44 protein-coding genes, 1 tRNA gene and 1 other RNA gene (1 of these 46 running past the window's edge) are annotated in these 54,043 nt (G+C 70.0%); 25 read left to right on the top strand and 21 right to left on the bottom strand.

Features of this window, described 5'->3' with window-relative positions; translation table 11 throughout:
• Positions 1-108: 108 nt before the first annotated feature.
• Both SNR22_RS24200 and SNR22_RS24195 read right to left on the bottom strand, forming a co-directional pair.
• Positions 109-1,215: a GNAT family N-acetyltransferase gene (locus SNR22_RS24200; RefSeq protein ID WP_413775696.1), complete on the bottom strand. Its 1,107-nt coding sequence runs from the start codon at positions 1,213-1,215 to the stop codon at positions 109-111.
• Between the two features lie 5 nt (positions 1,216-1,220).
• On the bottom strand, positions 1,221-2,393 hold the full coding sequence (locus tag SNR22_RS24195) for a GNAT family protein (RefSeq protein ID WP_320068945.1): 1,173 nt from the start codon (positions 2,391-2,393) through the stop codon (positions 1,221-1,223).
• 161 nt (positions 2,394-2,554) lie between these two features.
• Between SNR22_RS24195 and secA the strand changes: the two genes are divergently transcribed.
• Positions 2,555-5,470 (top strand): preprotein translocase subunit SecA, encoded by a 2,916-nt coding sequence (gene secA, locus SNR22_RS24190; protein WP_320068944.1) that lies wholly within the window; start codon positions 2,555-2,557, stop codon positions 5,468-5,470.
• 228 nt (positions 5,471-5,698) lie between these two features.
• Here secA and SNR22_RS24185 read toward each other — a convergent pair whose 3' ends face one another.
• Both SNR22_RS24185 and SNR22_RS24180 read right to left on the bottom strand, forming a co-directional pair.
• Positions 5,699-6,301 (bottom strand): Rv3235 family protein, encoded by a 603-nt coding sequence (locus SNR22_RS24185; protein ID WP_320068943.1) that lies wholly within the window; start codon positions 6,299-6,301, stop codon positions 5,699-5,701.
• Positions 6,302-6,400: 99 nt separating this feature from the next.
• Positions 6,401-6,628 (bottom strand): helix-turn-helix domain-containing protein, encoded by a 228-nt coding sequence (locus tag SNR22_RS24180; RefSeq protein ID WP_320068942.1) that lies wholly within the window; start codon positions 6,626-6,628, stop codon positions 6,401-6,403.
• 208 nt (positions 6,629-6,836) lie between these two features.
• On the opposite strand from SNR22_RS24180, the gene SNR22_RS24175 reads away from it, so the two are divergent.
• Complete coding sequence (locus tag SNR22_RS24175; RefSeq protein ID WP_320068941.1) at positions 6,837-7,346, top strand: DUF6912 family protein; 510 nt, start codon at positions 6,837-6,839, stop codon at positions 7,344-7,346.
• Positions 7,347-7,392: 46 nt separating this feature from the next.
• Here the strand turns inward: SNR22_RS24175 and SNR22_RS24170 are convergent, their stop codons facing one another.
• A complete protein-coding gene (locus SNR22_RS24170; protein WP_320068940.1) occupies positions 7,393-8,481 on the bottom strand; it encodes a hypothetical protein in 1,089 nt (362 codons plus the stop codon).
• Between the two features lie 507 nt (positions 8,482-8,988).
• Between SNR22_RS24170 and pruA the strand changes: the two genes are divergently transcribed.
• The 8 genes from pruA to SNR22_RS24130 all read left to right on the top strand — a co-directional run bounded on the left by pruA (position 8,989) and on the right by SNR22_RS24130 (position 16,687).
• Positions 8,989-10,617: an L-glutamate gamma-semialdehyde dehydrogenase gene (gene pruA / locus SNR22_RS24165; RefSeq protein ID WP_320068939.1), complete on the top strand. Its 1,629-nt coding sequence runs from the start codon at positions 8,989-8,991 to the stop codon at positions 10,615-10,617.
• 166 nt (positions 10,618-10,783) lie between these two features.
• Positions 10,784-11,299 carry a PadR family transcriptional regulator gene (locus SNR22_RS24160; protein ID WP_320068938.1) on the top strand — a complete coding sequence of 172 codons (516 nt, stop codon included), beginning with the start codon at positions 10,784-10,786 and terminating at the stop codon, positions 11,297-11,299.
• A gap of 158 nt (positions 11,300-11,457) precedes the next feature.
• Positions 11,458-12,579: a peptide chain release factor 2 gene (gene prfB / locus SNR22_RS24155; RefSeq protein ID WP_320068937.1), complete on the top strand. Its 1,122-nt coding sequence runs from the start codon at positions 11,458-11,460 to the stop codon at positions 12,577-12,579.
• 118 nt (positions 12,580-12,697) lie between these two features.
• Positions 12,698-13,378, top strand: a complete 681-nt coding sequence (ftsE, locus tag SNR22_RS24150; protein ID WP_320068936.1) for a cell division ATP-binding protein FtsE — start codon at positions 12,698-12,700, stop codon at positions 13,376-13,378.
• Between the two features lie 67 nt (positions 13,379-13,445).
• Positions 13,446-14,321, top strand: coding sequence for a permease-like cell division protein FtsX (ftsX, locus tag SNR22_RS24145; protein ID WP_320068935.1), 876 nt, complete (start codon positions 13,446-13,448; stop codon positions 14,319-14,321).
• Between the two features lie 139 nt (positions 14,322-14,460).
• Positions 14,461-14,940 (top strand): SsrA-binding protein SmpB, encoded by a 480-nt coding sequence (gene smpB / locus SNR22_RS24140; RefSeq protein ID WP_320068934.1) that lies wholly within the window; start codon positions 14,461-14,463, stop codon positions 14,938-14,940.
• A 104-nt stretch (positions 14,941-15,044) separates the two neighbouring features.
• Positions 15,045-15,420, top strand: a transfer-messenger RNA (tmRNA) gene (gene ssrA / locus SNR22_RS24135).
• A 127-nt stretch (positions 15,421-15,547) separates the two neighbouring features.
• Positions 15,548-16,687: a hypothetical protein gene (locus SNR22_RS24130; protein WP_413775695.1), complete on the top strand. Its 1,140-nt coding sequence runs from the start codon at positions 15,548-15,550 to the stop codon at positions 16,685-16,687.
• 201 nt (positions 16,688-16,888) lie between these two features.
• On the opposite strand, the gene mdlC is transcribed toward SNR22_RS24130, so the two are convergent.
• Both mdlC and SNR22_RS24120 read right to left on the bottom strand, forming a co-directional pair.
• Positions 16,889-18,484, bottom strand: a complete 1,596-nt coding sequence (gene mdlC, locus SNR22_RS24125) for a benzoylformate decarboxylase (protein WP_320068933.1) — start codon at positions 18,482-18,484, stop codon at positions 16,889-16,891.
• A 130-nt stretch (positions 18,485-18,614) separates the two neighbouring features.
• The gene (locus SNR22_RS24120) at positions 18,615-19,418 is read right to left on the bottom strand and encodes an S-methyl-5'-thioadenosine phosphorylase (RefSeq protein ID WP_320068932.1); all 804 of its coding nucleotides are present in this window, start codon (positions 19,416-19,418) and stop codon (positions 18,615-18,617) included.
• A gap of 254 nt (positions 19,419-19,672) precedes the next feature.
• On the opposite strand from SNR22_RS24120, the gene SNR22_RS24115 reads away from it, so the two are divergent.
• From SNR22_RS24115 to SNR22_RS24105, 3 genes are all read left to right on the top strand, one after another.
• A complete protein-coding gene (locus SNR22_RS24115; RefSeq protein WP_320068948.1) occupies positions 19,673-20,263 on the top strand; it encodes a YqgE/AlgH family protein in 591 nt (196 codons plus the stop codon).
• Positions 20,264-20,352: 89 nt separating this feature from the next.
• Positions 20,353-20,425, top strand: a tRNA-Ala gene (locus SNR22_RS24110).
• Positions 20,426-20,829: 404 nt separating this feature from the next.
• Complete coding sequence (locus SNR22_RS24105) at positions 20,830-21,771, top strand: sulfotransferase domain-containing protein (protein WP_320068931.1); 942 nt, start codon at positions 20,830-20,832, stop codon at positions 21,769-21,771.
• Between the two features lie 69 nt (positions 21,772-21,840).
• Here the strand turns inward: SNR22_RS24105 and SNR22_RS24100 are convergent, their stop codons facing one another.
• Positions 21,841-23,031 (bottom strand): MFS transporter, encoded by a 1,191-nt coding sequence (locus SNR22_RS24100; RefSeq protein WP_320068930.1) that lies wholly within the window; start codon positions 23,029-23,031, stop codon positions 21,841-21,843.
• Between the two features lie 276 nt (positions 23,032-23,307).
• On the opposite strand from SNR22_RS24100, the gene SNR22_RS24095 reads away from it, so the two are divergent.
• Complete coding sequence (locus SNR22_RS24095; protein WP_320068929.1) at positions 23,308-24,084, top strand: winged helix-turn-helix domain-containing protein; 777 nt, start codon at positions 23,308-23,310, stop codon at positions 24,082-24,084.
• A 35-nt stretch (positions 24,085-24,119) separates the two neighbouring features.
• Here SNR22_RS24095 and SNR22_RS24090 read toward each other — a convergent pair whose 3' ends face one another.
• From SNR22_RS24090 to SNR22_RS24055, 8 genes are all read right to left on the bottom strand, one after another.
• Positions 24,120-25,076: an LLM class flavin-dependent oxidoreductase gene (locus SNR22_RS24090; RefSeq protein WP_320068928.1), complete on the bottom strand. Its 957-nt coding sequence runs from the start codon at positions 25,074-25,076 to the stop codon at positions 24,120-24,122.
• Positions 25,073-26,152 (bottom strand): GNAT family N-acetyltransferase, encoded by a 1,080-nt coding sequence (locus tag SNR22_RS24085; protein ID WP_320068927.1) that lies wholly within the window; start codon positions 26,150-26,152, stop codon positions 25,073-25,075. The genes SNR22_RS24090 and SNR22_RS24085 overlap by 4 nt, the downstream gene beginning before the upstream one ends.
• A gap of 140 nt (positions 26,153-26,292) precedes the next feature.
• A complete protein-coding gene (locus SNR22_RS24080) occupies positions 26,293-27,630 on the bottom strand; it encodes a hypothetical protein (protein ID WP_320068926.1) in 1,338 nt (445 codons plus the stop codon).
• 26 nt (positions 27,631-27,656) lie between these two features.
• Positions 27,657-28,271, bottom strand: coding sequence for a thiamine pyrophosphate-dependent enzyme (locus SNR22_RS24075; RefSeq protein ID WP_320068947.1), 615 nt, complete (start codon positions 28,269-28,271; stop codon positions 27,657-27,659).
• Positions 28,268-28,771 (bottom strand): thiamine pyrophosphate-binding protein, encoded by a 504-nt coding sequence (locus SNR22_RS24070; RefSeq protein WP_320068925.1) that lies wholly within the window; start codon positions 28,769-28,771, stop codon positions 28,268-28,270. The genes SNR22_RS24075 and SNR22_RS24070 overlap by 4 nt, the downstream gene beginning before the upstream one ends.
• Positions 28,772-28,779: 8 nt before the next feature.
• Complete coding sequence (locus SNR22_RS24065; protein ID WP_320068924.1) at positions 28,780-29,928, bottom strand: glycine amidinotransferase; 1,149 nt, start codon at positions 29,926-29,928, stop codon at positions 28,780-28,782.
• Positions 29,929-29,965: 37 nt separating this feature from the next.
• Entirely contained in the window at positions 29,966-31,303 is a 1,338-nt protein-coding gene (locus SNR22_RS24060; protein WP_320068923.1) for a DUF6002 family protein, read from the bottom strand.
• Between the two features lie 45 nt (positions 31,304-31,348).
• The gene (locus tag SNR22_RS24055; protein ID WP_320068922.1) at positions 31,349-32,386 is read right to left on the bottom strand and encodes a methyltransferase; all 1,038 of its coding nucleotides are present in this window, start codon (positions 32,384-32,386) and stop codon (positions 31,349-31,351) included.
• Between the two features lie 422 nt (positions 32,387-32,808).
• Between SNR22_RS24055 and SNR22_RS24050 the strand changes: the two genes are divergently transcribed.
• Positions 32,809-33,969, top strand: coding sequence for a glycine amidinotransferase (locus SNR22_RS24050; protein WP_320068921.1), 1,161 nt, complete (start codon positions 32,809-32,811; stop codon positions 33,967-33,969).
• 7 nt (positions 33,970-33,976) lie between these two features.
• Here SNR22_RS24050 and dpgD read toward each other — a convergent pair whose 3' ends face one another.
• Entirely contained in the window at positions 33,977-34,774 is a 798-nt protein-coding gene (gene dpgD / locus SNR22_RS24045) for an enoyl-CoA-hydratase DpgD (protein WP_320068920.1), read from the bottom strand.
• A 46-nt stretch (positions 34,775-34,820) separates the two neighbouring features.
• On the opposite strand from dpgD, the gene dpgA reads away from it, so the two are divergent.
• The 6 genes from dpgA to SNR22_RS24015 are packed head-to-tail and all read left to right on the top strand — an operon-like array spanning position 34,821 to position 40,629.
• Complete coding sequence (gene dpgA / locus SNR22_RS24040; protein ID WP_320068919.1) at positions 34,821-35,894, top strand: 3,5-dihydroxyphenylacetyl-CoA synthase DpgA; 1,074 nt, start codon at positions 34,821-34,823, stop codon at positions 35,892-35,894.
• Positions 35,895-35,914: 20 nt separating this feature from the next.
• Complete coding sequence (gene dpgB / locus SNR22_RS24035) at positions 35,915-36,613, top strand: enoyl-CoA-hydratase DpgB (protein ID WP_320068918.1); 699 nt, start codon at positions 35,915-35,917, stop codon at positions 36,611-36,613.
• Positions 36,610-37,956 (top strand): (3,5-dihydroxyphenyl)acetyl-CoA 1,2-dioxygenase DpgC, encoded by a 1,347-nt coding sequence (gene dpgC, locus SNR22_RS24030; protein WP_320068917.1) that lies wholly within the window; start codon positions 36,610-36,612, stop codon positions 37,954-37,956. Before dpgB ends, dpgC begins: the two co-directional genes overlap by 4 nt.
• Positions 37,953-39,242: a PLP-dependent aminotransferase family protein gene (locus tag SNR22_RS24025; RefSeq protein ID WP_320068916.1), complete on the top strand. Its 1,290-nt coding sequence runs from the start codon at positions 37,953-37,955 to the stop codon at positions 39,240-39,242. The genes dpgC and SNR22_RS24025 overlap by 4 nt, the downstream gene beginning before the upstream one ends.
• Entirely contained in the window at positions 39,239-40,423 is a 1,185-nt protein-coding gene (locus SNR22_RS24020) for a cytochrome P450 (RefSeq protein ID WP_320068915.1), read from the top strand. Before SNR22_RS24025 ends, SNR22_RS24020 begins: the two co-directional genes overlap by 4 nt.
• Positions 40,424-40,437: 14 nt before the next feature.
• Positions 40,438-40,629: a ferredoxin gene (locus SNR22_RS24015; protein WP_320068914.1), complete on the top strand. Its 192-nt coding sequence runs from the start codon at positions 40,438-40,440 to the stop codon at positions 40,627-40,629.
• A gap of 119 nt (positions 40,630-40,748) precedes the next feature.
• Here the strand turns inward: SNR22_RS24015 and SNR22_RS24010 are convergent, their stop codons facing one another.
• Complete coding sequence (locus tag SNR22_RS24010; protein WP_320068913.1) at positions 40,749-41,126, bottom strand: nuclear transport factor 2 family protein; 378 nt, start codon at positions 41,124-41,126, stop codon at positions 40,749-40,751.
• Positions 41,116-44,283: an amino acid adenylation domain-containing protein gene (locus SNR22_RS24005; RefSeq protein ID WP_320068912.1), complete on the bottom strand. Its 3,168-nt coding sequence runs from the start codon at positions 44,281-44,283 to the stop codon at positions 41,116-41,118. The genes SNR22_RS24010 and SNR22_RS24005 overlap by 11 nt, the downstream gene beginning before the upstream one ends.
• Before the next feature lie 136 nt (positions 44,284-44,419).
• Between SNR22_RS24005 and SNR22_RS24000 the strand changes: the two genes are divergently transcribed.
• The 4 genes from SNR22_RS24000 to SNR22_RS23985 all read left to right on the top strand — a co-directional run bounded on the left by SNR22_RS24000 (position 44,420) and on the right by SNR22_RS23985 (position 49,569).
• Entirely contained in the window at positions 44,420-45,598 is a 1,179-nt protein-coding gene (locus SNR22_RS24000) for an acyl-CoA dehydrogenase family protein (protein WP_320068911.1), read from the top strand.
• Between the two features lie 612 nt (positions 45,599-46,210).
• Positions 46,211-47,332, top strand: a complete 1,122-nt coding sequence (locus SNR22_RS23995) for an effector-associated domain 2-containing protein (RefSeq protein ID WP_320068910.1) — start codon at positions 46,211-46,213, stop codon at positions 47,330-47,332.
• 154 nt (positions 47,333-47,486) lie between these two features.
• Positions 47,487-47,705 carry a hypothetical protein gene (locus tag SNR22_RS23990; RefSeq protein WP_320068909.1) on the top strand — a complete coding sequence of 73 codons (219 nt, stop codon included), beginning with the start codon at positions 47,487-47,489 and terminating at the stop codon, positions 47,703-47,705.
• A complete protein-coding gene (locus tag SNR22_RS23985) occupies positions 47,695-49,569 on the top strand; it encodes an HEXXH motif domain-containing protein (RefSeq protein WP_320068908.1) in 1,875 nt (624 codons plus the stop codon). The genes SNR22_RS23990 and SNR22_RS23985 overlap by 11 nt, the downstream gene beginning before the upstream one ends.
• A 23-nt stretch (positions 49,570-49,592) precedes the next feature.
• Here SNR22_RS23985 and fxsT read toward each other — a convergent pair whose 3' ends face one another.
• Positions 49,593-53,465, bottom strand: coding sequence for an FxSxx-COOH system tetratricopeptide repeat protein (gene fxsT, locus SNR22_RS23980; protein ID WP_320068907.1), 3,873 nt, complete (start codon positions 53,463-53,465; stop codon positions 49,593-49,595).
• Positions 53,466-53,601: 136 nt separating this feature from the next.
• On the bottom strand, positions 53,602-54,043 hold the end of the coding sequence (locus SNR22_RS23975; protein WP_320068906.1) for an effector-associated domain 2-containing protein. The gene runs 1,046 nt beyond the window's last position; only the last 442 of its 1,488 coding nucleotides appear in the window; its start codon lies beyond the right edge, outside the window; it ends in the stop codon at positions 53,602-53,604.

The raw sequence follows: 54,043 nt of genomic DNA, 5'->3' as shown, positions 1-54,043 counted from the left end.
TCCGCACCGCCAGCCCCGGGGGGCGGCGCCGGGGGGCCGGGGGCCCCCCCCCGGCCCCCCCCGCCCCGCGGGGGTGGGGCGCCCCCCCCCCCCCCCCCCCACGATCGGTCAGCGGAGATCGCCGGGGAGCAGGGCGAAGACGAGGTCGTCGAGGCGGGTGCCGGCCAGGCCCGGCAGGCGGCCCACCAGCAGCCCCTCGCGGTGGAAGCCGGCCCTTTCCAGCACCCGGTGCGAGGCGGTGTTCTCCGGCACCGTGCCGGCGGTCAGCCGGGCGATCCCGGCCGGCCCGAAGGCCCAGCCGGCGAGCAGCCGGACGGCCCGGGTGGCGTACCCCCGGCCCCGCCACGGCGGCAGCAGCGCGTAGCCGATCGACGCCTCGTCGATGCCCGGCTCGGTGTAGGACAGCCCGCAACTGCCCGCCGGTTCGCCCGTCGCCGCGTCGGTGATCAGCATCCGCGCGATGTCGCCGGTCAACCAGTTGCTCTCCGCGAGCCGGCAGCGCCGCTGGATCGCCTCCCACCCGGGCGGCACCGGCGGTGCCTGGTTCGCCACCACCTCGGGCCGGCTGTGCAGCCGATACATCAGCTCCGCGTCGTCCGGGACGAGCCGGCGAAGGGTGATCACGCCGTCGGTGAGCCGGCCGTCGGGCAGGTCGGGCAGGGCCCGGTCCACGGGGCCGGGCGGGTCGTCGGCCAGCCGCACCCAGCAGACCCGGTCGTGCCGGCTGCCGTCGCGGGCCGGGGTCGCCGCGCGGCGTACCCCCTCGTGCCGGAAGCCGGCGGCGAGCGCGACGCGCTGGCTGGCCGCGTTCTCCGGGTGGGTGAGCAGCTCCAGTCGGGCCGTGTCGTGCCTGAACGCCGCTGCGGCCAGCGCCCGGGTCGCGGCGCTGGCCACCCCGCGTCCGCGCGCCCACGGCGCGACCCAGTAGCCGATCTCCGCCTGCCCCCGGGCCGGAATCGGGTTACTCAGGCCGACCCCGCCGAGTAGCCGGTCGGTCGCCGGGTCCGTCACCGCATACGCGGCCCCGCCGGTGGCCCGGATCGCCGGGGCGCCCTCGGTGACCCACCACCGGGCGTCCGCCTCGGTGTACGGGCTCGGCAGGCCGGGCAGGAACCGTTGGGTCAGCGGGTCGGAGCAGGCCGCCGCGACGTCCGCGACGTCGTCGGCGTCGAAGTGCCGCAGCCGGACCCCCTCGGCCTCGATGGTGCCGGGCAGCGGGCTCACGCGAGGTCCTCGGGGAGCAGCGAGCCGACCCAGGTGTCGCCCCGGGCGCCGCCGCGGGTCGCCAGTGCCGCCCGGGCCACGCCCTCCATGGTGAAGCCGGCCTTCTCCGCCACCCGCCGGGAGGCGGTGTTGCCGACCAGCGCCCGCCATTCGATCCGGGCCAGGCCGAAGGTGGTGAAGCCCCAGGCGGCGAGGGCGGCGGTCGCGGCCGGCATGTACCCCCGCCCCCGGGCGTGCGGCGCGGTCATGAAGCCGACCGAGCCCCGCACCGGGTCGGCGGCGGTGATCCGCAGGTCGATCGAGGCGACGTACCGGTCGTCGCCGTCGGCGACGGTGAAGGAGGCCCCGGTGCCGCGCGCCCACGCCGCGTCGGCGATGTCCCGCTTGAATCCCTCGGCGTGCGTCCGGTCGTACGGGGCCGGCACCGTGGTCCACCGGGCCGTGTGCGGGTCGCGGCAGGTCTCGACGATGTCGTCGAGGTCGCGCTCATCGATCGGCCGCAGCCGCAGCTCCTCGCCCCCGGCGGTGGTGGCGAACAGGGTGGGCTGGGGGCGGGTGAAGACGGCGGCCCGGCGCGCGTCCAGCGTCCCCGGCTCGGCCGGCCCGGGGGCGCCCGGCGCGGGCAACTCGTCGGGGAAGAGGGAGCCGACCCACGCCTCCCGCCTCCCGCCGAGCGCCGGGTGGGCCAGCCGAAGTTCGCCCTCAACCCGGAATCCGGCGCGCAGCGCGACCAGTCGGGAGGGGTGGTTGCCGATCTCGGCCTGCCAGAGCAGTCGGCGCAGCCTCAGCGCGTCGAAGGCCCACCGGGCGACCGCCCGGGTGGCCCGGGCGGCGACGCCCTGCCCCCGCGCCCACGGTGCCACCCAGTAGCCGATCTCACCGGTGTTCACGGCCGGGCTCAGCGAGACCAGCCCGCAGGAGGCGAGCAGCTCGCCGGTGGCGGCGTCGCAGACGGCGAACAGGGCGCCGGTGCCGTCGCGCCAGGCGGCCGGACTGATCTCGGTGACGAAGCCACGGGCGTGTTCAGGCAGGTACGGGCGCGGTACGGTGGTCCAGCGCTGGATGTCCGAATCCTGGCAGGCCCGGTGCACGGCGTCCGCGTCGGTCGCCTGCCAGGGCCGCAGCAGCAGACCGTCCTCGGTGATTTCCACGGGTTCCACCCGAGCCATCGTGCCGGATCGTTCGCGCTGGGCGTAACTGGATATCCCGCCGCAGGCCCCGTGGTCCGAGTGTTATGTCGGTTTCGGCCGATCGGACCGCTGCCACCAGTGACCATCGGGCCGACGGAGCGCCTACGATGGGTCGAGACTGTCTAGGGGAGCGTTGATCCGTGTCGATTCTGGAAAAAATCCTTCGCGCGGGCGAGGGCCGCATGGTGCGCCGGCTGAAGGCCATCGCCGCCGTCGTCAACTCGATCGAGGACGACTACGTCAACCTCACCGACGACGAACTGCGTGGCCTCACCGACCAATACCGGGAGCGCCTCGCCGACGGTGAGACGCTCGACGACCTCCTGCCGGAGGCGTTCGCCACGGTGCGCGAGGCGTCGGCCCGGGTGCTCGGCCAGCGGCCGTACGACGTCCAGGTGATGGGTGGGGCTGCGCTGCACTTCGGCAATATCGCCGAGATGAAGACCGGTGAGGGTAAGACCCTGACCTCGGTCATGGCGGTGTATCTCAACGCACTGTCCGGCAAGGGCGTGCACGTGATCACGGTCAACGACTACCTGGCCCAGCGCGACGCCGCCTGGATGGGCCGGGTGCACGAGTTCCTCGGCCTCACCGTCGGCGTGGTGCTGCCCAACCGGCCGGCCAGCGAGCACCGTGCCGCATACGACTGCGACATCACCTACGGCACCAACAACGAGTTCGGCTTCGACTACCTGCGCGACAACATGGCCTGGTCGAAGGAAGAGCTGGTCCAGCGCGGCCACAACTTCGCGGTGGTCGACGAGGTCGACTCGATCCTGATCGACGAGGCCCGGACGCCGTTGATCATCTCCGGCCCGGCCGAGCACTCGGCCCGCTGGTACGGCGAGTTCTCCGGCGTGGTGGCCCGGCTCCAGTCCGGCAAGGACGGCGAGGGCGACTACGAGGTCGACTACGCCAAGCGCACCATCGCGGTGACCGAGCGCGGCGTGGCCAAGGTGGAGGACCGGCTCGGCATCGACAACCTCTACGAGTCGGTGAACACCCCCCTCGTGGGTTACCTGAACAACGCGATCAAGGCCAAGGAGCTCTACAAGCGCGACAAGGACTACATCGTCAGCGACGGCGAGGTCCTGATCGTCGACGAGTTCACCGGCCGCATCCTGCACGGGCGCCGCTACAACGAGGGCATGCACCAGGCGATCGAGGCCAAGGAGGGGGTGGAGATCAAGCAGGAGAACCAGACCCTGGCCACCATCACCCTCCAGAACTACTTCCGCCTCTACGAGAAGCTCTCCGGCATGACCGGTACGGCCCAGACCGAGGCGGGCGAGTTCAACAAGGTCTACAAGGTCGGCGTGGTGACCATCCCGACCCACCGGCCGATGGTCCGGATGGACCGGGCCGACGTGATCTACAAGACCGAGAAGGCCAAGTTCAACGCGGTCGTCGAGGACATCGCCGAGCGGCACCAGGCCGGTCAGCCGGTGCTGGTCGGCACCGTCTCGGTGGAGAACTCCGAGATCATCTCCCAGCTGCTGCGCCGCCGGGGCATCCCGCACTCCGTGCTGAACGCCAAGTTCCACGCCAAGGAGGCGGAGATCGTCGCCCAGGCCGGGCGCAAGGGCGGGGTCACCGTGGCGACCAACATGGCCGGCCGGGGCACCGACATCCTGCTCGGCGGTAACCCCGAGTTCCGCGCCGCCGACGAGCTGCGCCAGCGCGGCCTCGATCCGGCGGAGAACGAGGAGGAGTACGCCAAGGCCATGGAGGAGGTCCTGCCCAAGTGGAAGCAGACCTGCGAGGCTGAGGCGGAGGAGGTCTCCGCCGTCGGCGGGCTCTACGTGCTGGGCACCGAGCGGCACGAGTCGCGGCGGATCGACAATCAGCTGCGCGGTCGGGCCGGCCGGCAGGGTGACCCGGGCGAGTCCCGCTTCTACCTCTCGCTGCAGGACGAGCTGATGAAGCGCTTCCGGGCCGGCGCGGTCGAGGCGGTGATGGAGCGCTTCAACATCCCGGAGGACGTGCCCATCGAGTCGAAGATGGTCACCCGTCAGATCAAGAGCGCCCAGGCCCAGATCGAGGGCCAGAACGCCGAGATCCGCAAGAACGTCCTGAAGTACGACGAGGTGCTCAACAAGCAGCGCCAGGTCATCTACGCCGAGCGCCTGCGGGTGCTCAACGGTGAGGACCTCTCCGAGCAGGTCCGCAACATGATCGACGACGTGGTCGGCGCGTATGTGGTCGGCGCCACCAGCGACGGGTACGCCGAGGACTGGGACCTCGAGCAGCTCTGGGCCAGCCTCAAGCAGCTCTACCCGGTGGGCGTCACTCTGGAGGAGCTGGAGGAGGAGATCGGCTCCCGGGCCGGCATGGACCAGGACTTCCTGGTCGCCCGCCTCAAGGAGGACGCGAACGCCGGGTATGACCGGCGTGAGGAGCAGCTCGGCGAGGAGGGCACGCGCCAGCTCGAGCGGATGGTGATGCTCCAGGTCATCGACCGCAAGTGGCGTGAGCACCTCTACGAGATGGACTACCTCCAGGAGGGCATCAGCCTGCGGGCGTACGCCCAGCGCGACCCGGTGGTGGAATACCAGCGCGAGGGCTTCGACATGTTCGCCACGATGATGGACGGCATCAAGGAGGAGACGGTCGGCTTCCTCTACAACCTGGAGGTCCAGGTCCAGCAGGAGGAGGCCGAGGCCGAGGAGGTGCAGCTGCTGGAGAAGCCGGTGGAGATTCGGGCCAAGGGCCTGGGCCGCGCCCCCCAGCAGCAGGGCCTCCAGTATTCCGCGCCGACCATCGACGGTGAGGCCGGCGCCGGTGCGGTCGTCGTGGAGCGTCCGGGTGAGCAGGCCCCGCCGGTGCGGGCGCCCCGCTCCGAGAAGCCGGCCCGGCCGGCGGCCCCGCCCGCCACCGAGGCGTCGCGTCGTCCGGCCGCCTTCGGCGGGAGCGGGCAGGCCGTCGCGGCCAACTCGGCCCGCCGTACGGCCCCGGGTCAGGCGGCCTCCGGCGGTCCGTCCCGCAACGCGCCCTGCCCCTGCGGCTCCGGCCGCAAGTACAAGCGCTGCCACGGCTCCGCCAACGGCGGCAACTGACCAGGCCCGAGTTGACCTGGCCGGCTGACCCGGCCGGGTGCCGCCAGTGGCGGCGAGTGACCTTTTAGCGAGCGAGAACGGGCCCCGGCGACCAGCCGGGGCCCGTTCCGCCTCTTCCCGCTCCGAGGCCTTGATCAGCCCAGGCCGGGGCGGCACCGCAGACAGGACCGAACGGACGAGTCGCCCCCGGTAGGGGCCGGCGGGTGGCTCCGGCGGTGTGGTGGCCCGTCAGACGACCTGGAGGGCGGTGCAGAGCCAGCGACCGCGCCGGTGCTCCAGGCGTAGCGCCATCGCCCAGGTGCGCCCGGCGGCGTTGGACAGGACGGCGGCGGCCTCCAGCGCCGCGGGACGGGGCTCGCAGACCCGCAGGCGACGCAGCCGCACGGTCGGGCGGGTCGAGCGTCGGCGGACCGGACCGGTGTGGGCTGCCGCCCTGGTCAGCTCGTGCATCACGTCCGCTGAGGAGGCGGGCTCGCTCAGCGGTCGGAGCTGCCCGAGCGGCCGGTACCCGTTGAGGATCTCCAGGCAGGTGGCGACGAAGCGCTGGGCGGCTCGGGTTGCCTCCGGGGTGGCCGTGACCAGCGCGGCGGGCGGCGGGGCCGCCGCGCTGGCCCGGCCGGGCCCGCCGGGGGTGGGGCGGGGGTCGTGCGGCCGCCCGCCGGGGCGGGCGGGGGCGCTGCGGTGGGCCTCGAAGAGGTCGAGGGCCAGTTGGGCGGCGACCGGTCGGGGCCAGCCCTCGGCCGGTTCCTCGGTGAAGGGCGGGTCGAGCGAGGGCGCCGGCCGCACCCGGACCGGGGGACGGAGGGGCCCGGGCCGGCGGGACTCGATCATCGCTACCCCCGATGCTTGCGTTTACCTACGTTTGCCTTCGACAGCTTCGATTCTCGGGCAAGGCAACGCCCGGGGTCAATGCCCTCTGCGAGGAGAGTGCTACTCGGCGTCGCGATCGGTCAGCGGGTTGTCCCGGACCCAATCCGCGGTCTCGGCGTACTTGCGCTGGATGTAATCCTCCAGGCGGGCGCGCTCGACCCGCCACTGCCCCCGCCCGCCGATCTTGATGGCGGGCAGTTCGCCGCTGCGCACCATGTGGTAGACCTGCGAGTCCGACACGTTCAGCTCGGTGGCCACGTCGGAGAGCAGCAGGAACCTCGGCTCCACGGAAACTCCCGGGGTTGGCGTCGTTTGCTTCAGTTTGCCATCCGCTGCCGACAACGCGGCGGCTCCGCCGGCCCCGACCCGCCCGCGCCGCCCGCGCGGCAACCTCCGCCCGGGCGGGTGCGGGATGATATGACGGTCACGGCGTACGGCATGATCGGCGCCCGGGCCGGCGCACGCCGGTCGGGAGGCGGAGCAGGGGAGACGACCGGTGACCGACGAGCTTGTCCGGGTGTACGTGCCGGCGATCGTGCCGATGCTGGCCCGCCTCCCCGAGCAGGGACTGCCCGAGACCGACGCCCATGCAGTGACCCCCGCGCTGCGCGAGTGGTACGCCGAGGGCGACGAGGAGGAACTGGAGTACGTCGCGTTCATCCGGGCCGCCCAGGACGCCCTGTTCCTGCTCCGGGACGACCCGACCGCGCCCCGCCGACGCGTTGTCATCTCCGTCGACGTCCCCGCCTCGGCGCTGCGACGCACCGACGACGAGCTCGGCTCCAGCGCGGTCCGGCTGGTCCGGCCGATCCCGGTGACGGCGGTCGCCGCGCTGCACGTCGACGGCGACGACGCGCGCGACGACGTGACCGCCGCCGTGGCCGTCGCCGCCGAGGCACTGGCCGGTGACCCGGACGCCCAGTTCACCGTGGACGGGACGGAGGACCACGAGCTGGAGTGGTACGACCCCACCGAGCTGGAGCAGCTGCTGCGCGCCGCGTCCTGACCGGAGACCGGTACGGGTGGGCGGCGGGGCGGGTCAGGGCCGTCCGTCAGCGGTCGGCTGTCGCCTCCGTGGCCTCGTCCTCGTCGTCGTGCGGGGCGGGGCCCAGGGTGCGGCCGAAGGCGATCAGCGCGGTGAGCGCGCCGACGAAGAGCATCCAGATCCCGTTGTCGATCCGGGAGGTGCCCAGCGAGGTCTGGGCGACGGCGTCCGCCTCGCTCAGCGCGCCGGCCAGGTCGAGCAGGGACCGCCCCCCGACCCGGATGATGATCTCGGCGAGCAGCAGGAGTAGGCCCGGGCCGGCCCCGGCCAGCAGGTAGCCGGGCCAGCGGACGCCCGGCGCTGCCGGATCGTGCCGCTCGGCGCGCCGCCGGGCCCAGGTGAGATACCCGAAGGCGAGCAGCCCGGCAAGCAGCCCGGCGAGCAGGGACTCCGTGCGGGACACCCACTTGGCCGCGCTGAACAGTGACTGCTGGGTGTCACCCGCGCCGAAGAGGTCGAACAGTGGGTCGCGGGCCTTGCTGAAGGCCACCACGAAGACCAGCGCGCCGAGGGCGGCGGTGACGATCGCGCCGACCACCCGGGCGGTGCCGGCACCGGGCACCGAGCCGCCGATGATGGACAGGGCGCCGGCCAACGCGCCACCGATGACCGCCGTGGCGGCGGTGGTGCCGGCGATCACGTTGGTGGTCGCGTTGTCGTAGTAGGTCAGGTTGATCACCAGCGCCGCGACGAGCCCGACCAGCAGGCCGGCGCCGACTGCGACGACGAAGCGCAGGGTGTCCCGGCCCGCGCCGAGCCGGCCCAGCAGGTTGGTCGCCGCGAGGGCGACCGCCGCGCCGGCCACCAGCGCGGCCGAGATGACCCCCGGCAGCGCGAACGCGGAGAGGCTGATCGCGGTGACCCCCGCCTCGGCGGAGGTGATCGCCGCCCGGGTGGACCAGAGCATCGCGGCCAGCCAGCCCACGGCCAGCAGGGCCAGCACGACAGCACCGGGGGCGCGCGCCGGCGCAGTACCCCCATCAGTGCGTGAGGCCGGCCGGGCGGCGTCAGCGGCTGGCTCGTCGGCCCCGGCCGGGACGTCCCGCGCCGGCTGGTCCGGCTGCGCGGCGGTGGAGCTGCCGGGCTGGTTGCTCATCGTTTTCCCTTCGACGGGCGCCCATCCCCGGCCGGCTCTGGCGGCGGAACGGGGCAGGGCTGGTCACCGGCCATCCAGGGTACGCGCTGCCAGGCCGCCGCCCGTCCGCCCGCGGCACCGACGTCTCCCGGCCGTCCGCAGGTCGGCGACCGACCCGCCCGTCCGCCCTCCGGTGGCACCGAACCGGGGCCCGTCCCGCCTCCTGCCGCGGGCGGTGGTGGACAAGGCGTGGTGATGGATCGTAAGTCGGCGTGGGCGCTGGTGGCGGATCCGGCGGGTATGGAGGCTGGTGAGTCGACGATTCGTAGGCCGGTGCGCGAGGGGTGGCGGGGGTAACCGCCTGCGGGTGGGCCCGGGGCGGGGCGGAGCCGGAGGCCCCGCGTGGGAGAATCGGCGCAGGTCCCGCCGCCGCGCCCCGGTCCACCGCGCGGTGCCCAGCGACCGGCCGCCCGGCCGGCGCCCGCGGGTCCGATTTCGCCACCGCTGCCGAGATCGCCAGGAGCCCCGATGGATGCCGTGTTCTCCGTACCCGAGCCGCGCAACGAGCCGGTCCGCACCTACGAGCCGGGCAGCGCCGACCGGGAGCGGCTCCAGCGCCGCCTGTCCGAGCTGGCCGTCGAGCGCATCGACCTGCCGATGACCATCGCCGGCGAGCAGCGGATGGCCGGCGGCGAGTCGATTGATGTGGTGCAGCCGCACCGGCACGCGCACGTGCTCGGCGTCACCGGACACGCCACTCACGACGACGCCCGCGCCGCCGTCCGCGCCGCCAAGGACGCCGCACCGATGTGGCGGGCGCTCCCGTTCGAGGAGCGCGCGGCGATCTTCCTGCGCGCCGCCGAGCTGCTCGCCGGACCGTGGCGGGACACCATCAATGCCGCCACCATGCTCGGCCAGTCGAAGACGGCCGTCCAGGCCGAGATCGACGCGGCCTGCGAGCTGATCGACTTCCTCCGGTTCAACGTGCACTTCGCCCGGGGCCTGCTGGAGGAGCAGCCGCTCTCCTCCCCGGGGGTGTGGAACCGCCTCGACCACCGTCCTCTGGAGGGTTTCGTCTACGCGGTCACCCCGTTCAACTTCACCGCGATCGCCGGCAACCTGCCCTCCGCCCCGGCCCTGCTCGGCAACACCGTGGTCTGGAAGCCGAGCCCGACCCAGCAGTTCGCCGCGAACTTCACCATGCGGCTGTTCGAGGCGGCCGGCCTGCCGCCCGGCGTGATCAACATGGTCACCGGCCGGGGCGAGGAGGTCTCCGACGTGGTGCTCGCCGACCCGGAGCTGGCCGGCATCCACTTCACCGGCTCCACCAAGGTCTTCCAGCAGCTCTGGCGGACCGTCGGGGAGAACATCCACCGCTACCGGGGCTACCCCCGGCTCGTCGGCGAGACCGGCGGCAAGGACTTTGTGGTCGCCCATTCCAGCGCCGACCCCGACGCGCTGCACACCGCGTTGATCCGGGGCGCGTACGAGTACCAGGGCCAGAAGTGCTCGGCCGCGTCCCGGGCGTACGTGCCGCGGTCGCTGTGGGAGGGCGGGCTGCGCGACCGGCTGGCCGCCACCGCCGAGTCACTGACCTACGGCGACATCACCGACTTCGGCAACTTCGGCGGGGCCGTGATCGACGCCAAGGCGTTCGACCGGCACACCGCCGCGCTGAAGCTGATCAACGGCGACGACTCCTGCACCGTGCTGGCCGGCGGCACCGCCGACGACTCGGTCGGGTGGTTCGTCCGCCCGACCCTCTTCGAGTGCACCGACGCGGCGCACGAGACGTTCACCACCGAGTACTTCGGGCCCATCCTCGGCGTGCACGTCTTCGACGACGCCCGCTTCGACGAGGCCGTCGCCCAGGCCGAGTCGATCGCCCCGTACGCGCTCACCGGGGCGATCTTCGCCACCGACCGCCGGGTCGTCGACGCGGTGGCCGAGCGGATGCGGTACGCGGCCGGCAACTTCTACATCAACGACAAGCCGACCGGGGCGGTGGTCGGGCAGCAGCCCTTCGGCGGCGCGCGGGCCAGCGGCACCAACGACAAGGCCGGGTCCTGGCACAACCTGGTCCGCTGGATGTCCCCCCGGACGATCAAGGAGACCTTCGTCCCCCCGACCGACCACACCTACCCCCACATGGGCTGACACGTTCGACACAGGGCCCCCGTGCTATCGCGGGGGCCCTCCGTGCGTTATGTCACGGAACCCTCAACGGACAGTCGCCGGCCGACAGTGCACATAGGAAACCCTCCCGGGTGGCGAAAACGTCAAATCCTGGACGCCGAGTCGGTAAAGTGGCAGCGTAATGGCCATGGCGGATTCCGGAGTGAACCCCACGGCGGCAGCCCTCCTCGGGCTGCTCCACGAGGGTCCCATGACAGGCGGTCAACTGATGGCCGCCGCCGAGCGCAAGCTCGCCCCCTATTGGTCGATGACCCGCAGCCAGGTCTACCGGGAACTCCCGGTGCTGGCCGAGCGCGGCATGGTGCGGCTGGGCAAGCCCGGCCCCCGCTCCAGCCAGCCGTACGCGCTCACCGCAGCAGGAAAACGGACATTCTCCCGCTGGTTGGCCGAGGAGCCGGGGCGGGACACCATCCGTAACCCGATCGCCCTGCGGATAGCGTTCGGCGGTCTGCACTCGGCCACCCAGCTGCGCAACCTCCAGGCATCCGCCAACGAATACCACAGCGAGGCCCTGGCCCGGGTGCGGGAGCAGGTGAAGAACGCCAAGAAGGAGGGCGACTCGTACGACGCCAGCGCGCTGGAGTTCGCCGTCGCCTACCACAAGGCCGCCCTCTCCTGGCTGAAAACCGCCCCGGTCGGCTGACCGGCCGCCACCCCGCCACGGGCCGCCTCGGCACAGCAACCGCACAGCGTCCGGCGAGGTCGCGCAGGCCGGTGTCGCCCCTCCGCCGGGACACCTTTTCGCCCGCGACCGCGGGGCTCGCAAGCCCAGCTCCCGTATCCGCAGTAGGCTTGTGTGTCGTGACCGCTGCCGATTACGCCGAACAGCTCAAGGAACTCGACGCCACCCTTCGCAACATCGAGGCCGTGCTCAACCTCGACCGGCTCCACGACGAGAAGGCCCGGCTCGAGGAGCAGGCCTCCGCGCCCGACCTGTGGGACGACCAGGCCAAGGCACAGCAGGTGACTTCTCAGCTGTCGTACGTCAACGGCGAGATCAGCAAGCTGGGCAGCCTGCGCTCCCGGCTCGACGACGCCCGGGTGCTGCTGGAGCTGGCCGAGGCCGAGGACGACCCCGGGGTGCTCGCCGAGGTGGAGACCGAGATCGCCGGGCTCACCAAGGCCATCCAGGAGATGGAGGTCCGCACCCTGCTCTCCGGCGAGTACGACTCGCGGGAGGCGCTGGTGGCGATCCGGGCCGGGGCCGGCGGGGTGGACGCGGCCGACTTCGCCGAGATGCTGCTGCGGATGTACCTGCGCTGGGCCGAACGGCACGGCTACCCGACCGAGGTCTACGAGACCTCGTACGCCGAGGAGGCGGGCCTTAAGTCCGCGACCTTCGCGGTCAAGGTTCCGTACGCCTACGGCACGCTCAGCGTGGAGTCCGGCACCCACCGCCTGGTGCGGATCAGCCCGTTCGACAACCAGGGCCGCCGGCAGACCAGCTTCGCCGGCGTCGAGGTGCTGCCGGTGACCGAGCAGACCGACCACATCGACATCCCCGAGAACGAGATGCGGGTCGACGTCTACCGGTCCTCCGGGCCGGGCGGGCAGAGCGTCAACACCACCGACTCGGCGGTGCGGCTCACCCACATCCCGACCGGCATCGTGGTGACCTGCCAGAACGAGAAGTCCCAGTTGCAGAACAAGGCGTCCGCGATGCGGGTGCTCCAGTCCCGGCTGCTGGAGCGCAAGCGCCAGGAGGAGCAGGCCAAGCTGGAGGGGCTCAAGGAGAACGCCGCCGGCTCGTGGGGCGACCAGATGCGCTCGTACGTCCTGCACCCGTACCAGATGGTGAAGGACCTCCGGACCGAGCAGGAGACCGGCAATCCGAGCTCGGTCTTCGACGGCGAACTCGACAGCTTCATTGAAGCCGGTATCCGTTGGCGCAAGCAGCGACAGCTCGCCAATGACGCAGTGTGATCGCTTGTGGGCGGAGCGCGTCATTGATCTACCCCTAACCGGGTGATTCGATGACGCGCCTCGCACAGGCGGGGCGTGGGGCTTGGTTCATCAGTTACAGGGCGTAGAGTCACGACCCGTGATTCAGCTTGAGCAAGTGACGAAGACGTACCCGAAGGCGTCCCGGCCTTCGCTCGACGCCGTGTCCGTCTCGATCGAGAAGGGCGAGTTCGTCTTCTTCATCGGTCCATCCGGCTCCGGCAAGTCCACGATCATCAAGTTGCTGCTGCACGAGGTGACCCCCAGCAAGGGGCGGGTCGTCGTCAACAGCAAGGACGTCACCTCGATGCGTTCCTGGAAGCGGCCGCACTTCCGGCGCTCGATCGGCTGTGTCTTCCAGGACTTCCGGCTGCTGCCGAACCGCACCGCGTACGAGAACGTGGCGTTCGCCCTCGAGGTGATCGGCAAGACCAAGGCGGTGGCCCGCCGGGTCGTTCCCGAGGTGCTGGAGCTGGTCGGTCTCGGTGGCAAGGAGCACCGCTACCCGCACGAGCTCTCCGGTGGTGAGCAGCAGCGGGTTGCTGTCGCGCGGGCGTTCGTGAACCGTCCGCTGATCCTGCTGGCGGACGAGCCGACCGGAAACCTGGACCCGGACACCTCGATCGAGATCATGCGCCTGCTGGACCGGATCAACCGCACCGGCACGACCGTCGTGATGGTCACACACGACTCCAACATCGTGAACCAGATGCGACGTCGGGTCATCGAGATCGAGAGCGGACGCATCGTGCGCGACCAGGCCCGCGGCGTCTACGGGTGAGCCGGCGCTCCGCCCCTGTGCAGCCTGACGACGATCACCTCACGCCGGAGACCCGGAGGAATTCCCGATGCGCGTGAAATACGTCCTGTCCGAGGTACTGGTCGGACTGTGGCGCAACGTGACCATGACCATCGCCATGATCATCACGATGGCCGTGTCGTTGACCATGCTCGGTGCCAGCGGTCTGATGTACCGCCAGGTAGACGACATGAAGGACCTCTACTACAAGAACATCGAGGTCTCGATCTTCCTGACCAAGGAGGCCAACGAGCAGCAGCGCGCCGACATCGACACCAAGCTGAAGAGCGACCCCCTGATCAAGGAGGTCGTCTTCGTTGACAAAAGCGAGGCGTACAAGCGTTTCCAGGAGATGTTCCGGGACGCGCCCGACCTGCTGAGCGCGGTCAAGGCAGACAGCCTGCCCGAGTCGTTCCGACTCAAACTGGTCAACCCCGAGCAGTACCGGGAGATCTACAACCAGTACAAGAACACCGAGGGCGTCGATGAGATCGTCGACCAGAGTCAACTTCTGGACAAGATCTTCAAGATCCTCACCTCGATCCAGAACATCGCCCTGGCGGCCGCGGCGGTGATGGCCATCGCCGCCTTGCTGTTGGTCGCGAACACGATCCAGGTCGCGGCGTACAGCAAGCGACGTGAGGTCGCGGTCATGAAGCTGGTCGGCGCGTCCAACTGGTTCATCCAGGCGCCGTTCGTGCTGGAAGCCGTGGTCGCGGGCCTGATCGGCTCGCTGATCGGCCTGGTCGCCCTGATAGCGGCCAAATACCTGCTGTTCGACGGGGCGCTCAGCGATCTTCAGGGACTGCTCTCCCCGGTCACCTGGGGCGACATCCTCGTCATGTTCCCGATCATGGCCGGCGTGGGCGGTCTGATCAGCGCCGTCACCGCCTGGGTGACCCTCCGGTTCTACCTGCGGGTCTAGGCACCTGCGGGTCTGTCAACGGCGCGGGACCCTCCGCCGCGGAACAATCCGCGGCGGAGGGTCCTTGTCATTCGGGTAGCATGATCTCCGCTCCCGGCCCTGATGGGCCGCGAGCCGCACGAGGGGGGAGGTGGCGCCGGTGCCACGGGAGAAGGGGCGCAAGGTCGTCGCCTCCAACAAGAAGGCACGCCACGACTACGCCATCCTCGACACGTACGAGGCGGGCATGGCGTTGACCGGTACCGAGGTGAAGTCGCTGCGGGCCGGGCGAGCGTCACTGGTCGACGCGTTCGCCCAGGAGCGCAACGGCGAGCTGTACCTGCACAGCATGCACATCCCGGAGTACACGCAGGGCACCTGGACCAACCACGAGCCCCGGCGCACCCGCAAGCTGTTGCTCAAGCGGCTGGAGATCGACCGGCTGATCGACAAGACCCGCGAGGGCGGCCTGACCATGGTCCCGTTGCAGGTCTACTTCTCCGACGGCTGGGCCAAGGTGGAGATTGCCCTGGCCAAGGGCAAGAAGTCGTACGACAAGCGCCAGGACCTCGCCAAGCGGGACGCGGACCGGGAGATCGCCCGAGCCGCCGGCCGACGAGGCAAGGGCATGGACGATTGATTCGTCCCGTTTGTCCGTCCGGCGCGCCCGGGGCGGGGCTCGGGATGAAAGCTGTTGCGGTACGCGTTAGGCTTGGTGTGCCGCCGACAGGGGCGGCCCTTCGAGGGGGTGACTGGTTTCGACTTCGTACGTTGCGGCAGGGGAAGCGAGCCGAGGAAGCCGACGTCGTCTCGAGAATCGGTCGTCGGAAACTTATAAGCGCCAAGAACAATCGCGCTGACTTCGCTCTCGCCGCCTGAGGCGAGTAGCTGAGTCTGTCGGCCTGGGAACGCCTTCGTCCCAATAGCCGGCATCAGTTAGAGGGCTGGCCAACCGGACCCGGTCGCGGGGTCCGTGCGGCGAGATTAATCAGCGGCTGGGCCCGTCACACCAACTCGCTCGCGTGAGCGGTGGGGCCGAGTAGAGACATAGCGAGCTGCGCTCGGAGAAGCCCTGTCAAACCGGCGAAGGACCCGGGTTCGATTCCCGGCACCTCCACTACCTGACCTGTGCGCCTCGGTCCACCTGGACCGGGGCGCACAGTCGTGTCCGGCCCCGGGCAGGCGGACGGGGCAACCTGGGCGGCCTGCTGGCAAGGCTCTCCCCGGCCGGTGGGCGGGAGGGACGGGTGGAACCGGGGCCGACCCTGGCGCGTCGAATGGGCATGTACCGAGTTCTCGCCCGTGTGGGCCTGCCCCTGTTCCTCGTCGCGGCCGGGTGTGCCCCGGCCGGCTCGGAGCCGGCCGCCGACGGCACGCCCCCCGGCGGCACCGACGCCCGGGGGGAGGCGTTCCACCAGCGGGCCGTCGAGGTGGCCGAGGCGTGGCGGCCGGGACCGACCTGGACCTCCGGATACGTGCCGCTGCAGGACCCGACCGTCCTGCTCGGCGACCCCGGCTTCACGTCGCAGACCGAGCAGGCGTTCCGGAACGGCTGGTACCGGGAGCAGATCGCGATGCCGACCGCCGCGCCGGCCGACGCCGCGATCCGCTTCCCCGACGGGGCACTGACCGTGCCGCTGGTCAGTGCCGCCTCTGCGTACCGGCAACTCGACCAGGGCGACCCGCCGCCGTGCGAGGGCCGCCCGCAGGCCCCGACGCCCGAGAAGCGGCCGGGCTTCCGGCCCAAGCCCGAGTCCACGTCCGGGCCGATCATCGAGCCTGGCCCGGACGGCCCGATCATCAGGCCAGGCCAGGACGGCCCGATCATCAGGCCCGGAACGGCCGGTCCGATCATCAAGCCCGGAACGGCTGGTCCGACCGTTGAGCCTGGCCCGGACGGCCCGGTGAGCAGTGTGCCGTCGGCCGGCTGCGTGCCGCTGACCGTCACCGCCGTGCGGCTCGGCACCGCGCCGGTGCGCACTAGCCGGGGCGAGGCGCAGGTGCCGGCCTGGGTCTTCACCGTCGAGGAGCTGAAGGCCCCGGTGGCCCGGCTCGCGGTCGCGCCCGGCTCGGTCACCGCGGTGCCCCGGGGCGTCGCGCCCACCGGGCCGGCGCCCGACGACGTGGTTGGTGCCCAGGACCTCCAGGCTATCGACGGGGCCCGGCTGACCTGGCGGATCGGCGTGGGTGCCTGCGACACCGGGGCTACCCCGCTGGTGCGGGAGCGCGACGACGTGGTGGTGGTCGGCGGCGGCGTCAACCGGTCCACCGGCATCTGCACCGATCAGCTACTGCTCAAGTCGGTCACCGCCACCCTCAAGGCGCCGCTCGGCGACCGGACTGTGCTCGACGTGGCCACCGGCGCGCCGCTGGTCGTGCACCCCTGAGCCGCCCGCTCGGGGCCGTGGCCTGCTTCGACCGTGCGCTCTCCGGCCGCGTTCTCGTCCGGGCAGTCCGGGCAGTCCGGGCAGTCCGGGCGGTGGGGGGCGGTAGCGCGAACGGGGCAGCTCCCTAGGGGCCAACATGGCCGTGGTCCGGCCTGGGGGTGGTTCGGCACAGCGGTGGTCCGGCCCGGAAATGGCTCGTGCTCAGAGCAGCCCCGGCACGTCGGTGCTGATCGGCACCGACAGCACGGTTGGCCGGTCCGCGTTGAGTGCGGCGCTGAGCGCGTCGCCCAACCGGTCGGGCTCCTCGACGACCGTGGCGGCGCAGCCGTACCCCTTGGCTATTGCGGTGATGTCCAGTCCGGGCAGGTCCAGGCCCGGGACCCCGGGGGTGTGCTTCAGCTCGGCGAACGACTTGAGGATCGCGTACTGCTGGTTGACCGGCACCACGACGGCGAGCGGCAGGCGCAGCCGCGCCGCCGTCCACAGGGCCTGCACCGAGTAGTGGAACGAGCCGTCCCCGATCACGGCGACCACCGGACGGCCCCGCCCGGTGTCCCGCTCGGCCAGCGCGATCCCCACCGCCGCCGGCAGCCCGAAGCCGAGCCCGCCGCTGGCCATCGTGAAGTACGAGGCGGCCCGGGTGATCGGCAGCCGGCGGCGCAGGGCGGCCAGGTTGGACGGCGACTCCTGCACCAGCACCCCGTCGGGCGGCCAGTGTCGGGCCAGGGTGGCGAAGAGACCGTCCGGGCTCAGTGGCGGGCCGAGGTCGGGCGGTCCCGGGGCGGTCCGGGGCGGCGGAGGCGGGCGCTCGGCGGCCGGGAGTAGGTCGACCAGGGCGGCCAGGGTCAGGCCCGGATCGCCGAGCAGGCTGTCCCCGACCGGGGCCCGGGCCGCCTCCTGCGGGTCGTCGGTGATGTGCAGCAGGCGGGTGCCGCTCGGCAGGTAGTCCCCCGGCACATGCGGGTAGTAGCGGAACACGGGTGCCCCGACCACCAACACCAGGTCGTGCCCGCGCAGCGCCTCCGCCAACGGCCCGATCGCGTACGGCAGCACGCCCCGGAAGTGTGGGTGGTCCTCGGGGAACGCGGCCCGCTCCGGGGCCGGGGCGGACCAGACCGGGGCGGCCAGCCGCTCGGCCAGCGCAACCGCCGCCGGCCACGCCCCGGCCCGGTCGATCGCCCCACCGAGGACGAGCGCGGGGGACCGGCTGGCGGACACCCGGGCGGCGAACTCCCGCAGCCGGGTCGGGTCCGGGGCGTACCGGGTGGCCACCGTGCGCACCTCGGGCGCCCCGGCCGACGGCTGGTGCCAGTCGTCCAGTGGTAGGGATAGGTAGACCGGCCCGGCCGGCGGCTGCACCGCCGTGGCGTACGCCCGCATGAACGCCGCCGGGATGTCCTGCGCGCGGGGTGGCTCGTAGCCCCACTTGACGTACGGCTGGGGCAGTTCGGCGGCCCGGAGGTTGGTCAGCCGGGGCTCGATCAGCAGCATCTCCCGGGTCTGCTGGCCGGCGGTGACGATCAGCGGTGTCTTGTTGTGCCAGGCGGTGGCCAGGTTGCCCATGCCGTTGCCGGTGCCCGGCGCGGTGTGCAGGTTGACGTGGGCGGGACGGCCGGTGGCCTGGGCGTACCCGTCGGCCATCCCCACGGCGGACGCCTCCTGCAGGGCGTGCACGTAGTGGAAGTCGGCGGGGAAGTCCTGGAGGAACGGTTCCTCGGTGGAGCCGGGGTTGCCGAAGACGGTGGTCAGATTCAGCGCCCGGAGCAGGTCGTACGTCGTCTCGCGGACCGTTGCCATCGGTGGGCCTCCGTGCCGCGGCGCGGGCTGCCTCCCTGCCGGAGACGACGCGGCGACCGGCCCCCGACCTGCCGAATCTATCGGGAGTAGGCTCACCTATCGCGCGATTCGCCCCAGCCCGCGGAGATCATCAGGGGAGTGGGAACGGGAGCGTGATCCCGTCCAGCGCCCGCCCGCACGGGCAGTCCCGCCCCGTCGGCAGGGCGGCGACCGCGTCCAGCAGCACCCCGCGCAGCCGGTCGGTGTTCTCGCCGAAGACCCGGAAGACCTCCTCCTGGGTCACCGACTCGCTGCTCTCCACCCCCGCGTCGTGGTCGGTGACCAGCGCGATCGGGGTGTAGCAGAGGGCCAATTCCCGGGCCAGCACTGCCTCCGGGTGGCCGGTCATGTTGACCACCGCCCCGCCGATCGCGGTGAACCAGCGGGACTCCGCCCGGGTGGAGAAGCGCGGCCCCTCCACGACCACCATCGTGCCGCCGTCGACCGCCGGCACGCCCCGACCGGCCGCCGCGTCGAGCAGCGTCCGGCGACCCACCGGGCAGTACGGGTCGGCGAAGGTCACATGCACCGCGCCCCGGTCGTAGTACGTCTGGACCCGGCCGCTGGTGCGGTCGATGAGCTGGTCCGGCACCACGAAGGTGCCCGGCCCCAACTCGGGGCGCAGCCCGCCGACCGCGCACGGGGCCAGCACCTGGCGCACTCCCAGCGACCGCAGCGCCCACAGGTTCGCCCGATACGGGATCAGGTGCGGTGGGTGCCGGTGGTCGCGCCCGTGGCGGGGCAAAAACGCCACCCGCCGGCCGCCCACCTCGGCGATTGTGACCGCGTCGGACGGTTCCCCGTACGGGGTCTCCACCCGGTGCTCCGTAGCGCCTTCCAGGAGGGCGTAGAGCCCCGACCCACCGATCACCGCGATGTCCGCCGTCGGCCCCATCGTCGCCCCTTCCCGTCCCACTCGATCACCCAGCGCTCAGACCTTAACCAGCGCCCCGGGCGCAAGCTATGGTGCCAGGCATGGCGTTGACAACACGGATGAGCGCGGAGTCCCGTGCCGACCGGGTGTGGCCGGCCGAATCCTCGGCCGCACCCCCGGCTGGTCTCGATGTCGGTGCCGTCCGGTCCGGCCGTGGCGCCGCCGTCCGGGGCGACGTCCCTCGCCCCCCGGCGCACGGCTGACCCATGTTTGACATGCAGGGAGAGAACCAGGCGATCGGCGGGCGTGCGATGGAGTCGATGACCGGACGGCTGCTGGTCGCGACCCCGACGTTGAAGGACCCGAACTTCGATCGCACGGTGGTGCTGCTCGTCGCCCACGAGCCGGGCGGGGCGCTGGGCGTGGTGCTCAACCGGGCTACCGAGGTGCCGGTCGCCGACGTCCTTGGCGACTGGAGTCACCTGGCCAGGGATCCGGCAGTGCTCTTCGAGGGCGGCCCGGTGCAGCCGGACTCGGCGATCTGCCTGGCCCGGCTGCGTGCCCCGGTCAAGCGGCTGCGCGGCTTCCACCAGGTTTCCGGCGCCGTCGGCACCATCGATCTCTCCGCCGACCCGGAACGGATGCGGGAGAGCATCGGCGGCATCCGGGTCTTCGCCGGATACTCGGGCTGGGGAACGGGCCAGTTGGAGCAGGAGGTCGAGGACGGATCCTGGTTCGTCCTCGACGCGCTGCCCGGGGACGCCTTCGTCGAACGCCCGGACGACCTGTGGCCGATGGTGCTGCGTAGGCAGGGCGGAATGATGGCGGCGGTCGCCCACTTCCCGCCGGATGTCGCGCTCAACTGACCCCTACGGCACGGGGCCCCGCGAGATGACCATGCGCCCCGGCGTGTGTATAGTTCTCTCCGTGCCCGGGAGATCGGGGACAACAGCAAGGGGCCGTGGCGCAGCTGGTAGCGCACCACACTGGCAGTGTGGGGGTCAGGGGTTCGAGTCCCCTCGGCTCCACCCAAACCGCAGGGGCGGGGGGCGGAGTGTAGTAAACCTGTATCGCCCCCCAGCGGCTGGTATAAATAAACGCAAATTGGAGGGGAGCGCCCCGGCCGTGGCGGAGCGTGGTGGCTCCCCGCCCCCCCCGCCCCCGCCCCCCCGCGGGGGGGCGCGCCCCCCCGGGGGGCGGGGCCCGCCCCCCGGCGCCCCCCCCCCCCCCCCCCCCCGCCCCCGCGCCCGCCCCCCCCCCCCCCCCCCCCCCCCCCCCCCCCCCCCCTGCGGTGTTTCACTACATCTCGTAGCATGGCTGTCCGCCCCGGGCGATTTGTCCTTTATCGGCGTCGCCACCCACGCCCTGCCGATCAGGGTCAGGGTGGTGGCTCACCAGATCTAGATCGATTATTGTCGATAGTATGTATGGTATGTCGAAGCCCGCCGCACCTGCTGTCGAAGCTGACTCTGTCGAAGCCGACGAGGTCGTGCGTTACCGCTCCACTCAGGACGATAGCGCTCGATGGACGGGGTTCCCGTTCCGAGATGGCGACATCGTGATCAGCACGTGCCCGAAGAGCGGTACCACCTGGATGCAGATGATCTGTGCCCTACTGGTGCTGCGTACTCCACAACTGCCGGTGCCGTTGGCGCAGCTCTCACCATGGCTCGATTGGTTGCTGGAGCCGCGTGTGGAGGTGCTTGCCCGGCTGGCCGCCCAGTCGCACCGACGGATCATCAAGACCCACACCCCGCTCGACGGCATCCCGCTCGATGACCGGGCCACCTACGTGGTGGTCGCGCGTCACCCGTTGGACGCGGCGGTGTCCCGTCATCATCAGAGCGGCAACCTGGACAGGCGCCGGATCCGGCAGTTGACCGGCCAGTCCGAGCCGATCGAGCCGCCCGCCCCCACACCGCCGCCGCTCGAATGGCTGCTGGCCTGGATCGACCGCGACGGCGATCCGCGGCAGGACTCGAACTCTCTGCCCGGCGTGATGTGGCACCTCTCCGACGCGTGGGCACGTCGGGACAGGCACAACATGGTGCTGGTGCACTATGACGACCTGCAGTCCGATCTGTCGGGCGAGATGCGCCGATTGGCCACCCGGCTCGGTATCGACGTACCCGAGCAGGAGTGGCCAGGGCTGGTTGAGGCGGCTTCTTTCGAGCGGATGCGTCGGCATGCCGACGTGCTGGCACCGGACACCGTCAGCGTTTTCATCGACCGCACCGCATTTTTCCGCAAGGGGCGTTCGGGCGAAGGCCGGCGACTCCTCACTCCGGAGGAGATTGAGCACTACCACCGACGCGCGGCGCGATTCGCTCCGCCGGACCTGCTCAAGTGGCTACACCGGCCGCTTGCCGACTGACGCCGGGTCGGGGTCTGCGTCGTCATGACCAGGTCTCTCGATCGGCGCGACGACCGGTCGGAGACCTGCTCAGGCAGCGACCTTCTCGATCCGGGAGGCGACCACCGATTGCCGCAATGCGGGCGTGAGGGCAAGCGTCACCAGCAGCGATGCGACCGCCATGACACTGATCGCGGTACCGATCGGGACGAACTGCGCGACAAGACCGGCGAGCGTCGCACCCACCGCCTGCATGGTCAGCAGACCGGACGTGTGCAACCCGAGCGCCTGGCCCCGGGCGTCATCCGGGGTCAGCGCGATGAGGAGGTCCTGTAGCAGCAGCCCCGCGCTGAACCCCATGGCGGCCACCGCCAGCAGGAGCGCCGCGACCGGTACCGGCAAGGGAAGCACGAAGAGGAGGATCGGGGCCGCGAGGAGCAGACGTAGCGGGGTGAACAGGCGTGTCCGCCACCGTCGGGGCACGAACCGGCCCACGATGGTGTCGCCGGCCAGCATCCCCAGCGCAGTGGCAATGAACAGCACACCGGCGGAGGTTGGTGCGAAGGGTACGTACAGGGCCTCACATCCCACGATTAGTCCATTGGGAACCCAGAGCGCGAGGTAGATGTGGCGGCGGGCGGGCAGGGACCACAGCCGACGGTTGACCCGCCAGGTTTCGCGGACTGAGGGCCGTCCGGTGGCCCGCGGTGGGCGGGCGGTGAGACCGAACCGCACGATGGTCGCTCCGACGAGGTAGAGGCCGGCGCTCACCAGCAGCGCCTGCCGGGGCGACAGGAGCGCGACCAGGACGCCGCCGAGGGCGTACCCGCTGATCTGCATCACTCCGAGCAGCATGTTGAAAACGGATCGGGCGAGGATGTAGCCGCCGTCCGGCACGATCTCGCCCAGCAGGCCCCAGCGCACCCCGCCGGTCACCGAGTTGACCAGGCCCAGACCGAAGATGATCAAAAACATCCCCAGGATCGGCATTCGCGGTGCCGCCATGCCGAGCGTGCCCACCGCGAATAGCAGCGCGACCGTGGCCAGTGCGGTCCGTGGTGGTAACCGGTCTGCCGCGGAGAGCAGGGTGGTGGCGCCTACCACCTGGGCGAAGGAGGAGCCGAACAGGGCCAGAGCAGCCAGCAACGGCGAGCCGGTCGCCGCGTAGACCAGCGTGCTGAGCGCGAGTCCGCTGACCGTCATCGCCGCGATCTGCACGGCGCTGGCCGCGAAGAGCGGCCGGAACTCCGGGACCCGGAACAGCTCACCATACGTACGCATGACGGCAGTCTCGATCTCGGGCACGCGGGAAGCTACAGTTTCGCAAGGAGGCGAAATATGGGGGTGTGGCAGATCGGGACGGACACTCTGGCGCAGAGCCGGTTCACCGTTTCCGCCCTCGCCGAGACCGTCGCAAACCTCCACCTCCTGGACGGGCGGGCTACGGCCCTCGGACGACGTGCTCACTCACCTGCCCAGACGGCCGCCTATCGGCAGCGGCTTGCCGCCGATCCGGTGGTTGCCCTGTTCGTCCGCAACGTTGTCAAGCCAACCTGGATGCCTGACTTCATGAGCCCGCCGCCGCGCCTGGAGGACCGGACCTTCCACGACGAGCTCCGATCGGTCCGCCAGACGCCGCCCGGGGTCGCCCACGCCGAGATGGCCACCGCGTTGGGCGGCTCGGTCCCCGCCACGCTCGCCGTACCGGACCTACCGGACCGGGTCGCCGACCTGCTGCAGTGGGTGTGGTGCCACACCGTCCGACCAGACTGGCCGAACCGACGGCGGATCTTCGAGGCCGACATCGTGTCCCGAACCCAACAGATCAGCGTCGGAGGCTGGGCCGCCGCGCTGAGCGGGATGCGGCAGGGGATGCGCTGGCTGGGCGACGGACGACTACAGATCAACACGTACGAGAACCCGCCACGCGACCTCGCCGGCGCGCAGCTGCTGCTCATCCCGACCACGGCCCAGCGCGGCTGGGTGGCCTGGGACCAACCGCACCGGTACGCGGTGGTGTACCCCTGCCATGGCCTGCTCGCCGAAGCAGAGCAGGCCATGGCGCCCTGGGCACTCGGTGCGCTCCTCGGCCCGGTCCGGGCCGGTGTGCTCAGCCAGTTGAACGCGCCGAGGAGCACCACCCAGCTCGTCGCCCTGAGCGGCTTCGGACTGGGCACGGTGGGTCGCCACCTCAAGATCCTCCTCGACGCCCGGCTGGTCCAGCGTCGCCGCTCCGGGCGGTCCGTTCTCTACTACCGGACATCCGCCGGCGACCATCTCGTCCACATCCAGACGGCAGCCGACGCGCCCTCGGGCAGGCGCTCCGAGCACTGACCGGCGGCCCCGAGGGACGTGGCCGGCGGGCCGCGCTACGCCCCGCCCCGGGCGAAGACGGCCAGCGCCTGCCGTACCGCGTACTCGAACGTGTCCGGATCGCCGTGGAAGATCCCGGCCGGGCGGGGATGGTTGACCACGACATCGGTGAAACCCAACTCGTGGCAGCGCCCGACCACGTCGACAAAGCGTTCTACCGACGCGTACGGATCCGGCACCACCCTGCTCACGTTGACCAGCTTGCCGATGTGGCCCGGATCCCGCCCGGCCCGCTCACACGCGACGGCCAGCTGCCCGATCTGACGCCGAAGCACCTCCCACCCGTCCGCCTCGGATCGCTCCCCGGGCCGAGCGGCGTCCCCGATCGTCACCCAGGTCTCGGCGAACCGGGCAGCGAGCCGCAAGCCCCGCGGCCCACTTGCCGCGAGCGCGAACGGGACCCGCGGACGTTGCACGCAACCGGGCACCATGTCCGCCTCCACCGCCTGGTAATACGCCCCATGGAAGGTGGTACGCGACTGGCGCAGCAGCCCATCGGTGAGGGTCACGAACTCCTCGAACCGATCGCCCCGTCGTACGCCCTCGACCGCACCCATCACCCGCGCGTCCGCACCGTCCGCCGCCCCCGCCCCGATGCCCAGGACAAACCGCCCGCCGGAGATCTCGTCCAGGGTCATCACCTGCTTGGCCATCGGCACCGGGTGACGGATGTTCGGCGACGCGACGAGCGTGCCCAACCTGATTCGCCCTGTCACGGCCGCGACCGCGGTCAGCGTGGTCAGGGAGTCGTACCACGGGGTGCCCCGCAGCGACCGCCACGAGAAGTGGTCGAAGGTCCAGGCGTGGTGCAACCCCCACTCCTCGGCCGCGCACCAGATCCGCCGCGTCTGCGGCCACCCGTACTCCGGGAGCACCACGACGCCGAGACGGACCAGAGGATCGCCCCCCGGGGTGCCGCTGGGCCGGCCGGTCACCGCGATCTGTCCGGTCATACGTCACCGCTACCGGTCCGGAGCGCAACGGTCTCGCCGGTGGCCGGCTCGCCGGCCATGAACGCGTCCAGGTCGACCAGCCGTGCGCCGCGTACTCCCGGCGCTTCCCACCGCAGATCGGCCCGCGCCGGCCGTTGCGCGTCATGGAAGTAGACGGCGTCGAGGCCACCGCAGGGGGAGTGCACCAGCATCGGGTTGGCAACCAGGAAGTCCCGGACCGGGGGGCTGTCGCGGCGGATGTGCAACCAGAGGCGCTTGCCCGCGAAATGGTTGTTAGGGAGGGTGACCTCGGGATGCAGCTTTCGCTTGAACTGAAAGATCCCCTTGCTGAGGAACGGTTCGCAGCCGGAGAGATCAACCCGGGTGAACCCGTGGTCGGCCGCCCACTGGAGAGTGAGGATGTAGAGGGCCATGTACGTGCCGGACCGGTACGGCTCATCGGCGCCTTCCCGTACCCCGGCCAGCCGGATGACGAGCACGCCGTGCTCCTGTCGGCACAGCAGGCCGGCTACCCGCTCCCCCGACTCGCGCAGGAATAACAGCGCCCCACCGCGGAAGAGGCATTGGCGCGCGGTCGCCCGGGACTCCGTCCTCGTCGCGGACGCGTGCCGCCGCTGCATGGTTGGCATGTGCATGCGGTCGTAGAACAGATCGAAGTCCCGGTCCAGCGTCGCGACTTCGAGGCTGCGGGAGCGCGACCGTAACTCTCGCGCATGCTGTTGACGGGCCTTGCGGGAGACCCGTCGCAGCACCGCGGTCGTATCCTCGTCGAGCGGCACCACCAGCGTGATCCGCAGCGGCAGGAGCAGGCTCCGTGGCACCGACTCGGGCGGCACCCTGCCGGAGGGACAGCCTACGGCGAGGATGTCCGCCGTTGGTACGGACCGCCCGGCGAAGATGTCCGCCCAGGAGGCGGCGTGCCGTCGGTGCTGCCCGGTCGGCCCACGCCGCTGTTCCAGGAAGGGAAGGACGTAGCTGAGCCCCTCGGTTAGCCCCGCGTAGGCAAGCGTCGGCCCGCCTGCGGCCGGTACCGACTCGGTCACCTGGGGGCGGCTGCTGCGTATCGCGTCGACCATGTGGTGCGCACCCACGACCCATGGCCGGGCGCTGTTTCGCCATCCGTACGTCAAGCTGCGAGCGTTCATCGGCTCTCCCACCACCGGGCCCGATCTGCCCGGCCTCGACGTCGTACCCGACGTAGCGGCTTCGCCGCCCTTCAGACCGGACTCGGGAACAGACACGCGAGCCTGGCACCGGACCGCACCGTGATCGCACCGGGCTCGGTCGCCCGGTCGAACCGAACCAGGCAACCGGTGGCCTCGCCGCCGATGCTGAACGGACTCAGCACCGAATTGGCGGAGACCACCTCCGTCTCGCCGGACTCATCGAGCATCACCCGCACCGGATGGCGTACCACCGGCACGATCTCCTGGACTACGTAGTACTCCGACGTCACGGCAGAGTCGACCAGTTCCACCCACCGGTCGGGAGCGGTGCGGGTGCCGAAGTGGACCTCTTCCGACGAGAATCCCGAGGCGCCCTTGAGTATGAACAGTTCCTGCCGCTCGATCACCAGTCGCGGCAGTTCGAAACGCTTTCCCCGCCACCAGACCCACCGGTCGCCCATCACCCTGCTCCACGGAACGAACCGTTCGACCAACGCGTGCTCCTCGGCGGACATCCACGGCAGTCCCTCCGAGAGCAGGGCGAGCACCTTCTTGGAGTCCACCAGGCGGGTGGTCTGCGACGGAAACATCCGCAGACCCGACCGCAGCGCCGTGACCAGCGCGGAGAGGCTCCAGCCCGAGGCCTGTGCCTCGTTCTCGCACACGTGGACCAGACCGAGCAGCCCCGCGAGCGTCGCGGGTGGACCCAGGGCGTCGAGCAGTTGGTCGAGCCGCACGAACCGGGTCGGTACGCCGTGCTCCCGCAGCCGCTCGACCTGGATCTCGAAGAAGCGGTCGCTCACACTAGGGTCCTCGATGCTGCCGACGAGCAGTGCCGCCGGATCGATCCCCAGTTCCGCGCAGATGCGCCCGATCAGCCGGGCGTACAGCGCGAACGGGTCAGGACTGGACAGCTTGGGCCCGCCGGCCTCGGCGCTGAGTCGCTGCCAGGCCCGGCGGTGGACGTCGAACTGCACCATGCCCCCGAAGCTGGCGCCGACGTTGAACTCTAGGAACCGGGGGCCGTCCTCGGCGATCAACACGTCCGCGCGCCCCATCTCGGCGCAGTACCGCAGCTCGAAGGCATCGTCCTCGATGTCACGTGGATGCAATCGCGGGTCCAACCCGAGCGCAGCCATCCGTCCGGCCGCATCGGGTGCCAGGTAGGTCACGGCCCGGCGTTGCAGGTCAAGGAGCTGCACGGTCGCCTTGAGCAGTTCCCGGTACGACTCGGGCGGCACCACGACAGGCTCCACGGCGACCGGGTAGCCGCCCATGGACACCCCGCGCATCTCAGTCACGATCGTCTCGGCCACCCTGGCCCAGTCAAATTTCTGGTTCGGCTCCGACCCGGAGCCGAACCACGGACGGGCCACTGTCAAGGTCATATGGAAGTACGTCCTTTCCCGAAACCTCAGGTGGCCGAATCGTCGATCGGCTGGCGTGGCGTCGTCGGCCGGTCCCGGCACGAGGCGAGATGGCCGCTGAACCCGAGCTGGTGTTGCGAGAGGTCGGCCTCGATCCTAGGCGGCGGACCGGGCTCGTCCCGTTCGGTGAGCTCGCAGTGCACGAATGTGGGGGTCGCGCACCCGGGCAGTTCGCTGTGCAGCAACTCCCTGAACTTGTTCAGGTCATCGACGTGCCAGACGTCGGAGTATCCGGCGGCTTCGGCGAGCCCGGTGAAGTTGACGCGCCGCGACGGGACCTCCTGACCTCCAGTGGATTCGTACTGACCGTCATCGAGGACGAGGTGGAAAAGGGGGAGGTGGACGAACGCGCCGGCGGTGATGAGGCAGCCGGGGTTCATGGCCAGTGCCCCGTCACCGTCTACAACGACGACGCGTCGGCCTGACGACAACGCGATGCCGGTGCCGATCGAGGCCGCCAGTCCCATGCTGCCGGTCATGTAAAAGTGGTTCGGTCGGTTGGCCAAGTGCTTGGCGATCCGGCTCGAATACCCGGTGGTGAAGATGATCGGCTCGGCGGACGTTGCTTCGATCACCGCACGGACGGCTGCTGTCTTGTTCATGCCCGCCACCCGAACAGCGCCGGGGGAACGAGCAGCGCAGCCGGTTGGCGGCGCTCGACGACGAGGCCATGGGCCCAGCCGACCTGTGCGGCGAGGTTCTCCTCGTCGAGGTGGGCGGTCGGGATTCCGGCCTGGGTGAGTATCGGTTCGGTCAGCCGTCCCATGACGATGTTCTCAGTGGTGAAATCCGGAGGTGCGCCGCGCATGCTGACGACGAGCAACATCGGAATCTGGTACGGCACGATGAGTGAGGCGATGGCGTTCACCGACTGACCGAGGCCGGAGTTCTGCATCAGGACGACGGGGCTCTTCCCCGCCATCGCGGCACCGGCGGCGACACCGACCGCGTTGTCCTCGCGCGACACGGTCCACAGGTTAGCGGCGGCTTCGAGTCGGCCGTAGAGCGGCGCCAGGATGCCGCAGGGTGTGCCGAAGAACGGCGCGAAATCGTGCTCCAGCAGGGCCTCGGAGAGGGTGGACGCACAGTCGAGGACAGCCATGAAGCCTCCTAGCTGAGGTAGTCCTCGGCGCCGCCGGTCCGGGCGGTGTCGAGGGTGAAGCAGTGGAAGCCGCCGCCGAAAAGACGGCGATGCCTGTGCCGCGCCGGTACTACCGTGAACCTCTTTTCCTCCAGCACCTGGATCAGGGTCTTGCAGGCGTCGTTTACCAGAACCGTGTTCTCGTCGATCGAGAGCAGGTTGAGATCGATGTACGGGCTGGCGGGAATCGGGAAATCGTTGTCGTACTGCGGGTAGTCGCTCACGTCCGGGACCGGCGCGACGATCACGTCCCACTTGCGTAGCTGCTCCGGCAGGAAGTCCAGCACCCGCTCGGACCTGATGAGCAGCGTGCCCGGCCGCAGCGGAAGGACCACGCTGTCGATGTGGCTCTGGGTCAGCTTGTGCATCCGGTGGACCCGGAACCGCCCGTCCAGGTGCCGTTCCAGCCAGTCGCACGCCAGCGCGTGGTTGGCATTGGAGATGTTGACGATCAGGTCGCGGCCGAGCCGGAGACAGTTCGCGCCGTCAATCATGATCTCCGGGCCGACGTCGTACGCCGACGGCTGCGGATTCACCGGCACCTCGATGTTGGGAGCCGCGTTCGCGACGTTCTCCGGGTCGAACGATGCGTCGGTCATCATCGGCCGGGGCATCGTGGTCCAGCGGGCGCCCTGCCGGAAGTACTCCATGAAGATCGGCTTGAGGAACTGCGTCTCGAAGTACCGGGCGCGCAGGGTCGGCGGCGTCTCGATGATCTCGTCGCCGAGGATCAACGTGTTGTCCCGTACGTTCAGCGGCGGAGTGACCGGCGCCGACCAGGCGGGCGTCGCCACGTCCTTCGGATCCGGGTCGAGCGGCATCGGCCTGAGCACCGTCACCGACAGGGAGTCGAGAAGGGCGGCGACGCCCTCGATGTCCTCAATGAGTTCGCCGAGGAAACGCCTCTTCATCGCGAGCAGCCGTGGCTCGTTCCGGGTGGCGCGGGAAGCACCGTCGTACCAGTCGGTGATGCTCGGGTAGTAGCCCTTGGCGCCGGTGAGGTTGTCGCTGACGAACATGTCGAACGACAGGTCCTGGACGCGTTCGACGTAGTTCGTCGCCGATCCGAGGATGACCTCCCTCAGCGGCGAGAAGTCGTCGTAGCTGTTCAGGCGCATCGGGGACGGTCCCTTCCTCGGGGAGCGGCGGTGGAGGTCACAGCTCGGTGGCGTCGAGCAGGACGTTCTTGAGCGAGTCGTCGTCGGTGTCGACCTCGTGCATGTCGCGCAGGGTCAGCTCGTCGAAACTACCGACCGAGTAGCTGCCGGAACCGTGCACGACGATGTCGTTCTCCGGCACCAGGTCGCGGTCGATCGCGTTCAGGATCCCGGTCATCGCCATGATCAACGACCACTCGCGGATCGCCGTCGGATTCGCCGGAACGTGCATACCCGCGTTCCCCAGCAGGGCGCGTACCTGGCCGTAACGCTCGAGGCACTCGGCGAGGGAGACGACCACCCCGCCGCCGCCCTGGTGGTGGATCAGCGTGTTCATCCGGGGTGAGGTGACCGGGGTTCTGGTGTAGAAGGTGGGGTCCAGCGTCTCCCGCGGATCGAAGGTGACCGCCGGGAAGCGTGGGTCCTGCCGCTGGACGTAGCGACCGGACTCCGGATCGTAGGAGTAGTCGGGCGCGTGGCCCGGGTCGAACTCGCCGTTGTGGTACAGGCTGATCACCATGTCCGGCGCGGCCAGGTGCTGGACGAGGAAGTACCGCGACGGCAGTCCGGCCCCGCCGAACCGCTCCCGGCCGTACGCGTGTCCGAGCAGCCCGTACGCGCTGGACACGGCGTGCACGTGCAGCCGCGGCTCGTCCGCGTCGGGCGCGAAGAACTCGGCCTCCGCCAGCGCGCGCACCACGTCCGCAGCCAGGTAGTTCTCCAGCTGAAGCGTGTACCAGAGGTTGGTCTTCGCCCTCTTCTCCAGGCTGCCCCCGTGCTTGTCGATCATGTTCCGGGCGATCGTCTTCACGGTGCCCGCCACCTCACCGCGGTACACCGCGATCGGGTTGCGTGCCCGGAGGTACGGGTCGGTGAGCAGCTCGGACGCGCGCATCTTGTGCACCGAGCCGGCCGGTACGACGACCGCCACGTTGAGCTGGTCGGCCGTGACGAGGCCGGCGTTGAGCGCCCGCAGCACCGCGTCGCGCATGGCGACCGCCTTGTTGGCGGAGGACGGCGTGACGATGGTGACCCGCTCACCGGTGCTCTGGATGTACCGGACCGCGCGGGCGACGATGACCAGCGAGGCGAACGTCTTGGTCGTCATCGTGCCGGGATTGCGCGTGAGGTCCAGCAGCGTGAGGTTCTTGCCGCGGTATTGCCCTATCTGACTGTGCATCAGCTCCGAAGCCGAAAGGTACTCGCGTACCGGGGGCGTCAGTTCGGGCAACTCGGCACCGGGCGAGAACTCGTTCGACTCCGATTTACCGAGCAGCGCGCGAAGTGCGTCCTGGACCTGCGGGTAGTAGTGAGCGAGAGCATTCTCGAGAAGCATGTGGAGAGCCTTTCGGGATTCCGCGCCGGTTTTTGTGCCCGCGTGCTACTTGGTTCCCATGCTGAGGCCGTGCTCGAAAGGAAGACCGCGGACCGTCGTCACGTCACGGAAGCCCACCTGACTCAACCAGCCTTCGTAGTCCGTTGCCGGATACGCCATGCCCTGCCCACTGGCGAGAACGTTGAAGTAGAGGCCGAGTCGTGCCGAGAAGATGCCGCTGGTCTCGTCGTCGGACACGTTGTAGCCATAGAGGAACACGCGTCCGCCGACCGGAAGGACGTCGAACGCCTTCTTCAGCATCGCCAGGATCTGTTCGTCGGAGAAGATCTCCAGCACGTGGCTGAAGAGGACGGCATCGGGACCGAGTGGGAATTCGTCGGTGAACATGTTGCCGGGCAGCAGGTCGACCCGGTCCGCCAGCGGGGTCGTCTTGCCGTCGGCGAGCCTGGACACGCTGGGGATGTCGAAGATCGTCGACTTGAGCTGGGGGTGACGCGCCACCAGTCGGATCGAGGTCGTGCCGTCACCGCCGCCGATGTCGAGCAGATGCCGCACCTCGGCGAACTCGGGCCGCTCGACCAGCGCGTCGACCGAGCGCAGCGTGAAGGCGCTCATCGCGCGGTGGAACACCGCCTCAAGCTCGGGGTTTCGGGAAAGCCGCTGGTAGAGCGTGGGTTCGTCACCGGGGTAGGCGTCGAGCGCCGTGTTGGTTCCCGCCCGCAGGGCCTTCGTCATCTGGGCGAAGGCAGGGTAGTAGACCTCCTTCCAACCGACAACGACATGCGCCCAGCTGTCCTCGTCGTCGGAGGCCAGCAGATTTCGGGCGACGTCCGAGTTGACGTACCGGCCGTCCCGCCTGCCGAGTAGACCGGTCGAGCAGACGGCCTGCAGCAGGACGCGCAGTTGATGACGCGGGAGGTTCGTGAATTCGCGGATCTCGTCGAAGGTCGCCTCGGTCCGGTCGGCAAGGAAATGGAAGATCCTCAACTCGACGGAGGTGGCCATCGCGTTGAACAACGCGGGAGCGTTCATCAGAAACTGGAACCGATCGTAGACAGGGTCGTCCTCGTGTTCGGCGCGCATACTTCACCGCTCCTGTGTTTGAGGCAGTAAGAATCCCAGGGGCCGCAATGTCCAAGACTGGGCCGCGGGTCATCGTCGCCGCAGCCGGCCTGCTCGTCGAACCCCAAATCTTTTCTCTCGAAAACCCCCGTTCGTCCCCGTTCGGCCTCGTCCATAACCCGCAGTACCGATTGAGCTGACTGAATGGGTGAGGCTTGTTGGCGACACTACCTGAAGACCTAAACGGCCCGTCAGGCGAAGCGATGTGACATAGATCACATTTACTATGATGATTGGGTCCTGGTGAACTCCACCGGTTGTGGGTCTGGATAAAAACGTCTTCCAGGTAGCGCCTTGCGCCTCCGCAGAATTTGCGGTACGACTTGATTGCTGTGCTGGCACGGCCGGCGCGGGCGAATCAAATGCGGCATTGGGGGAAGCGCATGCAGCTCAACAGCTTTGATGAGTGGTCGCCCCTCAAAGAAGTGATCGTCGGCTCGGCTGAGAACTACGTTTCACATGAACGCGAGCTGTCGTTCGACCTGTTTTTCCACGACAACATCAGGGAGAACAAGTCGTTCCGGACCGAGTGGTATTACCCCCGCCTGTCGGCCCGCGCCGGCACCGCCCCGGCGCGCGAACCCGGCCGAGTCCCGATCAAACAGCGGTACGTCGTCGAGCTGTGCGAAGACCTCGAAGAGATGAGCAAGACCCTGGAGTCCCTCGCGGTGACCGTCCACCGGCCGGTCGGCCTGGACTTGTCCACCGTGGAGGTCACGACGCCCGCCTGGTCCGCGGCCGTCGCCCCGCCGCTCAACGTGCGGGACAACACGCTGATCCTGGGCGACGAGATCATCGAGACACCGCCGATGATCCGCTCACGGTACTTCGAGACGCAGCTGCTCAAGCCGATCTTCGCCGAGTACTTCCGGCGGGGCGCGCGGTGGACGGTAATGCCGCGCCCGCTGATGACCGACGCGTCCTTCGACCTGTCCTACGTTCGTACCAGCACCGCCGGCGGACCGACCGAACCGATCGAGAACCCGCAGCCGTCTTCGTGCGACGTGGGGTTCGAGATGATGTTCGACGGCGCGCAGTGCCTGCGGCTCGGCCGCGACCTGGTCGCCAACATCTCGACGGCCAACCACGCGCTGGCGTGCGACTGGCTGGAGCGGCACCTCGAAGGACGATTCCGCGTCCACCGGGTGCACCAGCTCAGCGACAGCCACATCGACAGCATGGTGCTGGCGTTACGGCCGGGCACACTGCTGGTGCGGTCCGCAGCGGTCATGGAAAGACTTCCCGAGGCGTTACGCCGGTGGGACCACATCGTCGCCCCCGAGCCGGAGGGCGACAACTTTCCCCGGTACGACGACGATGATCTGATCCTCACCAGTCCGTTCATCGACCTCAACGTGCTCTCCGTCGACCCGGAGACGGTTCTGGTCAACGATGCCTGCCCGGAGCTCGCGCGCACGTTGGAGCGCAACGGGTTCACCGTCGTGCCGGTCCGACATCGCCATCGGCGGCTGTTCGGCGGTGGCTTTCACTGCTTCACGCTGGACACCGTTCGCGAGGGCGGCGCGGAAGACTATCTCGGCTGATGCGCGGTCAGCGAGCCTCCCATCGCGGTTCGCGCTTCTCCACGAACGCGAGCGGCCCCTCGACGGCGTCCCTGCTGTGCATCCGTCGTTCCTCCCAGTGGAACCGAGTTGAGAAGGCGGTCTCCAGTGGCATGGTGACCGACTTCGTCGCGGCTTCCTTGATCGCCCGAACGGACAGTGGAGCGCAGCGCAGGATGTCGGCGACCCACCCGTCGACGCACGCGTCGAGTTCGTCGGCGGGCACCACCTCGTTGACGAGGCCGAGTTCGAAGGCACGCTGCGCGGTCATCGGCCGGCCGGTCAACAGATGGCCCATCGCGGTGCGCCACGGTAGCTGCCTGCTCAGCCGGAACAGGCCGCCCGCGCCCGCCATCAGGCCGAGCTTGGCCTCGGGCAGCGCGAAGGTGGCGTCAGTCGACGCGATCACGATGTCGCAGGCCAGCGCGAGCTCGAAGCCACCGCCCATCGCGTACCCGTGGACCTTGGCGACCACCGGCTTGGTCAGATCGAACCGCTCGGTCAGCCGAGGCCAACCGGGCTTGTCGCGACTGCCGAAGGTCGCCGTGCCCGCCGTGCCCGCCCGCACCCGTTCGGCCAGCTCCTTCAGGTCCTGGCCGACGGAGAAGGCCCTGCTTCCCGCGCCGGTAAGCACGGCCACCCACATGTCGTCGTCGGCCTCGAAATCGCTCCAGATCCGGGCGAGTTCCTTGTGCATGCGCAGGTTCATGGCGTTGAGGACCTCGGGCCGGTCAAGGGTCACCACAGCGACGTGGCCGTCCTTGTCATAACGCACTCCGTCGGACACGACGACGAGTGTAGCCCGATCCGACCTCATCGGAAGGAACAGGACTGTGAGCTTGGCGGTAGAAGTTCGGGTTGATTCCCCCCGCATTGTGGGGGTCGGCACCGCGGTGCCGATGACGTCATACAGTCAGCGTGAGCTGCTGGACGAGTTCGAAATTGTCGACCCGCGGATAGAATCGGTATTCCTCAACAGTGCGATCGAACGCCGCGGGCTCACACTGCCGCCGCTCGGGCCCGATGGCTCGAGGTCGGTGGAGACGCAGGGCACCCTGTTGCGCAAACACCTCACGAACGGCCTGGCGATGGGGAGAGAAGCCGTCGAGGCGTGCCTCAAGGACGCCGGCGCGACGCTCGCCGACGTCCGCTACCTCTGCTGCGTCTCGTCGACCGGACTGCTCACACCCGGGTTCTCCGCGTTGCTGATCAAAGAGCTTGGCATCAGCGTGCACTGCTCACGTCTCGACGTGGTGGGCATGGGGTGCAACGCGGGCTTGAACGCCTTGACCGCGGTGGCCGGCTGGGCGGGAGCCCGCCCGGGTGAGCTGGCGCTCATGGTCTGCATAGAGGCGTGTTCGGCCGCGTACGTCTTCGACGGCACGATGCGCTCCTCGGTGGTCAACAGTCTGTTCGGCGACGGCGCGGCCGCAGTGGCGGTGCGGTCGGGTGGCAGCGCGCCAACCGGGCCCGCGCTGATGCGTTTCTCCAGCTGCATCATTCCCGAGGCCGTCGACGCGATGCGTTACGACTGGGATGACGACCACGGCAAGTTCAGCTTCTTCCTCGACCAGGACGTGCCGTACGTGGTCGGTGCGCACGCCGAGCTCGCACTGGAGAAACTGCTCGGCGAAATGGGGCTCCGACGTTCCGACATATCGCATTGGGTCATCCATTCCGGCGGCAAGAAGGTGATCGACTCCGTGCGTGCGAACCTCGGGCTCTCCCGGTACGACGTGCGGCACACGACCGGCGTCCTCCGTGATCATGGGAATGTGTCGAGCGGGTCCTTTCTCTTCTCGTACCAGCGGCTGCTCGCCGAGCAGACCACGGCGCACGGCGACTACGGCGTCCTGATGACGATGGGGCCCGGATCAACCATTGAGATGGCCCTGGTGGCCTGGTGACGGAAGGGAGGGCCGCCGCGATGAGCGACAATCTCGAACTGGCGCGGGTGTCCGACGGGCTCGGACTCACACTGAAGGTCGACGTGACCCGACCGCTCGCGGAGCTGACCGCCGCGGTGAACGCGGTCTGCGACGAGGTGGAGAAGTACACCGAGCGGACCGTCGTCGTGTTGCGGCTCGACGGCGCCCGCGCGGAGAGCCGGATGTGGCCGGGCGCGGTCGGCATCCGCGACGTCAACCGGTGGGAGCGGGCGGTCCGCAGGCTGGAGCGGCTCCCCGCGGCGAACGTCGTTGTCGCCAGCGGCCCCTGCGGGGGCCCCGCACTGGACCTGTTGCTGGCGGCCGACTTCCGCATCGGCGCGCCGGACCTGGTGCTCGTGCTGCCGGTGAACGACGGACACTTCTGGCCGGGGATGTCGGTCTACCGGCTGGTGCAGAACCTCGGGGTCGCCCGGGCCCGGCAGATCGTGATCTGGGGAATGGACATCTCGGTGGCGAAGGCCTCCGAACTCGGACTGGTCGACCAGGTCAACGAGGACCTCGACACCGCGGTCCATACCGCGATCGTGCTGATGGGCCGCGTGTCCGACCAGGAACTTGCGGTGCGCAGGCAACTGCTGCTCGAGGCCCCCGCCGCCGAGTACGACGACGCGCTCGGCGTGCACCTGGCCGCGTGTGATCGGGAACTGCGGCGGCTGGCTGTGGGGGCCGGGTCGTGATCGCGAACCGTGCCCCCGCGTGGGACGTGGCAGCCCCGAGCTTCACCGGCGTGCTCGACGACGACGCGCGGGCGCTGGCCGAATTCGCCGCCGCCGGAGAGGACGTGCTGACCGGGTTACCCGCGAAGGCCGAGCGGGACCCCGCGCAACGGCGGGTAGCCGACGATGTGCTCACCGCCTGCCGGACCGCGCGCCGCGCGTTCCTCTCCCGGCACGTGGAGGCCCTCTACGATCTGCTCACCGACCGCCGCACCAGCTATCTGCGGCTGCCCGTGTTGGTGGCCGCGGCGGCCGAGCGGTTCCCGGGGCTTGTGCCGTCGGCGGCGCAGATGGCAGCCGAGCTGGACCGGGTCCAGGCGGACAAGGAAGGCAGGGAGATCGACCAGGGCATCTTCTGCGCCGCGGTGCTGCGGTCGGCCACGGCCGGGAGCCACCTGATCGAGGCGATGCTCAGGCCCACGCCGCGGGCGCTGCAGTTGCTGGAGGGTTTCCGGCGTACGGGCGTGGTGGAGCTGGATGCCGCCCTGATCGAACGGCAGGGTGACGCGGCCGAGATCACCTTTCGCAACGCCCACTGTCTCAATGCCGAGGACGCCGGGTTGATCGCCGACCTGGAGACAGCGGTCGACCTGGCCCTGCTGGACGATCAGGTGCGCGTCGGGGTGTTGCGCGGCGGGGAGGTGGATCACCCCCGCTACCGGGGCAAGCGGGTGTTCAGTGCGGGCATCAACCTCAAGGACCTGCGTAACGGCGCAATCCCGTTCCTCGAGTTCCTGATGGGCAGGGAACTCGGCTACATCAACAAGATGTACCGGGGCCTGCTCGTCGACCCGGCGGCGGGCGCCTGGTCGGATCGCACCGTGGTGAAGCCGTGGATCGGTGCGGTCGACTCGTTCGCCATCGGTGGTGGCATGCAGCTGCTGCTCGTGCTCGACCGCGTGATCGCCGAGGCCGACGCATACCTCAGCCTTCCGGCGGCCGAGGAGGGCATCGTGCCAGGGCTGGGCAATCTCCGGCTCACCAGGCTCACCGGGGCACGGCTCGCCCGCCAGGTGGTCCTGGGCGGACAGAAAATCCACGCGGCGACCGCCCAGGGTCGGCTGCTCTGCGACGAGGTCGTCGCGCCGCAGGACATGCGTGCGGCCATCGACCGCGCCGTGCGGGAGCTCAGCGCCCCGGCCGTGGCCGCGAACCGGCGGATGCTGACGCTCGCAGAGGAGCCGCTGGAGGTGTTTCGGGAGTATCTGGCCGAGTTCGCACACGTTCAGGTGCTCAGGGCGTACAGCGGCGATGTTCTGGCCAAGGTCGAGCGGCGTTGGCAGCGGTCGGGATCGGTCCGATGACCATCGCCGGGCTGGACGAGGCATCCCTGCACTCGTCGCTGCGGGATCCGCTGCTGGGATCGCTCGGGTTCCTCAACGAGGTGATGGACAGATACCCGGACGCGATCTCCTTCGCCCCGGGCGCACCGCACCCGGAGTTCCTTACCGACCTCGACGTCCAGCGCTACATCGAACGTTTCCTGGACCACCTGCGCGGCGAGGGCCGCACACCTGAGCGGGCGCGGCGGCTGCTCTACGAGTACGGCCCCGGGCGGGGGCTCATCAACGACATCGTCTCCGACGCCCTGCGCCACGACCAGGAGATCGAGGCGGACCCGACGGCGATCGTGATCACGGTCGGCGCCCAGGAGGGCATGCTGCTGGTGCTGCGTGCGCTGTTTCGGTCCGGCGAGGACGTGCTCGCGGTGGCGAATCCCTGCTTCGTCGGGATAACCGGGGCGGCCCGGCTGCTCGACCTCGAGTGTGTCGCGATCGGTGAGACGCCAGCGGGCATCGACCTCGACGCGCTCGCGACGGCGTGCCGGGAGGCCCGGCGCGCGGGTAGGCGGCTGCGCGCGTGCTACGTCGCACCGGACTTCTCCAACCCCGGCGGCAGCCGGATGACCCTGGCGGCGCGGATGGAACTGCTCGCGCTCGCTGAGCGCGAGGACTTCTACGTCGTGGAGGACAACGCGTACGCGTTCACGGCCGCGGGCGACGCGCAGTTGCCGCCGCTCAAGGCGCTGGACTCGGGCGGCCGCGTCATCCACATCGGCACATTCGCCAAGGTGTGCTTTCCGGGCGCGCGGGTCGGGTACGTGGTCGCGGACCAGCGGGTGGGCGACACCGGGAGGGTGCTCGCCGACGAACTCGCCGCGATCAAGACCGTGGTCACGGTGAACACCTCACCGCTCTGCCAGGCGGTGATCGCGGGCATGCTGTTGGAACACGGCCGCTCCCTGCGTGAACTCTCCAGGCGCAAGTCCGAGCTCTACCAACGCAATCTCCACCACCTGATCGGGGCGCTCGACTCATGCCTCGGTGAGGTGCGGTCGAGCCGGGTGAGCTGGAACCACCCGGGCGGCGGGTTCTTCGTCCGGATGCACCTGCCGGTCCCGGCGGACGCCGACCTGCTGGAGACGTCGGCGAGCAGGTACGGCGTGCTCTGGACCCCGATGGCCCAGTTCTATCTCGGCGGCGGAGGCGAGGAGCAGTTGCGTCTGTCGTGCAGCTATCTCGACATCGACCAGATCGACGCCGGGGTGCTTCGCCTGGCCGAGTTCCTGAAACAGGAGGTGGGGGTATGAAGCCAGTACGACTGCCCACGGCGCGGGTCACTCCGTTCGACCCGCCCGTCGAGTTGGCGGAGTACCGGGAGGACGCGCCGATCCGGCCGATGGTGTATCCGGACGGGCATGAGGGCTGGCTGGTGACCGATCACGGCCTGGCCAGAAAGATCCTGTCGGATCAGCGGTTCAGCGCCCGGTCGGAGTTCAAGCGGGCGCCGGTGGCGCGGCCGAGCGCGGACCCGTTCTTCGGGGCGCCGGCCTTGCCCGGTTGGTTGGTGGACATGGACGCCCCGGAGCACACCCGGCTGCGGTTGCAGCTGGCCGGGAAGTTCACCGCCAGGCGGATGAAGGAGATGCGGCCGTTGCTGGATCGGATCGTCGACGACCAGCTCACCGTGATGGAGGCGCACGGGCCGCCGGCCGACCTCGTCTCGCTGTTCGCGCTGCCGGTGCCGTCGCTGGCGATCTGCGCGCTACTGGGGGTGCCCTACCGCGAGCGGGCGGAGTTCCAGCGCAACAGCGCGACGTTGTTCAGCCTGGAGGCCGACGCGGAGGCGGCTGCGCGGGCGATGGACGCGCTGTACGCGTTGCTGCGGCAGCTGACCAAGGATCGCGACGTCGACACCGGCGGCCTGCTGAGCATGCTGGCGGCGGAGGGCACGCTCGACGCCGAGGAGATCGCCGGTGTGGGGGTGCTGCTGCTGACCGCCGGCCACGAGTCCACGGCGGGCTCGCTGGGGTTGAGCACGTTCACCCTGTTGTCGCATCCGGAGCACCTGGCCCGGCTTCGGGCCGATCCAGAGCTGATCGGCAACGCGGTCGAGGAGCTGTTGCGGTACCTGACGATCTTCCACTTCGGGGTGCCGCGTACCCCGTTGGAGGACGTGGAGTTCGAGGGGCACCTGTTGCGGACCGGCGAGTCGATCACCATCTCGCTGCCCGCGGTGAACCGGGATCCGAGCTGGTTCGCCGAGCCGGACCGGCTCGACTTCGACCGCAGGACGGCGGGGCACATGGCGTTCGGGTACGGCATTCACCAGTGCCTCGGGCAGAACCTGGTGCGCATGGAGATGCGGGCCGCGCTGCCGGCGATCTTCCAGCGCTTCCCCCGGCTGGCGCTGGCCGTCCCGCCGGAGCAGGTGCGGCTGAAGACGGACGTCAGCGTCTACGGCGTACACGAGCTGCCGGTCACCTGGTGAAAGGGGAGAGGCACATGCGGATCACGGTCAACAGCGACAACTGCGTCGGCTCCGGGCAGTGCGCCCTCGCGCTGCCGGAGCTCTTCGACCAGGACGACGTCAACGGGAAGGTCGTTCTGCTCGACGACCAGCCCTCCGCCGAGTGGCACGACGCCGTGCACGAGGCGGCGAGCCGTTGCCCGGTCCAGGCGATTACCGCGAGGTGAACGTGCACGAGCCGGCGGGTCGAGCGCGCGGGTCGCGGGCACCACCAGGGGAGTGCCGGTCTGCGGGTCCGGGATGACCTCGCACGGCACCCCGAGGACGTCCCGCCCGGTGGAGGCGGTCAGACCAGCGGGGTGAAGAAGAACGTACGCCGGCACGAGAAGGTGTTCGCCTCGGTGAAGGTGAAGAAGTCCGCGAAGCGGAGTGCGACCTCCCGGCCGTCCCGCAGGACGCCGTGGAACTGCCCGTGCACCGCGACCTCCACCGACGAGCTGATCAGGGTGCTGATCGTGTGCCGTCCTTCCCGGATCATCCGCTCCCCGTCGTAGAAGCACGACAGCTCCTCCCGTCCCGTTATGGTCGGGTACCCGGGCCGGTGGTAGACGGCGTCCGGCGAGAAGAGCGCCACCAGCTCGGCCGTTTTCCCCTGGTCCACCAGCTTGTAGTAGCGGCGTACCCGCTCCACTCGGATCGCCCGGGCCGAGTCGTCAGCAGTCATCGTTCTCACCCTTGCCAACCGGGTCCGCGTGACGGGCTCCCACCAGCTCGGCCAGCGCCCGGTCGGTCTCCAGGAGAAGCCGGTGGAACTGCTCGGCGGTGACGCCGTCGCAGCGGCGGTACAGGACGACCTCCCAGGAGGAGTCCGCCATCGGCGTCACGTCGAACATCAGCTCGATGGCGGTGGTGGGAGGCGGCACCCGCACCGGCGCGAAGGAGAGCCCGGGAGCGAACGCGCCGTACGGTCGCTGTAGCTGAAGCACCGACCAGACCTGGAACCAGGGGTGCCGGCCCCGCTCCGGCCGCAGGATCCGGACCAGTTCGTCGAACGGGACCCGGCCGTGGTCGAGGGCCTGGATGCTGATCTCGCTGGCCTGCGCCAGTACGGCGGCCGGGGGAAGTCGCCGCAGGTCCACCAGAGGCACCGGCAGCGGGTTGACGAAACAGCCGAGCACCCCGCTCAGGGCCGGATCCGCCCGGCCCGCCGTGGCGGTGCCCAGGAACAGCTCGGGGACGTCGAAGGTGCGGGCCAACGCCAGCGCCGTCCCGGCGAGCAACGCCGCCACCGGTGGGCCACCGTGCGCGGCGGCCCGCTGGCGTAGCTGATCGACCCGCTCGCTCGGGACGTGCAGGACGGACTCGACCCGGCTGGTCTCTCCCGGAGCACCCGGTGGCGGAAGCACCGAAGGTACTGGCCGGTCGAGGGTCCTGCGCCAGAACGGCAGGTCCTCGGAGACCCAGGTGCCGAGGACCCGGTGCTCCCAGCGCGCGTAGTCCAGGTAGTCGGGCCCCGGCGGGAGGTCCGGGACGGCCCCCTCGCGCCGAGCCTGGTACGCGGTGCGGAGATCGGCCATCAGGACCGACTCCGACGACCCGTCGAAGGCGATGTGATGCAGGTGGAGGCAGAGGAGGACCCGACGGTCGTCCAGTCGACACAGCCGGACCCGGATCGGCAGGTCGTCTTCCAGGAGGAAGGGGCGGTCCCACCAGTCCCTCGTCGCCGCGGTCGCCACCGCGGTCAGGTCCGGGTGGCCGGCGACGTCGTTCGGGTCGATCGTCGTCTCCTCCACCGAGAGCGCCAGGTCACCCGGGGCGAGCACCCGCTGCACCGGCAGGTCGTCGTCGAAGGGAAAGACAGTGCGTAGCGCCGTGTGCCGGAGCACCACGTCGTGCAGCGCCTGCCGGAGCGCGGCGACGTCCAGGTCGCCGGTGAGCAGGTACGCCAGGACGATGAGGTTGTCCGCGCCCCCGGGGGAGGTCTGCTCGGCGAGCCAGAACCGCTGCTGGACGTGGGTGAGCGGGGCGGACGTCGGATCCCGGTCCCGGTCCGTCGCGGTCACCAGCGGCGGTGCGGCGAGTCGGAACCGATCCCCGTGAGCGACCATCCGCTCCACCGTCCGCAGCCGGTAGACGTCGGCGATGGTCGCCCGTACGCCCAGGACGCGGCTCACCCGGGCGGCGACCCGTAGCGCGTCGAGCGAGGTGAGGCCGACGGCGGTCAGGTCGTCGGCGGCGCGCAGGTCGGGCCGGCCGAGAACGTCCCGTACGGTGGCGAGCAGCTCCGATCCGGCCGGGAGGGCGTCCTCGTCGTCCGCCGGCCCCGATGGCGCACCCTGCGGCAGCACCTCGGTGAGTAGCGCGGTCGCGGCCGCGAGGTCGACCTTGCCGTTGGCGTTCAGCGGCAGGTGGGGCACCCTCCGCAGCACGGTCGGCACCATGGCGGCCAGGAGCCGCCGCGCGGCGGCCGCCCGCAGGGACGTTTCGTCGATCGGTGCGTCGTCCACGGTGCTGTAGAGACATCCGAGGTGCGGGCGCCCGGTGTCGGCCTCCAGGCGCAGGACCCGGCAGGACATCATCCCCGGGTACGCCTCCAGCACGGCCTCGACCTCGCCCGGCTCGATCCGTACCCCGTTGATTTTGAACTGCCGGTCGATCCGTCCCCGGTACCGGAGGTTTCCCTCGTCGTCCTGGACCGCCTGGTCGCCCGAACGGTAGTGGCGGACGCCGCCGATGGTGACGAACCGTTTCGCCGTCTCGGCGGGATCGGCGAGGTATCCGAGGGCCAGGCCGTCGCCGGCCACGGCCACCTCACCGACCTCGCCGGGCGGCGCGGGCCGGCCGTCGGCGGAGAGCAGCAGCACAGCGGTGCCCGGGACCGGGCGGCCGATGGGGATCTCGTCGCACGACTCGGCCAGATCGGACCCGCGGACCACGTGGGTGGTGGTGAAGATAGTGCTCTCCGCCGGACCGTAGCCGTTGACGATCCGGAGATTCGGGAACCGTCGGTGCACCTCCCGCACGTGTGCCACCGAGACCCGTTCCCCACCGACCAGCACCATCCTGAGCCGGCCGAACAACTCCGGTGTCTCCTCCACCAGGAGGTTGAACAGGGAACTCGTCAGCCAGACGCTGTTGACGCCGCGCTCGATCGCCCGACGGAAGCCCTCCGTGTCCAGGACGTCCGTCCCACCGTCGAGCAACACACAGCACCCACCGTTGAGCAGCGGCGCCCACAGTTCCAGCGACAGCCCGTCCCAGGGCAACGGCGCGGCCTGGAGGAAGACCGTGGTGTGGTCGAGCGGGATCGTCGGAGCGCCGACCAGCGTCCGGATGGTTCCCCGGTGCGGTGACACGACTCCCTTCGGGCTGCCGGTCGACCCGGACGTGTAGAAGACACAGGCGGCCTCTCGGCCGTCCACCAGGGGCTGGGGCGCCGGATCGGTCCCGGCGGCCAGGAGTTCGGCCGGGGTGACCGGGCGTACCCCCTCGAAGCCCTGGCCCGGATCATCGGTGACCAGGATGCCCCCGCCCGTGCGGCGGACGATGTCGGCCAGCCGTTCGGATGGCCATCGACGGTCCAGTGCCAGGTAGGCGGCCCCGGTGGTCAGGATGCCCAGCAACACCTCGACCAACTCCGGTGACCGGTCGAGGAGCACCGGCACGTAGTCTCCCCGGCCGATCCCCATCCGCCGGAGGGCTCCGGCCATCGCCTCGGCGTGGGCGGTCAACGTCCGGTACGTGACCACCCGGTCGCCCTGGCGGAGGGCGACGGCGGTGGATCGGGAGTCCGCGTGGTGGGCGACCACCCGTTCGATCCGCTCGCCCAGCGCGTAGGCGGGCAGAGCCGGCGAGTCGGGCGGGTGGGAATCGATGGACATGTGTTTCTCCAGGAGCCGAGGATGGCGTTCGGCATCCTACTGCGGGAATCCCATATTCGCCGATGGCCTGATCACGGGGCCGGAGCAGCACGCGTAGCGTGATCGCAGACCTGGAAACCCTGGGAGGAAACGAATCGTGACCCTGTCTACCCCCGCGTCCACGCTCGCGTACTTCGGCGTCGACGCGCTGATCGACGACGACACCCGGGCCCTCCAAGCCGCCGTACGTGGCTTCGTCGACCGGCGGATCCGCCCGGAGATCGCCACCTGGTACGAGGACGGCAGGCTGCCCGTCCGGGACCTGGCCCTCGAACTCGGCGAGCTCGGCGTGCTCGGCATGCACCTGGAGGGTTACGGCTGCGCCGGCACCTCCGCCGTCGCGTACGGGCTGGCCTGCTTCGAGCTGGAGGCGGGCGACTCGGGGCTGCGCTCCCTGGTCTCGGTGCAGGGATCGCTGGCCATGTACGCCATCTGGCGGTTCGGCTCCGAGGAGCAGAAGCAGCAGTGGCTGCCCCGGATGGCCGCCGGCGAGGCGATCGGCTGTTTCGGCCTGACCGAACCGGACTTCGGCTCCGACCCGGCCGGCATGCGGACCAGGGCCCGCCGCGACGGGGACGACTGGGTGCTCAACGGCACCAAGATGTGGATCACCAACGGCTCCGTCGCGGATGTCGCCGTGGTGTGGGCCCGCACCGACGAGGGGGTCCGCGGCTTCCTCGTCCCGGCCGGCACCTCCGGCTTCACCGCCCCGGAGATCACCCGCAAGCTCTCCCTACGCGCCTCGGTGACCTCGGAACTCGTCCTCGACGACGTGCGGCTGCCCGCCGACGCGATGCTGCCGGAGGCCACCGGCCTGTCGGGGCCGCTGTCGTGTCTCAACGAGGCCCGCTTCGGCATCGTCTTCGGGGCGCTGGGCGCGGCCCACGACTGCCTGGAGACGACGATCGTGTACGCCCGCAGCCGGCTGATCTTCGACAAGCCGCTCGCCGCGTACCAGGCCACCCAGCTCAAGTTCGCCGACATGGGGCTGGAGCTGGGCAAGGGGATGCTGCTGGCGTTGCAGATCGGCGCGATGAAGGACGCCGGCACGCTCGACCACCGGCAGATCAGCCTGGGCAAGCTCAACAGCGTGCGGGAGGCCATCGCCATCGCCCGCGAGTGCCGGTCGATCCTCGGCGCGGCCGGGATCACCCTCGACTACCCGAGCATCCGGCACTCGGCCAACCTCGAATCCGTGCTCACCTACGAGGGCACCTCGGAGGTGCATCAGCTGATCATCGGACAGGTGCTGACCGGCCACGCCGCCTTCAAGTGAGGGAGGCCCGACCCGGGTGGTGCCGAACGTCCGCTTGACGAGTTCTCCGAGCCTGCTCGGACCGGGCTGTGCCCTTGTACGTCCTGAGGTTGTGATGGTGCTGCCAGGTGCGTGGCGAGTAGGAGATCGGTAGCACGAGGTCCGCGAGGACGCCGGCCGAGCGGGTCAGGTGCGACTGGCAGCGGAAACAGAGCCGGTAACCCTCGCCTCGCACCCCGTGGCAGGTGGGACAGATCCAGGGGTACGCCGGCAGCGGGTTGCGCAGGTAGCCGCGCTGGACTTCGACGTACCGGTGGATGTTGGTCCAGCACTGGTCAGCGGAGGGCGAAGTCAGGGACGTCGACCAGGTGCGATAAGCCAGCACGTGGAGCCCTCTCGAAGACGCGTGATCCTTACGCTGACCGAGGCGCGGGTTGATGTGTTTCTCATGCTTGCCGGGGCCGAATAGGTTCTCCAGGGTGTTCACGCCGCTTGACGGCGTGGGCCGAGCCAGGTGGGGCCGCACCGGTAGCATTGCTCGGCAGCCACCTGGTTCAGGTTGGTGCCGGTATGGAGCAGGGTTGCCGTCCAGTTCGCCGCGTTGGCCGTCGCACAGCCGATGAGGAGGGAGCCGTGGTCCCCGACCATAATCCCCGCGATGTCTACGTGGTCGGTGTCGGCATCGACCGGTACGCGGCTGGGAGCGAGTGGAGCCTGGTCGGGCCGGTCGACGACGCCATCCGGTTCGCCCGCCGGTTCGTTACCTGGGGGGTGCCACCGGAGCAGGTGACCTTGATGTTGGCGCCCGATCCCGGTCCGGACGTCGTTCCGCCGGGAGTCGTCCTGCGGTCTGCCGACCGCGCGACCCTACGGGACGTGCTGCTGCGGGAACTGCCGACCCGACGCGAATCCACCCTCTGCGTGATCTGGGGCGGCCACGGCTACGTCGACACGGGCCGCCGCCGGCGGCTCTACTACGCCGACGCCACCGCCACCGATGCGGGGGCTCTCGAACTCGACTCGATGCTCACGACCTTCGCCTCCGACCTCATACCGGCGTTCGACCGGCAGCTGTGGATCATCGACGCCTGCCAGCTGCACGATCGCCCTCAGGCGGTCCGCTCGACCGGCAACGAAACCTTTCCCATCGGGGATCCGGTCGCCGGTCGGAAGCAGGATGTGCTGTTCGCTGCCGGCCTCGGCCAGGCCGCTGCCAACCTACGCGTCCGGCGTACCGGGCTGTTCAGCCGGGAGATAATGCGACTGCTGGAATCCGGCGACACGGATTGGCTCGGGGATCCGGAGCGGCTCGTCGCCACGCTGCGGGAGCGGTTCGCCGAGCTGCGGGCGAGCGGGCTCACCAGGCAGACGCCCACGTACCTCTGGTACCGCAACGCTCTCGGCAACGAAGGTCTCGTCCTCGGTAGGCCCGAGGTGGGGCATCGGGCTCCGGCGGCGCCTGCGCCCCCGCCACTTCTCGCGATGGCACCCCTCGTGGACGCGCTACTGGAGATGCCGGAGTTCCTGCGGCCGAACGATCGTGAGGAGATCCTGTCCCTATTGCGGGGGCAGGTGTACGGGGCCATCCGGCGGAGCAACGCGGCGCGGCTCGATGCCATCAGTGTCGTCCGGACCTGCCTGCGGTATCCGGGTGCCCTGTCGGAGCTCGTGGAGGCGGTCCGTTTCTTCGCCATGGACGATGCCGCGATGGCCCGCGTCGAGGACGGCGCGGCCCGGCTGGCGGCGTACACCTGACCCGGACGGCTCCCGCCGGGGGTCATCCACACCGGACCGTCGCGGGGCAGAATTCAGGTTGCTGTCCCTGTTGCTGGCTGTGACGCTTTCGCTGCGCCGCACACATGAGCAATGATGGGTCTATCGACTGTCATCATCGGGAGGGTTGCCGTACATGGAGGAATGCCTCGCCGGTATTGAGTCTGAGCTGCTCGATTTGTCAACGGTGAACGTAGCGACCCTGCGATCCGTTGACCCCACCAGCATGACTGCGGCGATCTCGTGGGTGCGAGAGAGGGTTGCCGATTCGGGAGCCAGCATCAGCGGCTACAACGGCTCCTTCCAGAGCCGGATGCGGTCTGCCGGACCGGATTCGGAGGAGCATGTCGTCTGAGCCCGCCCTGTTAGAACCGACGCGAATCGAACACGAGCACTTCCATGCCCTGGCGACCGGTGCCGGAGACGAACGGGTCATCGCAGCGCTCCGGCGGTCCGAGCGCAGTTGGCGGCTGATCGTGCTGCGGGCCCTCCTCGACGCCTGTGTCAACCGGCCCGACGCGGTCGGCCCGCTCGCGCCCGTCACCGACGCCTGGCAGCTCCTGGTCCAGGCACACGATGTTGGTCCGGACGTCACCGAGGATGTCCTGGCCCGGCCGCAGGTCGGCATCTGGGCCGCGCACACCCTGCGTCGGTTGCGGAACGATTCCGACCCCCGTGTGCCGTTGTGGCTGGACGTCGGATACCTGCACGCCCTGGCGGCGGCTAGCGCTGTTCGGGTTGGTCTCTCCTTCGACCTCGACGTCCCGGTGCGGCAGGGTGCTGTGGTGTTGCCTACCGTGGGTTCCGCCTCGGTCCCGCCGGACGTCCGGGTCGTCCGGGTGCGGGCCGGCGATGGGCAGGTCGACCTGGTGACCGGCGCGCGGACCGTCCGGTGTGTGGCCGGTGACCCGGACTGGCATGAACCGATCATCATCGAGGTCCATGCGGATGCTGTCGGCCTCCGGGTCGAGCTACTCGATCGCGACGTGTACCGCGACCTGCGGGGACCCTCGTCACCCCAGCCGCTGTCGGCGGCCGAGATCGCTCGCTGGCGCGCGTGTCTCGCGCAAGCCTGGGAGCTGCTGGTCCGCGAGCAACGCAGCCGGGCTCTGGCGATCGCCGGAAGCCTGCGAACCCTGGCCCCCCTGCCGCTCCGGGAGCGTTTCCGCCAACTGTCCGCGTCCGGCGCCGAGGCCTTCGGCGGCGTCCTGCTCTCCGAGCCGGACGACGCGGTCGAGCTGGCGGTTACTCTGGTGCACGAGTCGCAGCACCACAAGCTTGGTGCTTTGTCCCACCTGATTACCCTTTGTGAGGGCGGCGGTAGCATCCGCTACTACGCCCCCTGGCGGGACGACCCCAGGCCGTTCGCCGGCGTTCTCCAGGGCGCGTACGCGTTCGTCGGCATTACCCAGTTCTGGCGGGTCTACCGACACCATGCGCCGCCCGGGGAGCGGGCAGCCGCAGATTTCGAGTTCGCGCTGTGGCGGCGGCAGACCCTCGGCGTTCTGCGGGTGATGGCAGCAGCCGGCCGGTTGACCGGGCACGGCCAGGGGTTCGTCGAGACACTGCACGCGGAACTGGAGGCGTGCCAGGACGACTCAGTGCCTGCTGCGGCGCTCGGTGCGGCTCACGCCGTCGCCCTCGATCATCGCGCGATGTGGCGGGGCCACAACGTCCGCCTGGACCCCGCCGACAGGGAGGCGCTCGCGGCTGCCTGGGAGCGTCGTGATCCGGCAGCGGAGGTCATCCTCGCCGTCGGCGGCGGGAAGGTGCTGGCGGAGCCGTCAGCGGGCCTGCTCGACGCTCGGGCCGTGCTGCGGAGATACCTGCTGACCGACCCGGATGCGTTCGGCCGACTATGTGCCGCACCGGATGAGGTGGGGGACCGGGTCGCCGGCGCCACCCCGACTGACCTAGCCCTGGTGGCCGGTGACCTGGAGCGGGCCCGGGCCGGGTACCTGGGCAAGTTGCGGCAGGACCCGTCGCGCGTGCACTGCTGGGTGGGTCTCGGTCTGACCCAGGTGGACCGTCCCGCCGAACCAGCGACGCGCGCCCTGCTGGGTCGCCCCGAACTCGTCCTGGCTGTCGTCCATGGGCTGCGGTCGCGGGGCCGCACGACGGTGGTCCCGGATCCGCTTGAGCTGGCCAGCTGGGTCGGTTGCGGGATCCCGGCCGGCGAGTTTGATGGGTTCGACTCGGCGGGCTGGCTGGCTGGCTGACCCGCCGAGTCGAACGTGTGCCGCTACAGGGGGAGCGGATCGATGTCGCAGTTGGCGCGGACGCCGGCGCCTATCGCCGCGACCGCCGGGTGCCGTACGCCGAGGGTCTGCCGCAGCTGCTCGAGGCTCCTGTCGAACAACACGCCCGCCTCCGCCTCGCGCCCGAGGCCCCGAAGGTCCATGGCGCGGTTGAGGGCGCAGATGAGCGTGGTGGGGTGGCTGTCGCCGAGCACCTGACGACAGTGCGTGACGGTGTCCGCATTGAGGGCGTGGGCGGTCGCGTAGTCGCCGAGCTCGTAGTGGTCGCTCGCGAGGTTGATCCGGGCGGCCATCACCAGGGCATGCGACTCGCCGAGCCGGCCGGTCAGCCGTTGCAGTGCCGCCTGGTTGAGCCCCCGGGCCTGTTCGCACTCGCCCAGCAGCCGAAGTGTCACCGCCAGGTCCACCTGCGCCCCGGCGGTGTGCGGGTGGTCCTCGCCGTACAGCCGGTGCAGACCCTCCACCGCGGCCTCCGCGGCCTCCCGGGCGGCGCGCAGGTCGCCGGTCAGCCGCTGGTCGATGGAGAACGTCAGCTTGGCGAGCACCGTGTCCGGGTGGTTGTCGCCGTAACGGGTACGGAAGCGGCGGAGCACGTCGCTCGACAGGTCCAGGGCGTCGTGGTGGTGACCGGCCTTGCGCCGGAAGCTCGCCAGCATGTGGCTCTGTCGAAGGAGATCCGGGTGGTCGTCGTACTTGAGCATCCGGCGGGCCGTCGCGACAACGCTTTCCTGGTTCGAGTGCGCCGCGAGGTAGTCACCGAGCTCCCGCCGGTCGAGGTTGATGCCGCCGAGGGTGCTCAGGCTGTCCGGGTGGTCGGTGCCGTAGATCTGCACCAGGCGCTGGTAGGTCTGTTCGTCGAGTTGGAGAGCCCGTCCGAAGAGGCTGGACAGTCGCATGCTCACCGCGAGGTTGTGCGCGGCGCGCAGCGTGAACGGCTCCTCCTCGCCGAAGTTCTGCTTCGCCCGGTCGTAGACGACGAGCGAGCGGTCCAGTGCGCCGGCGAAGTCGCCGGCGACGCGGTGGTCGGCGGCCACCGCGCCGATGGCGTCCAGGGTCTCTTCCTGGTCGTCGCCGAGGGTCTGCCGGTAGAGCTCGAGCGTCCGGGTGTTGAGGGCGGCCGAGGCGGCGTAGTCACCGACGACGAAGTGCATGAAGCCGAGCCAGCTCGCCATTCGGAGGCCGTCCGGGTCGGCGCCGTCGGTGGTGGCGGTCCAGGCTGTCCAGGCCCGCTGCGAGAGGTCACGGGCGCCGAGGTGGTCACCCCACCGCCAGAGGTACTTCGACTCGTTCAGCACCATGTCCCGCACGAGTTCGTTCGAGCACTGCTCGGCCCCCGAGGCGACGAGGTGCGGATACAGCTCGGCGTACCGGGGCCAGTGATCGGAGTCGGCGGGCTGGTCGGGGTCGTTGCCGGCGAGCAGCATGTGGGCGCCGTGCCGCAGGGCGTCGCGGTCCTCCGGGTCCATCTGGTTGATCAGTACGCGTTGGACGAGACGGTGCATCTGAAAGGAGTTCGTCCGGTGGTCGATCCTGGCCAGCGAGAGGCGGCCGATCGTGCGGATTGCCCGGTTGAGGCGGATCGGGTTGCGCACGAGGGGATCCAGGTCGGGGTGGATGCGAAGCGCACGCGGCTTCGACAGGAGCACCTTGCCGATCGGTTCGGGCGCGAAGAACGAACACACCTGCAACAGCAGTAGTGCCGATGGGTCCTGGCCACGTAGCCAGTTGAGCGACACGTTCCACGCCGCGGCGACGAGCTCGGGGTAGTCCTGCTGCTGCGTCGTCGTCTCGTCGTCGAGCAGCGGACGGCTGGCGCCGAGGAGTTCGAGGTACTCGTCGGCCGGCATCCTCGTCTCGGCACGCCAGGCTGCCGCTTGCTCGATGGCCAACGGAAGGTCGCCCAGAGCCGCGGCGAGCCGGTCGGCGTCATCGACGGCCAGGTCCGGCCCCCGACGGCGGAGCAGGTCGATGCTCTCCTGCCGTTCGAACACGTCGACCGGAAGGCTGTTCGCGACCTCCCGCCACGCACCGTTGCGGGAGGTGACCACGATGCTTCCTGGACCGCCCTTTGGGAAGAACCGCTCGACAGCGTCTGGGTCCTCGGCATTGTCGAAGATCAGCAACCAGTTCGAGTACGGACGGCCGATCCGCAGTGTCTCCAGCACCGCCGGCACTGCCGTGTTGGCGGTCGACGGCACCGGCAGGTCCAAGCGCACCGCCAACTCCACGAGGGCGGACTGGATCTGGGCCGGGCGCTCGGCCGGAATCCACCAGATGAGGTCGAAGTCCTGCTGATGGAGGTATACGTACTCGATGGCGAGCTGCGATTTTCCCACCCCGCCGGCACCGTGCAACGCTTCGGGCAGCACCGCGGTGGTGCCGGCGCGCAGGCGCTGATGCAGGGAGTCGAGCAGATCGCGCCGGCCGGTGAAGTTCGTGTTCCGCAGCGGCAGGTTGCCGACGACCGCCGGTAGCTGTTGCCCGGCCGGCAGGTCGTGGGTCGGCAGCCTGCCAGGGATGATGCCCGGCCCGGCGTCCTGCGTGTGGTGTGGTGTGGTGCCGAACGAGACCCCCGAGTCCGGCGAGTTCACTCTGTCAGACATTTCGGACTCCATGGTCCTGTGGGCGATTACGGAAGACGGCTGCGGTACTCGACGTAGCTGCCGTGGAATGGGTGAGCCGAGTGCCTCGCCCAGCCGCGCGGCCGCGACGAGGTTCGGCCCACCCAGGGAGAGGTGAACGGCCAACTCGACCCGCAGATATGGCTCGGCGGCCGGAGTGACGCGCTCGTATGACGCGTTCCGTGGATCCTTGATGCGAAGGGTCAGGTTGCGCACCGCCTCGACGTCGTGCGCGAGTTCGTACTCCACGACGTGTTGGACCTCGACGGTGCGGTCGCGGTACCCGAGCGTGAGGAGCCGCTCGCGGACCCCGTGCACGAACTCGTACCTGATGCGGGTGTCGCTCGCCGAAGTGCCCCCGTGCGGGACGGGTCGCACCAGATCGCTCGTCAGCACCTCGGTCAGCTGCGCCGGCCCCGACCGCACCACCCTCTTCAGCAGGGCGCCGGCCACCCGGGCGTTGAGGGGGGCGGCCGCCAGCCGGACCGCCAGCGTGAATGATGCCGGCGACACGACGGCCCGGAAGCGGGCGACGAGATCGTGGGCGGTAAGCGACCGGCTCAGCCGGCGGCCGGTCGAACCGTCGGGCGGCAGGAGTAGCGCGGGCAGCTGCACATCGCCCGTCGCCGGTCTGGTCAGCAGCCGGCTCCACCGCTGCAACCAGTCGGTGCCGCATTCGATGACCGGCACCGCCGTCAGCCGGGTGTCATCCCGTTCGTCGAGGGGACGAAGGTCCAGACCGCTCACCCGCCACGACGACCGGGAGGTCACCGAATCAGAGCCTTCCAGGCTCCAGGTCACCTCGGTCGTCTCCATCCCCCGCTCGCGCCAACGCTGTTGGGGCAGCAGATTGACCACGGCGACCGTCATGCTGGCGGCCCACAAGGCGAGAACGGGTTGGACGAGTCCGCCGCGCCAGGCGTCGGACCCACCGTGGGTCAGCAGGAAGACGACGCGTCGCCCGGCGGGATCGACCAGATCTGCGGGCGTGGCGGGAACGGTGTCCGGCCCGCCGGTCACCAAGAGCGCGCCGTCGTCAACGACCATCCGCCTGACCTCGACCGAGGCGAAGGCGCGTTGGGCGCGTAGCACCGCGACGAAGGCCGAGACTTCGCCAACCCAGAACTCCATCACCGGGTCGTCGTCCACGACCACGACGAGATCCCGGCGGTGGCCCGTCGCCTCGAGCCGCAACCCGTCGGCCTGTCGGCTCGCGGGGGCGAGAGTCGCCGGCAATGATCGGTTCATTAGGGACCCGCCGTGGCCGATCCAGGCAACGGTCGCATCCGGCGGTGCTGGCCGGCAACGCTCCCGTCTGGCCGGCGTGGACGTCGGCCGAGGGCGCTCCACGTCCTCCCGTGGCCGTTGCCGCTCATGCAAAGACCTTTCGCCTGTCGCCGTCGGCGGAGATCGCCCCTCCTGGCTGCCGATCCGGATCGTCGAACAAGATTACAAAGCCGTGCCCGATGTGCTGGTCGAGCCTCTCGGGGTCCTCACTCCAGGCCAACTGCCGCAACCGTGCGGCACGATTTGGAAGGTCCGTCAGCCCTGACCCCGAGGCCCGATCGCCGACCATCGACGCAACAGTTTGACATAGATCCTCTTTGGACGGTGAGTTGCGGTGCCACACGATCGCCGGCACCCCAGACCGCAGCGCGACGAGCAATTGCCGCTCGCCGACGCTGTCGGCAGTCGGGGACTCGCTGAGCACCAGCACGACGATGGCGTTCTCGCGTTTGAGCGTCGCTTCGAGCTGAACGTCGGCATGGTGAGATGCCGCGCAGCGGACCAGTTTCCGCTCGCTGTCGCGGTCG

This window comes from Micromonospora sp. RTGN7, from assembly GCF_033804645.1.
Classification (GTDB): Bacteria; Actinomycetota; Actinomycetes; order Mycobacteriales; family Micromonosporaceae; genus Micromonospora.
The sequence above is the reverse complement of the archived record's forward strand: the minus strand, read 5'-3'. Positions and strand labels throughout refer to the sequence as shown.

Coding starts and splice junctions, on each gene's coding strand:
- ftsX (WP_320068935.1), top strand. CDS start 13,446: ATGCGCGTGAAATACGTCCTGTCCGAGGTACTGGTCGGACTGTGGCGC.
- SNR22_RS24080 (WP_320068926.1), bottom strand. CDS start 27,630: ATGACCTTGACAGTGGCCCGTCCGTGGTTCGGCTCCGGGTCGGAGCCG.
- SNR22_RS24070 (WP_320068925.1), bottom strand. CDS start 28,771: ATGGCTGTCCTCGACTGTGCGTCCACCCTCTCCGAGGCCCTGCTGGAG.
- SNR22_RS24185 (WP_320068943.1), bottom strand. CDS start 6,301: ATGATCGAGTCCCGCCGGCCCGGGCCCCTCCGTCCCCCGGTCCGGGTG.
- SNR22_RS24090 (WP_320068928.1), bottom strand. CDS start 25,076: ATGACCGGACAGATCGCGGTGACCGGCCGGCCCAGCGGCACCCCGGGG.
- SNR22_RS24055 (WP_320068922.1), bottom strand. CDS start 32,386: ATGCGCGCCGAACACGAGGACGACCCTGTCTACGATCGGTTCCAGTTT.
- SNR22_RS24020 (WP_320068915.1), top strand. CDS start 39,239: ATGAAGCCAGTACGACTGCCCACGGCGCGGGTCACTCCGTTCGACCCG.
- SNR22_RS24115 (WP_320068948.1), top strand. CDS start 19,673: ATGCAGGGAGAGAACCAGGCGATCGGCGGGCGTGCGATGGAGTCGATG.
- SNR22_RS24195 (WP_320068945.1), bottom strand. CDS start 2,393: ATGGCTCGGGTGGAACCCGTGGAAATCACCGAGGACGGTCTGCTGCTG.
- SNR22_RS24170 (WP_320068940.1), bottom strand. CDS start 8,481: ATGAGCAACCAGCCCGGCAGCTCCACCGCCGCGCAGCCGGACCAGCCG.
- SNR22_RS23990 (WP_320068909.1), top strand. CDS start 47,487: ATGGAGGAATGCCTCGCCGGTATTGAGTCTGAGCTGCTCGATTTGTCA.
- SNR22_RS24105 (WP_320068931.1), top strand. CDS start 20,830: ATGTCGAAGCCCGCCGCACCTGCTGTCGAAGCTGACTCTGTCGAAGCC.
- SNR22_RS24025 (WP_320068916.1), top strand. CDS start 37,953: ATGACCATCGCCGGGCTGGACGAGGCATCCCTGCACTCGTCGCTGCGG.
- SNR22_RS24010 (WP_320068913.1), bottom strand. CDS start 41,126: ATGACTGCTGACGACTCGGCCCGGGCGATCCGAGTGGAGCGGGTACGC.
- mdlC (WP_320068933.1), bottom strand. CDS start 18,484: ATGGCAACGGTCCGCGAGACGACGTACGACCTGCTCCGGGCGCTGAAT.
- SNR22_RS24060 (WP_320068923.1), bottom strand. CDS start 31,303: ATGCTTCTCGAGAATGCTCTCGCTCACTACTACCCGCAGGTCCAGGAC.
- SNR22_RS24085 (WP_320068927.1), bottom strand. CDS start 26,152: ATGGTCGACGCGATACGCAGCAGCCGCCCCCAGGTGACCGAGTCGGTA.
- pruA (WP_320068939.1), top strand. CDS start 8,989: ATGGATGCCGTGTTCTCCGTACCCGAGCCGCGCAACGAGCCGGTCCGC.
- SNR22_RS24015 (WP_320068914.1), top strand. CDS start 40,438: ATGCGGATCACGGTCAACAGCGACAACTGCGTCGGCTCCGGGCAGTGC.
- SNR22_RS24005 (WP_320068912.1), bottom strand. CDS start 44,283: ATGTCCATCGATTCCCACCCGCCCGACTCGCCGGCTCTGCCCGCCTAC.
- dpgB (WP_320068918.1), top strand. CDS start 35,915: ATGAGCGACAATCTCGAACTGGCGCGGGTGTCCGACGGGCTCGGACTC.
- SNR22_RS24120 (WP_320068932.1), bottom strand. CDS start 19,418: ATGGGGCCGACGGCGGACATCGCGGTGATCGGTGGGTCGGGGCTCTAC.
- SNR22_RS23985 (WP_320068908.1), top strand. CDS start 47,695: ATGTCGTCTGAGCCCGCCCTGTTAGAACCGACGCGAATCGAACACGAG.
- SNR22_RS24075 (WP_320068947.1), bottom strand. CDS start 28,271: ATGAACAAGACAGCAGCCGTCCGTGCGGTGATCGAAGCAACGTCCGCC.
- SNR22_RS24050 (WP_320068921.1), top strand. CDS start 32,809: ATGCAGCTCAACAGCTTTGATGAGTGGTCGCCCCTCAAAGAAGTGATC.
- SNR22_RS24095 (WP_320068929.1), top strand. CDS start 23,308: ATGCCTGACTTCATGAGCCCGCCGCCGCGCCTGGAGGACCGGACCTTC.
- SNR22_RS24160 (WP_320068938.1), top strand. CDS start 10,784: ATGGCGGATTCCGGAGTGAACCCCACGGCGGCAGCCCTCCTCGGGCTG.
- SNR22_RS24065 (WP_320068924.1), bottom strand. CDS start 29,928: ATGCGCCTGAACAGCTACGACGACTTCTCGCCGCTGAGGGAGGTCATC.
- SNR22_RS24100 (WP_320068930.1), bottom strand. CDS start 23,031: ATGCGTACGTATGGTGAGCTGTTCCGGGTCCCGGAGTTCCGGCCGCTC.